This window comes from Lewinella sp. W8 (assembly GCF_004375085.3).
Lineage (GTDB): Bacteria > Bacteroidota > Bacteroidia > Chitinophagales > Saprospiraceae > Neolewinella.
In genome coordinates, this window is record NZ_SNAQ03000014.1 from 1 (window position 1) to 57,254 (window position 57,254).

General features: G+C 57.2%; 51 protein-coding genes (1 of these 51 running past the window's edge). 21 read left to right on the top strand and 30 right to left on the bottom strand.

Annotated features, from left to right (window positions below; translation table 11 throughout):
* The first annotated feature begins 475 nt into the window (after positions 1–475).
* Both tgt and E1J53_RS15370 read left to right on the top strand, forming a co-directional pair.
* Positions 476–1,609, top strand: coding sequence for a tRNA guanosine(34) transglycosylase Tgt (gene tgt, locus E1J53_RS15365; RefSeq protein WP_134273258.1), 1,134 nt, complete (start codon positions 476–478; stop codon positions 1,607–1,609).
* Between the two features lie 99 nt (positions 1,610–1,708).
* Positions 1,709–2,761: a hypothetical protein gene (locus E1J53_RS15370; RefSeq protein WP_134273259.1), complete on the top strand. Its 1,053-nt coding sequence runs from the start codon at positions 1,709–1,711 to the stop codon at positions 2,759–2,761.
* Positions 2,762–3,105: 344 nt separating this feature from the next.
* On the opposite strand, the gene E1J53_RS15375 is transcribed toward E1J53_RS15370, so the two are convergent.
* Positions 3,106–4,137, bottom strand: a complete 1,032-nt coding sequence (locus tag E1J53_RS15375) for a dipeptide epimerase (protein ID WP_134273260.1) — start codon at positions 4,135–4,137, stop codon at positions 3,106–3,108.
* Positions 4,138–4,217: 80 nt separating this feature from the next.
* Between E1J53_RS15375 and E1J53_RS15380 the strand changes: the two genes are divergently transcribed.
* The 6 genes from E1J53_RS15380 to E1J53_RS15405 all read left to right on the top strand — a co-directional run bounded on the left by E1J53_RS15380 (position 4,218) and on the right by E1J53_RS15405 (position 9,854).
* Entirely contained in the window at positions 4,218–4,514 is a 297-nt protein-coding gene (locus E1J53_RS15380; RefSeq protein WP_173021514.1) for a DUF4286 family protein, read from the top strand.
* A 74-nt stretch (positions 4,515–4,588) separates the two neighbouring features.
* Complete coding sequence (locus E1J53_RS15385; RefSeq protein WP_134273262.1) at positions 4,589–4,966, top strand: nuclear transport factor 2 family protein; 378 nt, start codon at positions 4,589–4,591, stop codon at positions 4,964–4,966.
* Positions 4,967–5,033: 67 nt separating this feature from the next.
* On the top strand, positions 5,034–5,582 hold the full coding sequence (locus E1J53_RS15390) for an RNA 2'-phosphotransferase (protein ID WP_134273263.1): 549 nt from the start codon (positions 5,034–5,036) through the stop codon (positions 5,580–5,582).
* 777 nt (positions 5,583–6,359) lie between these two features.
* Positions 6,360–7,250: an ROK family protein gene (locus E1J53_RS15395; RefSeq protein ID WP_134273264.1), complete on the top strand. Its 891-nt coding sequence runs from the start codon at positions 6,360–6,362 to the stop codon at positions 7,248–7,250.
* A 70-nt stretch (positions 7,251–7,320) separates the two neighbouring features.
* The gene (locus tag E1J53_RS15400; RefSeq protein ID WP_134273265.1) at positions 7,321–8,718 is read left to right on the top strand and encodes an MBL fold metallo-hydrolase RNA specificity domain-containing protein; all 1,398 of its coding nucleotides are present in this window, start codon (positions 7,321–7,323) and stop codon (positions 8,716–8,718) included.
* A gap of 152 nt (positions 8,719–8,870) precedes the next feature.
* Positions 8,871–9,854 (top strand): hypothetical protein, encoded by a 984-nt coding sequence (locus tag E1J53_RS15405; RefSeq protein ID WP_134273266.1) that lies wholly within the window; start codon positions 8,871–8,873, stop codon positions 9,852–9,854.
* Positions 9,855–9,983: 129 nt separating this feature from the next.
* On the opposite strand, the gene E1J53_RS15410 is transcribed toward E1J53_RS15405, so the two are convergent.
* Both E1J53_RS15410 and E1J53_RS15415 read right to left on the bottom strand, forming a co-directional pair.
* Entirely contained in the window at positions 9,984–10,382 is a 399-nt protein-coding gene (locus E1J53_RS15410; RefSeq protein ID WP_134273267.1) for a hypothetical protein, read from the bottom strand.
* Positions 10,383–10,443: 61 nt separating this feature from the next.
* Positions 10,444–11,580: an FAD-dependent monooxygenase gene (locus tag E1J53_RS15415; RefSeq protein WP_134273268.1), complete on the bottom strand. Its 1,137-nt coding sequence runs from the start codon at positions 11,578–11,580 to the stop codon at positions 10,444–10,446.
* 159 nt (positions 11,581–11,739) lie between these two features.
* Between E1J53_RS15415 and E1J53_RS15420 the strand changes: the two genes are divergently transcribed.
* Positions 11,740–12,363: a TetR/AcrR family transcriptional regulator gene (locus tag E1J53_RS15420; protein ID WP_134273269.1), complete on the top strand. Its 624-nt coding sequence runs from the start codon at positions 11,740–11,742 to the stop codon at positions 12,361–12,363.
* Here the strand turns inward: E1J53_RS15420 and E1J53_RS15425 are convergent.
* Both E1J53_RS15425 and E1J53_RS15430 read right to left on the bottom strand, forming a co-directional pair.
* On the bottom strand, positions 12,346–13,203 hold the full coding sequence (locus E1J53_RS15425; RefSeq protein WP_134273270.1) for a bifunctional 2-polyprenyl-6-hydroxyphenol methylase/3-demethylubiquinol 3-O-methyltransferase UbiG: 858 nt from the start codon (positions 13,201–13,203) through the stop codon (positions 12,346–12,348). The genes E1J53_RS15420 and E1J53_RS15425 overlap by 18 nt on opposite strands.
* Before the next feature lie 65 nt (positions 13,204–13,268).
* Positions 13,269–13,799 carry a dihydrofolate reductase family protein gene (locus E1J53_RS15430; protein WP_134273271.1) on the bottom strand — a complete coding sequence of 177 codons (531 nt, stop codon included), beginning with the start codon at positions 13,797–13,799 and terminating at the stop codon, positions 13,269–13,271.
* Between the two features lie 315 nt (positions 13,800–14,114).
* Between E1J53_RS15430 and E1J53_RS15435 the strand changes: the two genes are divergently transcribed.
* A complete protein-coding gene (locus E1J53_RS15435; protein WP_134273272.1) occupies positions 14,115–14,621 on the top strand; it encodes a hypothetical protein in 507 nt (168 codons plus the stop codon).
* A gap of 56 nt (positions 14,622–14,677) precedes the next feature.
* Here E1J53_RS15435 and E1J53_RS15440 read toward each other — a convergent pair whose 3' ends face one another.
* From E1J53_RS15440 to E1J53_RS15455, 4 genes are all read right to left on the bottom strand, one after another.
* A complete protein-coding gene (locus E1J53_RS15440) occupies positions 14,678–15,061 on the bottom strand; it encodes a DUF3037 domain-containing protein (protein WP_134273273.1) in 384 nt (127 codons plus the stop codon).
* A complete protein-coding gene (locus E1J53_RS15445; protein WP_134273274.1) occupies positions 15,039–15,830 on the bottom strand; it encodes a HipA family kinase in 792 nt (263 codons plus the stop codon). Before E1J53_RS15445 ends, E1J53_RS15440 begins: the two co-directional genes overlap by 23 nt.
* Before the next feature lie 80 nt (positions 15,831–15,910).
* The gene (locus E1J53_RS15450; protein WP_134273275.1) at positions 15,911–16,792 is read right to left on the bottom strand and encodes a hypothetical protein; all 882 of its coding nucleotides are present in this window, start codon (positions 16,790–16,792) and stop codon (positions 15,911–15,913) included.
* 178 nt (positions 16,793–16,970) lie between these two features.
* Complete coding sequence (locus E1J53_RS15455; RefSeq protein WP_173021515.1) at positions 16,971–18,617, bottom strand: sulfatase; 1,647 nt, start codon at positions 18,615–18,617, stop codon at positions 16,971–16,973.
* A 172-nt stretch (positions 18,618–18,789) separates the two neighbouring features.
* Here E1J53_RS15455 and E1J53_RS15460 point away from each other — a divergent pair, with 172 nt between their 5' ends.
* Positions 18,790–19,713, top strand: a complete 924-nt coding sequence (locus tag E1J53_RS15460) for a polysaccharide deacetylase family protein (RefSeq protein WP_134273277.1) — start codon at positions 18,790–18,792, stop codon at positions 19,711–19,713.
* Positions 19,714–19,784: 71 nt separating this feature from the next.
* On the opposite strand, the gene E1J53_RS15465 is transcribed toward E1J53_RS15460, so the two are convergent.
* Positions 19,785–21,605 (bottom strand): S8 family serine peptidase, encoded by a 1,821-nt coding sequence (locus E1J53_RS15465; protein ID WP_134273278.1) that lies wholly within the window; start codon positions 21,603–21,605, stop codon positions 19,785–19,787.
* A 251-nt stretch (positions 21,606–21,856) separates the two neighbouring features.
* On the opposite strand from E1J53_RS15465, the gene E1J53_RS15470 reads away from it, so the two are divergent.
* Positions 21,857–22,939 carry an alpha/beta hydrolase gene (locus E1J53_RS15470; RefSeq protein WP_134273279.1) on the top strand — a complete coding sequence of 361 codons (1,083 nt, stop codon included), beginning with the start codon at positions 21,857–21,859 and terminating at the stop codon, positions 22,937–22,939.
* Positions 22,940–22,966: 27 nt separating this feature from the next.
* On the opposite strand, the gene E1J53_RS15475 is transcribed toward E1J53_RS15470, so the two are convergent.
* The 3 genes from E1J53_RS15475 to E1J53_RS15485 all read right to left on the bottom strand — a co-directional run bounded on the left by E1J53_RS15475 (position 22,967) and on the right by E1J53_RS15485 (position 25,610).
* Positions 22,967–23,263, bottom strand: coding sequence for a DUF721 domain-containing protein (locus E1J53_RS15475; protein ID WP_134273280.1), 297 nt, complete (start codon positions 23,261–23,263; stop codon positions 22,967–22,969).
* A 206-nt stretch (positions 23,264–23,469) separates the two neighbouring features.
* Positions 23,470–24,579, bottom strand: a complete 1,110-nt coding sequence (locus tag E1J53_RS15480; protein ID WP_134273281.1) for a DNA replication/repair protein RecF — start codon at positions 24,577–24,579, stop codon at positions 23,470–23,472.
* A 215-nt stretch (positions 24,580–24,794) separates the two neighbouring features.
* The gene (locus E1J53_RS15485; protein WP_134273282.1) at positions 24,795–25,610 is read right to left on the bottom strand and encodes a 2,3,4,5-tetrahydropyridine-2,6-dicarboxylate N-succinyltransferase; all 816 of its coding nucleotides are present in this window, start codon (positions 25,608–25,610) and stop codon (positions 24,795–24,797) included.
* A 177-nt stretch (positions 25,611–25,787) separates the two neighbouring features.
* Here E1J53_RS15485 and E1J53_RS15490 point away from each other — a divergent pair, with 177 nt between their 5' ends.
* From E1J53_RS15490 to E1J53_RS15505, 4 genes are all read left to right on the top strand, one after another.
* On the top strand, positions 25,788–28,592 hold the full coding sequence (locus E1J53_RS15490) for a CHAT domain-containing protein (RefSeq protein WP_173021516.1): 2,805 nt from the start codon (positions 25,788–25,790) through the stop codon (positions 28,590–28,592).
* A gap of 42 nt (positions 28,593–28,634) precedes the next feature.
* Positions 28,635–29,084, top strand: a complete 450-nt coding sequence (locus E1J53_RS15495; protein WP_134273284.1) for a cupin domain-containing protein — start codon at positions 28,635–28,637, stop codon at positions 29,082–29,084.
* 297 nt (positions 29,085–29,381) lie between these two features.
* Positions 29,382–30,818 (top strand): DUF1800 family protein, encoded by a 1,437-nt coding sequence (locus E1J53_RS15500; RefSeq protein ID WP_216650060.1) that lies wholly within the window; start codon positions 29,382–29,384, stop codon positions 30,816–30,818.
* A 52-nt stretch (positions 30,819–30,870) separates the two neighbouring features.
* Positions 30,871–32,502: a DUF1501 domain-containing protein gene (locus tag E1J53_RS15505; RefSeq protein WP_134273286.1), complete on the top strand. Its 1,632-nt coding sequence runs from the start codon at positions 30,871–30,873 to the stop codon at positions 32,500–32,502.
* A gap of 82 nt (positions 32,503–32,584) precedes the next feature.
* On the opposite strand, the gene E1J53_RS15510 is transcribed toward E1J53_RS15505, so the two are convergent.
* The 5 genes from E1J53_RS15510 to E1J53_RS15530 all read right to left on the bottom strand — a co-directional run bounded on the left by E1J53_RS15510 (position 32,585) and on the right by E1J53_RS15530 (position 38,194).
* On the bottom strand, positions 32,585–32,926 hold the full coding sequence (locus tag E1J53_RS15510) for a nucleotide pyrophosphohydrolase (RefSeq protein WP_134273287.1): 342 nt from the start codon (positions 32,924–32,926) through the stop codon (positions 32,585–32,587).
* Between the two features lie 553 nt (positions 32,927–33,479).
* Positions 33,480–33,950, bottom strand: a complete 471-nt coding sequence (locus tag E1J53_RS15515; RefSeq protein ID WP_134273288.1) for a hypothetical protein — start codon at positions 33,948–33,950, stop codon at positions 33,480–33,482.
* 441 nt (positions 33,951–34,391) lie between these two features.
* Positions 34,392–34,709, bottom strand: coding sequence for a hypothetical protein (locus E1J53_RS15520; protein WP_216650061.1), 318 nt, complete (start codon positions 34,707–34,709; stop codon positions 34,392–34,394).
* On the bottom strand, positions 34,709–37,528 hold the full coding sequence (gene polA, locus E1J53_RS15525) for a DNA polymerase I (RefSeq protein ID WP_134273289.1): 2,820 nt from the start codon (positions 37,526–37,528) through the stop codon (positions 34,709–34,711). The genes E1J53_RS15520 and polA overlap by 1 nt, the downstream gene beginning before the upstream one ends.
* Before the next feature lie 33 nt (positions 37,529–37,561).
* Complete coding sequence (locus E1J53_RS15530; RefSeq protein WP_134273290.1) at positions 37,562–38,194, bottom strand: hypothetical protein; 633 nt, start codon at positions 38,192–38,194, stop codon at positions 37,562–37,564.
* A gap of 443 nt (positions 38,195–38,637) precedes the next feature.
* Between E1J53_RS15530 and katG the strand changes: the two genes are divergently transcribed.
* Together katG and E1J53_RS15540 are read left to right on the top strand one after the other, a co-directional pair.
* A complete protein-coding gene (katG, locus tag E1J53_RS15535; RefSeq protein WP_134273402.1) occupies positions 38,638–40,812 on the top strand; it encodes a catalase/peroxidase HPI in 2,175 nt (724 codons plus the stop codon).
* A gap of 138 nt (positions 40,813–40,950) precedes the next feature.
* Positions 40,951–41,601: a hypothetical protein gene (locus E1J53_RS15540; protein WP_134273291.1), complete on the top strand. Its 651-nt coding sequence runs from the start codon at positions 40,951–40,953 to the stop codon at positions 41,599–41,601.
* Positions 41,602–41,612: 11 nt separating this feature from the next.
* On the opposite strand, the gene E1J53_RS15545 is transcribed toward E1J53_RS15540, so the two are convergent.
* From E1J53_RS15545 to E1J53_RS15555, 3 genes are all read right to left on the bottom strand, one after another.
* Positions 41,613–41,936: a hypothetical protein gene (locus tag E1J53_RS15545; protein WP_134273292.1), complete on the bottom strand. Its 324-nt coding sequence runs from the start codon at positions 41,934–41,936 to the stop codon at positions 41,613–41,615.
* A 498-nt stretch (positions 41,937–42,434) separates the two neighbouring features.
* Positions 42,435–44,258, bottom strand: coding sequence for a 4Fe-4S dicluster domain-containing protein (locus E1J53_RS15550; RefSeq protein WP_253931863.1), 1,824 nt, complete (start codon positions 44,256–44,258; stop codon positions 42,435–42,437).
* A 48-nt stretch (positions 44,259–44,306) separates the two neighbouring features.
* Positions 44,307–45,662, bottom strand: coding sequence for an NAD(P)/FAD-dependent oxidoreductase (locus tag E1J53_RS15555; RefSeq protein ID WP_134273293.1), 1,356 nt, complete (start codon positions 45,660–45,662; stop codon positions 44,307–44,309).
* 338 nt (positions 45,663–46,000) lie between these two features.
* Here E1J53_RS15555 and E1J53_RS15560 point away from each other — a divergent pair, with 338 nt between their 5' ends.
* The gene (locus tag E1J53_RS15560; RefSeq protein WP_134273294.1) at positions 46,001–46,489 is read left to right on the top strand and encodes a hypothetical protein; all 489 of its coding nucleotides are present in this window, start codon (positions 46,001–46,003) and stop codon (positions 46,487–46,489) included.
* A gap of 35 nt (positions 46,490–46,524) precedes the next feature.
* A complete protein-coding gene (locus tag E1J53_RS15565) occupies positions 46,525–47,094 on the top strand; it encodes a hypothetical protein (RefSeq protein ID WP_134273295.1) in 570 nt (189 codons plus the stop codon).
* Between the two features lie 6 nt (positions 47,095–47,100).
* Here E1J53_RS15565 and E1J53_RS15570 read toward each other — a convergent pair whose 3' ends face one another.
* Positions 47,101–47,826 (bottom strand): hypothetical protein, encoded by a 726-nt coding sequence (locus tag E1J53_RS15570; protein WP_134273296.1) that lies wholly within the window; start codon positions 47,824–47,826, stop codon positions 47,101–47,103.
* 479 nt (positions 47,827–48,305) lie between these two features.
* On the opposite strand from E1J53_RS15570, the gene E1J53_RS15575 reads away from it, so the two are divergent.
* On the top strand, positions 48,306–49,025 hold the full coding sequence (locus tag E1J53_RS15575; RefSeq protein ID WP_134273297.1) for a tRNA pseudouridine(38-40) synthase TruA: 720 nt from the start codon (positions 48,306–48,308) through the stop codon (positions 49,023–49,025).
* A gap of 157 nt (positions 49,026–49,182) precedes the next feature.
* On the opposite strand, the gene E1J53_RS15580 is transcribed toward E1J53_RS15575, so the two are convergent.
* The 8 genes from E1J53_RS15580 to E1J53_RS15615 form a co-directional block, all read right to left on the bottom strand.
* Positions 49,183–49,377 carry a hypothetical protein gene (locus E1J53_RS15580; RefSeq protein ID WP_134273298.1) on the bottom strand — a complete coding sequence of 65 codons (195 nt, stop codon included), beginning with the start codon at positions 49,375–49,377 and terminating at the stop codon, positions 49,183–49,185.
* A complete protein-coding gene (gene dtd, locus E1J53_RS15585) occupies positions 49,377–49,829 on the bottom strand; it encodes a D-aminoacyl-tRNA deacylase (RefSeq protein WP_134273299.1) in 453 nt (150 codons plus the stop codon). The genes E1J53_RS15580 and dtd overlap by 1 nt, the downstream gene beginning before the upstream one ends.
* 21 nt (positions 49,830–49,850) lie before the next feature.
* Positions 49,851–50,405: a GNAT family N-acetyltransferase gene (locus E1J53_RS15590; protein ID WP_134273300.1), complete on the bottom strand. Its 555-nt coding sequence runs from the start codon at positions 50,403–50,405 to the stop codon at positions 49,851–49,853.
* 35 nt (positions 50,406–50,440) lie between these two features.
* On the bottom strand, positions 50,441–51,181 hold the full coding sequence (locus E1J53_RS15595; protein WP_253931868.1) for an SOS response-associated peptidase: 741 nt from the start codon (positions 51,179–51,181) through the stop codon (positions 50,441–50,443).
* Positions 51,182–51,262: 81 nt separating this feature from the next.
* A complete protein-coding gene (gene infB / locus E1J53_RS15600) occupies positions 51,263–54,067 on the bottom strand; it encodes a translation initiation factor IF-2 (RefSeq protein WP_134273301.1) in 2,805 nt (934 codons plus the stop codon).
* Between the two features lie 294 nt (positions 54,068–54,361).
* Entirely contained in the window at positions 54,362–55,603 is a 1,242-nt protein-coding gene (gene nusA / locus E1J53_RS15605) for a transcription termination factor NusA (protein WP_134273302.1), read from the bottom strand.
* A 5-nt stretch (positions 55,604–55,608) separates the two neighbouring features.
* Entirely contained in the window at positions 55,609–56,109 is a 501-nt protein-coding gene (gene rimP / locus E1J53_RS15610) for a ribosome maturation factor RimP (protein WP_134273303.1), read from the bottom strand.
* A gap of 248 nt (positions 56,110–56,357) precedes the next feature.
* On the bottom strand, positions 56,358–57,254 hold the 3' portion of the coding sequence (locus E1J53_RS15615) for a fasciclin domain-containing protein (protein WP_134273304.1). Its footprint extends 21 nt past the window's final position; the window shows 897 of its 918 coding nt (coding positions 22–918); its start codon lies beyond the right edge, outside the window; it ends in the stop codon at positions 56,358–56,360.

Genomic DNA, 57,254 nt, shown 5'->3' on the forward strand with positions numbered 1-57,254 from the left:
GCCGAAGCCATAAACAAGCAATCAATGCCGTACGTAACAAAATCATCAAAGTCCTTTATGCCTGCCTGGAAAAAGACACTATGTATTGCAAAAAGTATCATCAAAACTTGCAAGGACTATAGTAATCCGATCAGCTCGCTGCGCTCGACAGATAGGAGGAGCGCTATTCGATTCCTTCAATTCACCCTAAGCCCGCTCATCCGCTGCATCTTTTCACCTGGCGCAGCTGGGGAAAAGTTCATCGGATGCGTCAGGCGGCAGAGCAAGTTGAACAAACCCCATTTTACACATCGGATGAACTTTTGCGACTGCGTCAGCAAAAGATGCAACCGATGAGAAAATATGGCATTCATCTAATCCTTCATTCCTTCAATTATTCTGGCAACCCGGTCGGCGGACGAGTCAGCTCGTCCTCGCGCCTCAGCCGACGACCTTCCGTCATTCATTCCTTCCCTACGTTTTACCTTTGCCGACTATGCAGTTCAGCCTCCACCATACGGACGACAAAACCGATGCCCGCGCCGGTACGATCACGACCGACCACGGAGAAATCAAGACGCCCATTTTCATGCCGGTGGGCACCCTGGGCACGGTCAAGGGCGTGCACCAGGCAGAGCTTAAGGAAGCCGTGCGGGCCCAGATCATTCTCGGGAACACCTACCACCTGTACCTGCGCCCCGGTATGGAAACCATGGAGGCGGCCGGCGGACTACACCAGTTCATGAACTGGGACGGACCGATCCTGACCGACTCCGGCGGTTACCAGGTATTCAGTCTGGCGCATCGCCGTAAGATCACCGAGGAGGGTGCCACCTTTGCCAGTCATATCGACGGGAGCAAGCACCTGTTTAGTCCGGAAAGTAGTCTTGGCATCCAGCGGAGTATCGGGGCGGACATTGTAATGGCCTTCGATGAGTGTCCCCCCTACCCCAGCACCCATAAGTATGCGGAAGACAGCATGCACCTCACCCACCGTTGGCTGGAGCGCTGCGTGACCTTCATGCGGGAAAGTCAGCCGAAATACGGCCACTCCCAGGCCCTTTTCCCCATCGTTCAGGGGGGCAGTTATGATGATTTACGGAAGCAGTCGGCCGAATTCATTGCCGCCCAGGACCAGCCGGGCAACGCCATTGGGGGGCTTTCCGTCGGGGAACCCATTCCGGACATGTACCGCGTCACGAAGCTGTGCTGCGACATCCTGCCCAAAGAAAAGCCCCGCTACCTGATGGGAGTGGGCACGCCGGCCAACATCCTCGAATGCATTAGCCGCGGGGTGGACATGTTTGATTGCGTGCTGCCCAGCCGGAACGCCAGACACGGGCTGATCTACACCCGCGAAGGAATTCTCAACATTAAAAATGCCCGGTGGCGCAATGCTTTTGAGCCCATTGACTCGGCACCTGCGTCCGCGCCCACTTCTTTGCAACACACCCGTGCCTACCTACATCACCTCTTCCGGGTGAATGAATTACTCGGTCCGCAAATTGCTACTCTCCACAACCTGAACTTCTACCTCAACCTGGTCACCGAGGCCCGGGAGCGGATTCTGGACGGTTCCTTCGGGGAGTGGAAGGATGCCCTGGTGCCGAATCTGGAGCGGAAGCTTTAGCGACGAGGCATTTATCGGTACATCCTCCCTTTCCAAGAGAGCATCCCGAAAAACCCCCACTCGTACGAGGATACCACCGCGGAGGCTTACCTTGGGTTCATGGACAAAAAGCCGCTGATCCCCGTACATCCCGAACTCCGCGCCTACCTGGCCGGTCACGGCCGCGAGGTGAAACTTCCCCTGCACTATCAGGACCTGGAGCGATTCAGTGCCAGCGTCCCATTGTTGGACCTGAACGATAACGACACCCTCTGGCAGACCGTCTACTTCGACGAGCACGAACGCGCCGCCATTTATGATGGTCTCGGCAAGATTTACGCCCTGCTGCGCATGGACGGCGACATGAGTGCCACCCAGCACCTGGAAGTCGCCCGGATCGACTATTGCCTTTTCGGCAACACCCGCCCCTTCCGGATCCGGATCATCAACCGGCTGAACGACAACTACGACCACTTCTACGTCAAACGCACCGACGCGAACCGGATTTACGGCCTGGAACTCGAAGAGCTTCTCTCCCCCAACAACGTGCTGTACCTCCTCGACGGCGACACCCTCATCGAGGAGCACATCGCCGGCATTCCGGGAGACGATTTTTTCGACACCAAACTGGAAGACACCACCTTCAACCAGATTCGGATGGCCAAGGAATTCGTGAAGTTCAACGAACGCTGCTTCGTGCGGCTGCTCGGCGACATGCGCGCCTACAATTACGTCGTGGACATTACGCCGGACATCGAGGGCAGCCAGTTTCGCTTCCGGGCCATTGACTTCGACCAGCAGAGCTATGAGGGCCGCAAGAGCTTTTACCTGCCACAGTACTTCAAAGAGAACAATCCAATCATTTTCCTCGGCATCGAACACATGGCCAACGCCACCGTCCGGCAGTACCAACTGGAAGAACGCTCCATGATTGCCGCCCGGATCAAGGCCAGTCCACGACGCATCCGGGAGCTGCTGGGCATCATGAGTCGGGACGAAATCTCCAAGCGCGAATTCATTTACCAGCTGCGCGACGAGCTCGGCCAACACCACGACAGTACGTCCTTCCGCGGACTACAAACCATGGGAGAAGTGCTCCGCGTACACCTGCAGCTCCTGCTGGCCAAAGAGTTTACGCAGAGTGCTGATTTTCTGGAAAGCGGGAATGGGTGATTTCGCCGAAGGCGAAATTAGGATTGAGGACTTAGGCTTGAGGATCAAGGAAATGCAGAGGAATCCTAGATCCTCAAGCCTCGATCCTAAATCCTAACCAAAAGAGCCCCAACTACCCGCGAAAGTAATTGAGGCTCACGAAACAACATAACGTGATTCTTTAGTACGGCTGTACGGTACTATGGTAGTTCCTTAGTAATGGGGCATTGTAGTCAGTTGGACCGGTTGCTTTTTGGTGCGATGTCTATTTATATGTTGGTCCGTTTGACTCGTAGAGTATTAATCGTTCGAGGGGAAAACAGGGTGAGGGTAAGGAGAAGTTGCAGCGGGAAGAAGTATCTCCATTACTTCAATAAAGCTCCGGTTCCCGGGCGCTCGGGGTAGCGGGCGAATCCGGTGTTGGGGTCAAAGGTGACGCCGGTGGCGGGGTCTTGGGCGAGTAGCATGGCACCGTCGAGATCGGCGTAGTCGAGTTCGGGCAGGAGTTGGGCGATGGCGCTGATGCCCACGCTGCTTTCGGTCATGCAGCCGGCCATGACGCCCAGTCCGAGCGACCTGGCGCGCCGGATCATCCGGCGGGCGGGGGCCAGTCCGCCGCACTTCACCACCTTGATGTTGATGCCGTCGAAGGCCTCCGCACAGCGGTCCACGTCGGTTTCTACCTGACAGCTTTCGTCGGCAAAAATGGGCAGGGCGCTGGCGGCGCGGAGTTTGGCGGCGGCCGCCCACTGGTCGGCCTTGAGGGGTTGTTCGATGAAGCGTACGCCGAGTTCTTTGAGGCCAAAGGAGAGGTCGATGGCCTGATTAAGTTCCCAGCCCGTATTGGCGTCAACGTAGAAGGGAGAGGTGGTATGTTTCCGGAGTTGGCGGATGATCTCCAGGTCATCCTGCCCACCCCCCAGTTTAATTTTGTACACCGGCCAGGGGAAAGCGCGGAGTTTGGCCACCATCTCCTCAACGGGCCCCATGCCGATGGTGTAGCAGGTGGGGATTTTCCGGGTACGGTCCTGCTCCCACAGCAGGCCAAGTCGTTGTCCCCGGTGCCTGGCCCACAAATCGTGGGTGGCCACGTCCAGAGCACAGCGGAGAAAAGTATTGAGCTCGGGATCGGCTTTATCCACGAAGCGCATAATTTCTTCCGGACTTGATGGTAGTTTTAGGGGCGCAAGCGCGGGTGCCAGCCGATTCAGTTCGGCCGTGCAGCGCTGGCTTTCCAGTCCGTAGTAGCGGGTCATGGGGGCTTCTCCCAGTCCGGTGAGCCCCGTCACTTCATCCCGTAGGGCCACGATGAGGGTGGGTTGTTCCGTCCGGCTTTCGTGGGCGATGCGGAAGGGATTCGCCAGGGGGAGGTCAAAGTGGTGGACGTGGAGTTGCATGGATGTCCTGCTTAATTTTGTGGGGTAAAGAACCGACAATCGTCGGTAAACTAAGCAACGTTCGCAACAAGCCCTTACGCATGATCCTCTACGAAGTTACCGTTACCGTCACCGAGCCCCAACTGGAAGAAAAATGGCTGCACTGGATGAAGACCGTACACATTCCCGACCTCCTCAAAACCGGACTCATTTCCTCCTTCGACGTCAAGCGGCTCCTGGAAGTTGACACCCTGACCTACTGTTTCACCTATCATTTCCCCGACCTCCGGTCCTACGAAGCTTACCGGGAGCAGCACGCGCCGCGGCTGCAGCAGGACACCCTGGACAACTTCCCGAACCAGCTGCGCGCCAGCCGCCGACTTTTTGAGTTGATGTAGGCCCTTTCGCAGTACTTTACGATATCACCCCACCCGGAAAGCCCCTTCAAGGCTGCCCCCTTAAATACCATTTCATGGATTCGCAACGTAACAAACAAAACGCCATCGATTTTTACCGCACGGCCTACCTCGGCGACCCGGCCGGGGCCGTGGAAAAATACGTGGGTGACGACTACATTCAGCACAACCCAACCGTGGGCGACGGACCGCAAGCCTTCATTGATTACTTCAACCGCATGCAGCGGGAATATCCGAACAAGACCATCGAGTTTGTCCGTGCCGTCGCCGAGGGCGACCTGGTCGCCCTGCATACCCACCAGGTCTGGCCCGGGGGAGACGAATACGTCACCATGGACTTTTTCCGCTTCGATGCACGGGGCAAGATCGTGGAACACTGGGACGCTATCCAGCAAATCCCCGAGAATTCCGCCAACGGAAACACGATGTATTAGAGGGTGGGTATTGCGCGGTAAAGGAACGGGCGTTATCTTTGCTTAAATTTTAAGCAAAGTATTTACCATGAACACGAAAACCCTCACCCGCACTTCCCGAAAACTCAGCCTCGTCCTGCGCCACAAACCCGAAGTCATCGGCCTCAAGCTGGATGCTTCCGGCTGGGCGGAGGTGAGTCATCTGCTGGCCCAACTCGAACGCCACGGCACGGCCATCTCCCGGGCGGAGTTGCAGTACATCGTAGACCACAACGACAAGCAGCGTTTTCGCTTCAGCGAAGACGGCTTGCGGATTCGCGCCAACCAGGGGCACAGCATTGAGGTGGAGCTGGGCCTCCGCGCCACCCCACCGCCGAAAGTGCTGTACCACGGCACGGCCCGCCGCTTCGTTGACTCCATTCTGCGTACCGGGCTGGAACGCCGCAGTCGGCAGCACGTCCACCTGAGCGACAACCTGGAGACGGCCATCAAAGTAGGTGGGCGGCACGGAAAACCGGTGGTTTTCCACGTTCGGGCGGCGGCCATGGCCGCCGATGGGCATACCTTCTTCCGCTCCGACAACGGGGTATGGCTCACGGAGGCCGTGCCGACGGAGTTTTTGCGGCTACTGGAATGATGAGTAAAAACTGCGCGATTCCTTGGGAATCGCTATCGTAGGTGGGATGCGCGTAGGGGCAAGGCATGTGTGGGTTAACGCAAAGTTGTAACCCTTACAATGGCGTAGAGTTACGGCCGTTGTATGCTTTGTAATCTGTGCCCCACGAATATCTTTTTTCACCTTTAGGTTTGTAGCCATTAGTCTGACAGACTATAGACTTATCTTGACTCCCAATTAAGGAAATATCAAATGATTGGAGGCAGGTGGTGTTTCCTTTCCCCGAAAGGAAACCGAATCAGCCTGGGATAACTAAAGGACCTTCCGCGAAAGAATGTGGCCAATCGATCTTGTACAATCCTTCCTACTTTGCTGGAGTGGTCGCCTTTCGGGGAAAGGCGACACCAGGTACATGTCCCCGGGGTGGGTGATTTCGACTTTCAGGTGATTATGATTTTCAAGAAGCCCAGAACTTAGAGAAGTTGGACTTAATTATTACAGAATAAGCCATAGTTTCTGGAAGGGGCATAACGCTAATGCCATCCCACAAATGCCTTGCCCCTGCTTCCATTAAATCATTTTCTTCCCGATTCACTCTGCACCTGCGCTTCGACGCATTCAATTTGAATCGGCGATCCCGACGAGTTTTGCTTCGCAGCTACCTTCGGTGGTCGGATCTCGGGACCGTCGCCCCCTTATTCTTTTTCTTTTCCTCAGCTTTCTCCTTTTTCCTGAAGCCTAAATCCTGAGGCCTAAATCCTGAGTCCTGTACCTTATCTTCCCCCAAAATCATACCGTATGAAGTGGGGCATTGACCTTGGCGGCACCAAAATTGAGGGCGTTATCCTTGACGAAGAAGGGAAGGTCGTTGACCGCCGGCGCATCGCCACCGAACGGGAGGGCGGCTACGCGCACATTGTTTCCCGGATCGCGCTACTCGTGGAGCAGATGCGGGAAGCTACCGGGCTGAATCCCGCGCACCTCGGCATCGGCACGCCGGGCGCCATCGACCCGCCGACCGGGCTGCTGAAAAACTCTAACACCGTCGTCCTGAACGGCCACCCGCTGGATAAGGATCTGGAGCGGGCCATCGGGGTTCCCGTCACCCTGGCCAACGACGCCAACTGCTTTGCGGTGGCGGAAACGCTGCTCGGCTGCGTGCCAAAGGAAGCTCCCGACGCCAAGGTGGTCTTTGGCGTCATCCTCGGCACGGGGACCGGCGGCGGCATCGTGGTGGACGGCAAAATTCTCGGTGGCGGACAGGGCATCGGGGGTGAATGGGGCCACATGTTTCTCGACAACTCGGCGGGCTACTGCTATTGCGGTCGGGTGGGCTGCGTGGAGCAGATTCTGGCCGGCCCGGCCCAGGAGCGCTACTACGCCAATCTGTCCGGCACGGCCCGCACGATGAAGGACATCGTGCCGCGCTACCGCGCGGGCAATGACCCGGCGGCCACCGCTACCCTGGACCGGTTCTTCCACTTTTTCGCCAAGGGCATCGCCAACGTGATCAACGTTCTTGACCCAGACGTCGTGGTGCTCGGCGGTGGCCTCGGCAACATCGACGAACTCTACACCCAGGCGGTTCCCCGGGTGGTAGATCACCTGTTCAACCCCCGGCTCGACACCCGCTTCCTCCGCCCCAGCCTGGGAGACTCTGCGGGGGTGTTTGGGGCGGCGTTGTTGTAAATTGACGGGCAAAAGCTACCTTTAGTCCCCCCTGACCAACCTAGCCTTAGTCTAGCGAAAAAGCTCGCTCATGCACATTCAATTCTGCGGCGCCGCCCGCGAAGTCACCGGATCCGCCCACCTGATTACCCTTGACGACGGGTACAAAATACTACTCGATTGTGGCCTCTACCAGGGCAACAGCCGGGAAATGGAGGACTTCAACGAAAGCTTCCTCTTCGATGCGGAATCCATCGACTGCCTCATCCTTTCCCACGCCCACATCGACCACACCGGTCGGGTACCCAAGCTGGTCAAGGACGGCTTTAAGGGGCAGATTTACGCCACCCACGCCACGCGGAGCCTCTGTGCCATCATGCTCCTCGACTCCGCCTTCATTCAGGAAAAGGACGCCGAATACTACAACAAGAAAAACGGCAAGTTTGGTAAGGGTAAACAGCCCCTCTACACCCGCAAGGACGTGAAACCCACCATGGATCGGTTCGTGGGCCTCCCCTACGACATCTGGGAACGCATCCACCCCGACGTGGAGATTCAGTACCGCGACGCGGGGCACATTCTCGGCAGCGGCAGCGTGACGCTGCGCATCACCCGGGACAACGGCAAAACCACCACCATCGGCTTCACCGGAGACATCGGACGGCCCAATCGCCCCATCCTGCGGGATCCGAAGAAAATGCCCGCCTGCGACTACATCATCTGCGAATCCACCTACGGCGACCGGGAACACGACCTGCCGCCCGACGAGTTGGATCGCTTCCTGCGCATCATCAAAAAAACCTGCGTAGAGGACAAGGGCAAGCTGCTCATTCCCGCCTTCAGCGTAGGCAGAACCCAGGAGATTGTCTACATGCTCGACCGGCTGGAAAGCAGCGGCAAACTGCCCAATATTCCCGTCTACGTCGATAGTCCACTGGCCGTCAACGCCACCACCGTCTTCGGCTCCCACCCCGAGTGCTACGACAACGACCTGCACGAGTACATGCTGACCGACGACAATCCCTTCGGCTTCAACAACCTCCGCTACATCCGGGAGGTGGAAGACAGTAAGGCGCTGAATTTTCTCAAGGGACCGGCCATCATCATCTCCGCCAGCGGCATGATGAACGCCGGGCGCAGCAAGCACCACCTCCGCAACACCATGGGCGACAAGAAGAACACCATCTTCATTGTCGGCTACTGTGCCCCCCAAACCCCCGGAGGGAGATTGCGGGACGGCGCTACCGGACTAAAGCTCTTCGGTAAGTACCACGAACTACGGGCGGACGTCGTGACGATGGACAGCTTCTCCGCCCACGGAGACCGCTCCGAAATGCTGGACTTCCTCGACGGACAGCAGCAGCACTGCAAAGAAATTTTCCTGGTACACGGCACCATCGATCGCATGGACACCTTCTCCGAAGGCCTCAAGGAGCGCGGATTCAAGAAGGTCCGGGCCCCGCAACTGGAGGATGTTGTGTATATCTAGGGGGTATGATTCCTCCGTAACTTAACGTCAACGTTCATTCAAGGCAGAGTCAAGGCATGCCTTGACTCTACCGGTATTATCACAATACCTTTTGCGATTTCGCAGGAATCGCGTCGACATCTGCCCCTTGCATGAGATACCTACCCCAGCGCATGAAAAAATTTTGGGGAGAAATATGGATCATCATTTTGGTGGTAGCGATCACTGCCTGCCAAAACGAACCGCCGGAACCACCCCAACCGACCTTCTACCACTGGCAAACCCGCCTGGCGCCGGACAGCCTTTCGCGAGCCTTGCTGGCCGAAGCGGACGCGGACCGGCTGTACGTAAAGGCCTATGACCTGATCTGGGAAAATGGCCGGGCCACCCCCACCGCCATCCTGGAATTGGGGGACACCACGGGCCTCCCTCCCCTGGTGCCCGTCATCTTCATTACCCAGGAGGTCATCCAGCAGCAGCCCGTCAACAAGCTGCCTGCGCTGGCCAAAAACATGGCCGCCCTCCTGCAAGAAATCCTGGGAAATGATTTTCCGGAAGTACAGCTGGACTGTGACTGGACGGCGCGGACGCAGGTGCCATATTTTTCCTTACTGCAAAGTTTACGGGAGTTGTTCCCGGACAAGACCATCAGTTGCACCATAAGATTGCATCAGTACCGGGACCGGAAGACCCAGGGTATCCCCCCGGTAGACCGCGGTGTGCTCATGGCCTACAATGTTGGCGAGCTGGCGGAATGGAGCACCGAAAACTCCATCATAGACACTACGTTGCTAAAGGGCTACCTCCGGGATCAGCCCCCCTACCCCATCCCGCTGGATCCGGCCATTGCCGTTTACGACTGGGCCGTCGTGTTTCGTAACGATGCGCTGGCTTACCTGATCAACGAGCCCGACCTAAGGGAGCTGCGGGATACTTCCCGGTTTGCCGCCCTCACCTCGGATAGCCTTCGCTACGTGGTCAAGACCTCCACTTACTACGAGGGCATCTACCTCTACCGCGGCGATTTAATCCGCCGGGAGATTGCTCCCGTGGAGCTGATTGACTCACAGTTGAAGATTATTGAGCGACACACGGAGGGCTACGCTCCGGAAAGGATTTTCTATTACCGGTTGGGGAGTCGGCAGTGGGGGGAGTAAATCTGATTGGTTTAGGGTTAAGGCGGTGGTCGGAAGCCTGTTTCGTGTCGGCCGAGCCTAGGGAAACGGCGTCCGAACACTCATTGCCAAATATCCCAATTGTGAAATCATTACCACGGCCTTGGTTGGCTACCCAATCCCCCCGTAAATCAGTCCGCTGATCACCAAGAGCAACATCCACTGCCCCAGTTTCAGGTAGTTTTTGGGGAATGGCCGCGAAATGGCGGTCGAAAGCAGCCATACGGTACCGTAGCCTAAGAAGTAGAGGGCCAAAATCTGGAGCAGTTGCTTTTCGTTGGCGAAGTAGTCGGTGAAGTTGATGAGCCCAAGCCCGATGCTGGCGAAAAGCAGGTCCAGTGAAATCCAGTGCCAGCCGTTCCGGGCCATGGTCCACTTCTCCCGCTTTTGGTGGTTTTCGTCATGCACAATTGAGGGTTCGATAATGCGCAGTTCCCGGTCGCCAATGAACGTATGGACGACGAAGGCCAGCAAGGTGAGCACGTTAGCGATGAAGAGGAGTACGTTCATGATGTTCTGGGTTTTTGGGTAGAACTGGTGAAGGAACGGAAGACGCTTGGCTCCGGGGTGATTAGTCCAGATGGTACAGTGAACCCATCTGCGCGCGCATCGTACGCTCCGGGGTCAGTTTGATGATCGCTTTTAGGAGTTGCTGACCGAAGAAGCTATGCGCCAATTTCCCGAAACGCCAGGAAGTGTTGACAACGTAGTCTACCTTCCGGCGGCGCCTTTCCTCGAAGCGCTGGAAGGCCAGCCTGGCGTCGGGCAGGCACTCCGCCAGGTACTGGCTAACGAAGTAAGCGTCTTCCATGCCCTGGCAGGCTCCCTGCCCCATGTTGGGCGTAGTGGCGTGGGCGGCATCGCCGAGTAAACAGATTTTATTGTCAAACCAACGGGGCAGACGCTTCAGGTCGTGCAGGGTAGCCTGGTGAATTTGTGCTGCCTCGGTATGCCCAATGATTTCCCGGACAACCGGAGAGAAGCCACCGAAGAGTTTCATCAGACTCTCGGTTTTCGGGCGAGTGTTACCTCCGACCACAACCGTATCGTCCACTACGGCAAACCAGTACACCGTCTCTTCACCAATCTGAGAAAAGCCGAACCGGCGGTGGCTACCCCAGGCCTCCTGCCCCAGGTTCTTCAGTGCCTCCGGCAGGGGCATTTTAGCGACACCCCGCCAACAAATCTGGCCAGCATTGCGCAGTGGGGCATCGGGCATAATGGACGCCCTCACGGCAGAGTTGATACCGTCCGCTCCCAGCAGAATGTCTACCTCCGCTTCACCCTCGGCGAAGTGAATCGTGATGCCATCCGGGTGGACTTCGTGGCGCAGATACTGCTTATTCAGGTAAATTTCACAAGACCTTTCGGCCGCTTCAAAAAGTACCCGTTGCAACTTTGCCCGGTGGATTGCCAGAATTTTGCTTCCTTCAGCATCTTCCACGAGGTCACCCTTCAACTTTCGTAGTGGCTGCAGCTGAGCGTCCGTGATGCCCACCCGGTGGAGTTCAATACCGCAAGTCATTACCTGCTCCCGGATGCCCAGCCAATCCAGTACTTTCATGGCGTTAGGTTGTACCCAGATTCCCGCACCGATTTCGTTGAGGGAAGCCGCCTGCTCGTAGACTACCGCCTCGATTCCCCGCTTTCGCAGGGCTAGTGCCGTAGTAAGACCGGTGATGCCCCCACCAATGATACCAACTTTCATAATCCGTAAAGTTTTAGGTACTTAATGCATCGTGTTTCTGGGCGCCAGTGGCCTTCATCAAGCCCAGGCAGCCGATAAATTTGCCGCCGCGTTACCGAGAAATTGGTGAGCAAGGGTAAATTTAGGTCAAATATACTAATTATTAGGTCAAGTTTACTAATGCGTACGAAAGAAAGAATTTTAGCTCAGGCCCGGGAACTATTCAATGCGGGAGGAATTCAGGGGACGACGCTGCGGCAAATTGCGTCGGCGCTCGGGATGAGTCAGGGCAACCTGAACTATCACTTTCGGACCAAGGAAGACATCGTCAACGCCCTGTACTTTTCCCTGGTGGAAGAGATCAACACCGGGATGGAAGCGATGACGCAGAATTTTTCGATCCTATCCAGCCTTTACCTGACCGCCGAAAAGACGATGCGGGTTTTCTACGCTTACCGATTCATTCTACGCGACCTGTACTTCATCTTCCGGGAGCACGCGCAAATCCGGGAGCATTACCTCGGATTACAGGCCGTTAGAAAGCAGCAGTTTGAGCATCTTTTCCGGACCATGGTCGAAAAGGGTATCATCCGTCCCGAGGAATTTGACGGAGAATACAAAAGGCTGTATGAACGTATGGCGATCCTGGGAGACAACTGGATTAATTCGGCCGAACTTTTTAGGGCCGACGATGGTAACGCGGTCAAGTATTACCAGGACCTATCTTTTGAAATGATCTACCCCTACCTCACCCAGGCCGGTAAAGAGCAATACGCCGCCGTTCGTTCACTCATGCAGCGTTGATTCAAGCGATTCCCCTCTGGCCTTTTCCCCAATGTACATGGCGTGGCCACAGGTTTCCACAATTGGTAACTCCCCGGCAGTCTGGTGCAACACCTCCATGACCGTAGTAAAGTATTCGGGGCGGGATTCTTCCAGGGCAAGGATTTCTCGTTCATTTTTGTACCCAATTCCCCTGATCGAGCGAAGCAATATTTTTTTAAACCCGGCCTCCCGGAAATGGGCTTCAACCGCCGGAGATTCCAGATAATTGCCTTCCTGAAAGCCAGCACTGCTCCTATTTCTAAAGGTTCCTTGTCTACTCACGAGGCGCAACTCCTCACTACCGACTTGTTCCGGTCGGAACAATGATCGTTCCACGATACTCATGATTCCGCAGTGGTAGGGTATAAACGAGGCGAATACTTTTCCACCGGGCTTCAGTATTCGGTAAATCCCCGCCAGGCACTGATTGATTTCCGATGCTTCCGTTAAATGATAGAGTGGACCAAACAACAGAACGTTTTCGAAACTTTGATCCGGGAATTCCCCCAATTCCAGGGCATTAACGACGGCAATCCTGTCTACCCTGGTTGATACCTCGTGGTTCATCAACCTACTTTTCGCCACGTCAATCAAATCCTGGGAAAGGTCCCCAAGGCTCATCCGAAAACCCAGTTTAGCCAATTCAAAGGTATACCTACCCGCTCCTCCTCCCAGATCAAAGATGTGTGCGGGGGGCTCCAGGTATTTTGAAATCACCTCCAGTACCACCCTAAGTTCCAGAGCTCCAGCATCCGTATCCAGCCTCCCCCACTCGTCAAAGGATTTATAGTAATGCCTGATTCTTTCAAGGTCCGTCATTGCCTAAGCTTTTTGAATTCTTATCCCGCTCCATTGGAAATTCGGTAATGAAAATACTGCGTCCCTCACCTTCTGCGGTAGGTCAGTATTTGCAGGCCATCCGAAAATGATTCCCGATCGGCAAGGTCCCAGCTCTCTGCCGTAGTGGAGTTTCCAAACAGCCTCGTTCCTACCCCCAGTACGATGGGATTTAACTTGATTTTCAGCTGATCGATGAGTCCATGGTCCAGTAGCCATCCGGCAAATTCTCCACCTCCGCACAGGTAAACGTCCGTCGGCGATGCCTCTCTGATCTCCTGAATACGATCCACACTTAACTTCTCGATACTTACTGAATCGGCCTTATCGGCAAGATTTAGGGATCGAGAAAAGATGTGGTGCTGCATGTGTGGATAGGCGGGTTGACCGGGTTGCAGGCCAAACTGATATCCGAATTCATAGGTTTTTCTCCCCATGATCACCGTGGAGAAATTGGCCAGGTCCGCAAGGTACTTATCGACGCCATCTCCCCGTTGAACGAACTGACTGATGTCTTCGTTTTTCCCGGCGATGTACCCGTCCAGGGAGGTGGCCACGTAGTAGATTATCTTTTTCATTCCTTAGAGATTAGGGTCGGAGACCAGTCGCACCATACGGTATTCCCTGAACCGCTGAACCGCACGGAATAGTTCCCATCGTAAAAACAACCGGTAGCCCTACTCCCGGCAATTCCACTTGAAACCACCTAATCATCAAAAAATCCTTGCATGAGTTCATCCACTAAAATAGAGTCCTTCCTTAGCGGAAGCACCCTGACAAGGGTAATTTGCGTGGATAAAGCTGAACTAAATTAATGGCATTAAAGTTTGATAATCAGGAATTTATTATATTATTCATCGTTGCATTAAAACATTAATACTAACCCCCACTACATGAAAATGCTCCCATTTTTCACTTTACTCCTGGCCTTCTCTTTGTCGCTTCAAGCCCAAACCGGCACGACCATCCCCGAGGCCAAAATGAACGAATTGGTCGCCGAGCACAATCTTGCCCAACATGGGCACTCCTCCATCGGCAAAGCTTTTCAAGCGGAGGGCATCATTAATGCGTCCGGGGTGGTGGAAGATGAATGGGGCGAAAGGTGGCTGGTCATCAATTTCACCAACCAGACCCAGCGAGAAGGTAACGCCCATTACCGCTTTTCCTTCGGCTTACTCGATGAGCTGGACTACCGACTCAATCTGAAAAACGTCCGTTTACTCTTCCTGGGCAATCATCTTTACCTCGAGGATAAAGACAGCGATTACCGGATTAATCTGATGGTAAGCTCCCAAAAGTCCGACGTCAATCGTCTTCAGCAGCTTCCTCCGGTACAGGGTATTGGCTTGGGTATCCAAACCCTCCGGGAGGACGAGCTAAAGGTGATTGCACTGGACTAAAATCACCCGCCGCTGGTTGCAGAAACGTTCTGCCCCCCTTCACGCTTACGGTCCGCTCAGCACACGTAATCCCGAAACAACTTTTCCAGCGTCCCTTCCGGATCATCGGTCATGCCGGGGTGTACCCGGGATGACTGGATGATGGTACTCCGGGTGGCCGTTAACCAGCGGAAACGCTCCGGGGCCTCCAACTGGGCGATCCTTCCGGCATCCTTTTCGCCCCGGCAGATGCTGACCCAGCTATCCAGGTAAGCCCGCAGTTCTTCCAGGTCCGTATCCGGATGGAAGGCGAGAATGCGGGCTTCGTCGAGGTGGATACGCACGTCCAGAAAGCGCAGCCGTTTAGAGAACAATGCCACCCCAACGTTCAGGAATTCTTCCCGCTCCACCCGGGGAACGTAGCGAATCAGCGCGTACTCATATACTTGCTTGGCGGGCATCTTCGGCTTCTTTAGTGAGCGAATCGAGGTTTTCCCAGCGGATGGTGAGGTAGCGGGTATACACCTCCCGCTTTTCGGCGGGACTTAGCGCACTTCCCTTTTCTTCCAGCCAGTCGTCGGGAATCAGGCCAACGATTTCTCTGATCAGGTTTGGAGTGATCGCCTCGCGGAGGTGATCCCGGGCGGCGGCCAGTTCGGTCGCCTTTTCCAGTAGTACGTGATCCTTCACCCCAGCAAAGCCGCGGGCCGCATGGGCCTCCCAGTTGTTCATTGCGTGGTGGAAATAAAGGCTGGCCCCGTGGTCGATCAACCACAACTCTTTCTTCCAGTTCAGCAGATTGGTGTTCCGGTGGGTGCGGTCGATGTTGGTAATCAGGCAGTCCAGCAGTACCGTCCTGGATGCCTCCGTCGGAGTAGCCACTGACACGGCCGGATCGTAGGTGATGGCACCCGACAGGTAGTGCAGCCCGAGGTTCAAGCCCACGCTAAACCGCAGGAGGTCCTGAATCTCTTCGTCGGGCTCCGTTTTGCTGAAGGAATCGTCCAGTTCCATGAACACCAGTTCGGGGACGCGCAGGCCGACGGCCCGCGCCAGCTCTCCGCCAATCAGTTCGGCAATCAGCGCTTTTTTGCCCTGACCGGCACCCCGAAACTTGATGACGTAGGAAAAATCATCGTCGGCATCGACGATGGCCGGAAGGGAACCTCCCTCCCGCAGGGGCGTTACGTAGCGCAGTACATTGACCGTACGGATTTCGGGAACGTTCATGGCGGCAAAGGTAGGGTAGCTTTGCCATACCAAATGGGCTGGCACCTGCGCTCCGTCGCCCCCTAAAAAACGACCCCGGACTACCGCCGTCGCTTCCGCCGGGCTAAAGCATGTTTTCGCACTCGGTTCGCTTCACTGGCCACGTACAGCCACCGATCGTCGTAGAAGTCGATGGCCTCGAATTGGGTCGGCCAGGTCCAGCTGAGGTTACGGCGACGAAGTTTACCCCGCAGGAAACGCCCCCCGGGAAAATCCCGGATTGTAATCAACGAAGCGGACCCTGAGGGCAGAAAACCCAGGGCTCGTTTGAAGGTGTAGGCCGTCAATACCAGCTCCCCCCGCTCGCGGTCCAGGGCGGCAGCGGTGACTACTCGCCGGGGAATGCGCAGACTGTCCACCAGCTCCGCCTCGTACCGTCCGGGCCGGGCGGGGATGCGGTAGTGGTAGGTCATCCAGCGGCGGTCTCCAAAGAGGACGTCCTTGGTGAACAAGTGCAGATAATCGTCTGCGTACACCATCGCCTCGCAGTTGTAGTTTCCGGGCTGGTGGATGCCACTACCATCCTGATCCGGATAGGTGAAGTGAATGGTGTCCGATTCTTGGCGGACCGTATCGTAGCGGTAAATCGTCAGCGACGGCCGACGGCCGGTGTTGTTACCGAAATCTCCCACGTAAAGATTTCCCCGGTCGTCGTGACACATATCTTCGAAGTCCACCGCCCTCCGGCTGACGCTGTCCTTACGGGCCACCGCGCCCGTCGGACCGGTACGATAAACGAAGGGGCCATCGCCGCTGTCGTTGTGCCACCAGAACTGGTTGCCCGCAATCACCAGTCCGCTGGCTTCGGCCAGCGCGGGAGGGAGGCGGATTTTCTTGGGCGGCCGGGTAGCACAGGAAGCCAGGATCAGGCAAGCGAAGGTGAGGCAGGCAGCTTTGACGGAGATAGAAACCGGAAATTGCATGGGAGCAAAATACTGCTTGGGGGAGGAAGAATGGTGAAGAAAATTCCGGTATCCGCCTACTAAGTCTACATGTAGGCTTAGTAGGCGGACCCAATTTTTTTTGGCAAAATTTTTCAGTATTTCACCCTTCCGTCTACCCGTAGACTCTGTCGACGGAAATCGCAATTTTGCCCCGCTCTCAATCCCGCGTCACCGGCACCGCACTACCCCACCAGTCCTCGTTGGGCACCCAGCCGGGCGCAAACATCTCCCGGCGTCGGCGCTCCAGGGAAGGCCAACGTTCCGTACGTACCTGCCTTCGCCATCGGTCCCACGCTTCCTCCGTAAACTGAGGGTTCGGCACCGGGTACCGAGCGTTCATCTGCTCCAGCCAATCCAGTAATTCCCGACGCATATTTGCCGTGCGCGCGGGCTCCGACTCGGACCGATCGTTGACCTCCCCGGGGTCCTGCCCCAGGTGGTACAGTTCGTCGTGATCATCTTCCCAGTAGTGGATCATCTTCCAGTCTCCCCGCCGCAAAATGGAGCTGGGATCCCCGCCCTGATTTCCGTAGTGCGGATAGTGCCAGAAAAGCGGGCGCTCCCCCAGGGATTGCCCCCGCAACAGGGGACTGAAGTCCCTACCATCGAGTATCTGCTCGGCTTCCACCTGCAGTCCCGCCAGGGAGAGCAGGGTGGGATAAATGTCCGCCCCAGTCACCGGTTCATCCACGGTAGCGGGCTGGTCCTGTCCCGGCACGTACAGGAGCAGGGGTTCGCGAATTCCTCCCTCCCACTGGTAGCCCTTCCCGCCCCGCAACGGAGCATTGGAGGTCGCATAAGCATCACCGGAGGCCACGCCCCCGTTGTCGGAAGTAAAGATGACCACGGTATGGTCCGCCAATCCGGTGGCCTCCAGGTGATCGAGCACCCGGCCGATGGCCGCGTCCATTTCCGCCAGCAACCCGGCATAGACGGGGTGGTCTTGCGCGGTCCGGATGGGTAGTCGACGCTCCATGACGAATGCCGAATCGGCCGGGCTGGCGGCTACGGCCCTGGCCCGAAAATGCTCAAAGCGCTCCGGGGTCGTCTGCAGGGGCGCATGGACGGCATAAAAGCTGAGCATGGCGAAAAAAGGGTCGCCCTGATGTTCATGCAAAAACGCCTTGGTTTCCCGCGCCAGGCGTTGGGACAGTGGCTCTCCGGGCCGCTCGTTGGGAAGTTTCGGGTTCTCGTAGGGGTCAAAAAAACCGCCGATGGGACTTCCTTTGCTCCACCCCCCAACGTTGTGGTCGAAACCGTGATCCTCCGGATGATTCCCCCCGTCACCCAGGTGCCATTTCCCCGCAAAAAAGGTGGTATATCCGCCCTTACGGAAAGCCTCGGCGAGGCTGGTCGCCGTTGCGGGGAGGGCGCGGCGGTAATCGGGCGGCAGGTGGGTTGTCGGCCGTTGATCGCGGTGCCAGTCGGGGCCCGTCTGGGCGCCGATCCAGTCCGTGATGCCGTAGCGGGCGGTGAATTGTCCGAGCAGGATACTGGCCCGGGAGGGACTACAGACCCGGGAGCCGGCGTAGGCCTGCGTAAACGAGGTGCCCCGGCGGGCGAGGGCATCCAGGTGAGGCGTTTCGTAGAAGCGGGAGCCCGTGGCCCCCAGGTCGTGGTAGCCAAGATCGTCGGCCAGGATCAGCAGGACGTTCAGTGGCGTTTCCGCCGGGTTGGCCCGTTTGGGCATATCGGGCGACGGAGCGTGAAGCGCAGTGGAATACTCGGCTGAGCCGGTGCAGGTGCAGAGCAATATAGTGAATAGCAAAAAGATCAGTCCGGATAAGGGAGACCACGAAAGCATATCGATAGTAATTCTGTGGGCCACAAATATTGATGAGGACGTACCCCTGGAGGGTGCTCCCTTCTCTTGCTCTTCGGGGCGTTCACGGCACCCGCGCGCCGGCGCCCAGGTGAAAGACGGTAGCCGACCAAACTTACCGGGACCTATATTAGTCACAAAACTACTCCTGATCATGCGCCAATTCTCCATTTTTGCCCTGTTGCTGCTGTCTTCGTGGCTGAGCGGGCAAACGCTCGCCGAGCAACTCGGCTATCCTTCCGGCACAAAACTGCTCATCGTTCACGCCGACGACCTCGGCGTGACCCACGCCACCAATGACGCCAGCATCGCGGCCCTGGAACGGGGTACGGTGAGTTCAGCCAGTGTCATGGCCCCCTGCCCCTGGCTGGCCGAGGTAGCCGAATGGGCCCGCGCCAACCCCAACCACGACCTGGGCATGCACCTGACCCTGACCAGCGAATGGCGGCTCCTCCGCTGGGGCTCCTCCGCGCCCTCCGATCGGGTCAGCAGCCTGCTGGACAGCACCGGCTACTTCAAGCCCCAGTGCAGCGCCCTCTACGAAACTGCCCGGGCGGAGGAAGTCGAAATTGAAATTCGGGCGCAGATTGACCGCGCCATCAGCCTCGGCCTGCAGCCCACGCACCTGGACTCCCACATGGGTTGCCTGATTTACAATCCGGCGTTTTTTGGCGTCTACCTCAAAGTGGCCCGGGAGTACGGTATTCCGGCCATGGCGAGTCGAAATATGCTGGCGGCCCTCGGGGAAAATTTTGCCAAGCAGCTTACCGATCAAGACCTGGTGATCGACAACGTTTTCACCGCCGGCCTGCCCGATTACGGCACTGGTCTGGATAACTACTACCGCAATATCCTGGCCGACCTTCCCCCCGGCGTCAGTGTGCTCCTCATCCACACCGCCCTGGATGGCGCCGAGAGTGCCGGCATGGCCGGCGGCGTGGAGGGCTGGGGTAACCGCTGGCGGCAGCAGGACTATAATTTCTTCACCAGTGACGCCTTCACCCAGCTGCTCCGGGAACAGAACATCCAGTTAACTACCTGGCGGGCCATCAGTAAAAAGTGGTCATCCCGGCCATAAGGCTGCTAACTGCAAAAAAACGGTCCGCCTCCTGCCGGAGACGGACCGTTCCATAGCTTGTCAGCAAGGATTTACTCCCCGGTGATGTCAATACAGAGGGGTAGGTAAAGGCCCCTGGCGACCTCGGCGCTAACTTCCAGGTCGGACGAGGTGCGGAGTCGTTCTGATCTCCAGTCGCCCACGTTGCCACCATTGGCGCCCAGGTAGCGCGCCAGGTCCCTACTGATCAGGGGGGCAGAGATGGAGGTACCGGCCAGCGTACTAAACTCGGTCGGCGTAGCGGCCCCGTACTTGGGGGATAATCCCGTTAAGTAGGCCGCAACGTTTACGCGCTTGTCGCTGAAGTTGGAATACAGGTCCACCAGTACGGGCTCCCGGGAAAGATCCTGATCGGGGTATTCCATGGAGGCTACCGTAAACAGGTGCTCGTAATCCTTCTGCAATCCAAAAGAACCGGGCCACTGGGTGTTCATCGGCTCATCGATGTTCACGTTATTGTTACCGGCGGTGGTCACCACAATGGCACCGCGGTCACCGGCACGACGGATGGCGCATCCCAGCGCCAGGGGTTCATTGGGTTGCGGAATCCCCCAGCTCATGTTGATGATGTGGCTGCCCAGATTAACCGCTTCGTTGGTCGCGACAACGGCACCGAAGTACGTGGCAAAGCCTTCTCCACCAAAAATCTTGAAGTGAACGACGGTTAACGGGGCGTCTCCCCGGTACCCTCCGATCACCAGGCCACCCACGGCGGTACCGTGGCCAATTTCGTCATCTGGTTGAGCATCATCCCGGATGAAGTCGTACCCCAGGGAATTTTGCTGGACAAAACCGGAATTGGGCAGTCGGTAGCGATGATCCTCCCAGGTGCCGTCCCAGACGCCACCAAATTCCACGCCGCTGTCGATCACGGTCACGATCACGTTCTCGGCTTGCGAAGAGGGGGTTCCCGGTTCGAAGGTGATACAATCCTGGGAGCCAATGGGAAACTTATACTCGGACTGGACGAGGTCGATGATGCCCGCTCCGGTCGTGGGAACGGTAATCAGGTAATCCTGCTCCACGAAGAGTTCCGTAGAATCTTGCTTTGGTCGCCGGGTGCTGGTCACGGGGTCTTCGCCACCGCCGCCGCCGAAGAAGTCCGGCGACATGCCCGAGGGAACGTCTACGGCCACCACGGAACCACCCGCTCCGGTGTAGCTTTCGCTGATGGGCAGGCCCAGTTCCTGGGCCCAGCCGATAACGTCGGCATCAGGATTGCAGGTCGACAGAATCAGGCGTTGGAAAGAATCTCCATTACAGCTGATTTCCAGCGAAGGAGGGCCAGCCTGACCCTCGGAACGGCTGTAGGAGATCGTGTTTCCTTTGGGCTCATTGTCGTAGGCCACCACGTCGATAAAGTCGCTGGCCCCCAAACTGTAATTATCGTAGTTCGGTGAATCGAAAATCGTGTAATCGATCCAGACGTAGATGTCGCTAAAGTCGGCACCATCCTCAATGGCCTGATTAATGGCTACCGCACCGCTGGACTCACAAACCGTGAGTGGGGTGATGTTTGTGTCACAGTCCGCGCCAAACACCTGGTAATTGATCAGTGCAGGAATACCTACGTACAGGTGCAGGTTCAGTTGACCGTCTGAGGAAGGGTCAAGTCGAACGATTCGGGCGCGTTCACTGGCCGGGCAATCTACCGGCAGGGTGGGAAAGGTGCCGACTTGTGGTTCGTTGAGGTTGTTGAGGCGAAGGGGATCGGGATCGCAGGTACCGTCGCTGAAGCCCACCGAAGGGACATCAAATTCGCAGGGGGGTGGTGGCGGATCTTCATCTTCGCATCCTGGCCATAGTAGAATGGCTCCGAGAAGGGCTAGGTATAAAAGCAAAGGCTGTTTCATAGGAAAGTGTATTGAGAGCGGTAAAGGGATAATGGCCTAAAGCTGACTTAGGTCCGCCGCTTTATGCTGAGGGATGAAAGGACGTTACGAAAATAGGCGTTTTTTTTTCTGACCATCGTACTGGCTCCCGGATATCCGGGAATTTTCCGGGTTAAGCGTCGGTGATTCCAATAATTCTTTTCCAATCCTCCGGGCATGGTTTTCGCCCCCTGGCGATATTTGCTACTTTCGCCGCCACGGACAATAATCGTATGCCAGAACGCACCTTCAGATTATCCACCCCGGAGCATGATGATCGGCCCGTTTTCGTCGCCGGCAGCTTCAATGGCTGGCGAGAGGCCGACGAGCAATACCAGATGCGGGCCGGGACTGCGCCCGGCACCTACGAACTCACCGTTTCCTTTCCCCTCAGCACGGAACGCATTGAATACAAGTACACCCGTGGCGGGTGGGAATGCGTAGAGCTTGGTCCCGCCGGGGAAAGTACGGCCAATCGGGTACGCAACCCCCAGGAAGAATGGCACGATGAGGATCACGTCTCCCGCTGGGGCGGGGATGGCCTGCACTTCCGGTCCGACCTTCTGCCCGTCATTGAAGTTATCAACGAGGCCTTCGAAATTCCCCAGCTCATCCGTACCCGCAGGGTGGCCGCCCTCCTACCCCACGACTACCACGAAACCGATAAGCGGTATCCGGTTCTTTACCTGCAGGATGGTCAAAACCTGTTTGATGACTACGCGCCCTACGGAAGCTGGGGGGTGGACAAACAATTGGCCAGTCTGGCCGAACGGGGGATGGGCGACGTCATCATCGTGGCCATCGACCACGCCGCCGAGCAACGCATCAGCGAATTTAACCCCTCCCCCAACAGCAAACTTGGCATGGGGGAAGGCCGGAAATACCTGCGCTTCCTGGTGGAGACCCTTAAGCCCTACGTTGATCAACATTTCCGGACCCGGCCGGAAGCCGAATTCACGGGCATTGGTGGCAGCTCGCTGGGCGGACTGATCAGTATCTACGCCGGCATCTTCTACCCGAAGGCCTATCAGCGGCTCATGATTTTCAGTCCTTCCCTGTGGGTATCCCCCAATATCCCCTTTCACCTGATGCGCCTGGTGCAGCAGTTTCGGGGACGTATCTACCTGTACGGTGGAGAGGCAGAAAGTAAGACCATGGTGCCCAATATGCTCCACTTCCGGAAACAATTCCTGGCCCAGGCCGGCACCGAAAACGTCGACATCCGCACCGAAATTGACCCCCAGGGTCAACACAACGAAGCTCGTTGGGGACAGGAGTTCCCCAAGGCCCTGGAATGGTTATTTTTCAGTGAATAAGCTTAGGGAAAGATTGATTCCGTCCGCTTACTTGATGATCACCTCCTCCAGGTAATCTTCGCCGAACTCCCGGTTCAGGCGCTCCCGGATACCCGCCCGCACCATGGTGAGTTGGTTCCGTAGTGGAGCGTTGGTTACGTAGACGTAGAGTTTCCGGTTCCGGATCATAAAATCCCGGGTGTTATCCGCCACGTGCTTTCCGAAGAACTTTTCCCAAACCATGCTCGTCCGGGCCTTGAAGTAGCCCGCCTCGTTGCGCTTATTGCGCAACAGTCGCATAAAAGCATCCTTGAGGTTGGCTTCGCCTTCTCGCTTGTCCTTCATTGTCCAAAGATACGGTGAGATTAGAGCTTGTTTGGACTTTAATAATCGACCTCCATTTGGCCTTTTTTGGCGCTAGCTTCGTTGGGAAAATCCTCATTTAGCGCTGCTATACTCCGATTTCGCTTCGCGGCTACTTCGTGGTTCCCGCCTTGCTACCACCAAAAAATTCTCAAATTCGGCCAGACGACCAAAATCCACACAAGCTCTTATTCTTCCTCCGATATGGCACCGTCATCCACCAGGAAGCGGCGCCAATCAATGGTATCATCACTACGGATCAGGGCCAGGACACGTTCCGGGTCCGTGTCGGTAATGAACACCTGGCCGAAGGCCGCGCTCATGACGTAGTGCAATAACTGCTCCACCCGTTGCTGATCCAGCTTGTCAAAAATATCGTCCAGGAGTAGAATGGGTGGTCGACGGGTACTGCGCTCCAACAACCGGTACTGTGCCAGTTTTAGGGAAAGCACGAAGGATTTCAGTTGCCCCTGGCTGGCAACCCGTCGCAGGGGGTGCCCCTCCTGGGTGAACGTAAGATCGTCCCGATGAACTCCACCGGTAGTCCGTTGCAGTATCCGATCCTTTTCCGTTCGCTCCCGACACAGGTCCTCCCAGGCCACATCTTCCAACTGGCTTTTGTACGCTACCCCCACGGTTTCCCGGGCGCCGCTGATGGCGGCGTAGGCCTCCGTGAGTAATTCCGTAAAGGGCGCCACGAATGCCTTCCTCTGTGCGTGAATGTAGGTGGCCGCCGGCGCCATTTGGAGGTTGTAGACCTCTAAGAGTCCGGAGGAGTCCGGACGACCGTCCAGCTCTTTGAGTAGTGCATTACGGTTACTCAGCAGCCGATTGTAGTTCAGCAGGTGTTGGAGGTAGGCAGGGTCCGTTTGACTCAGACTGTTATCCAGCAAGCGCCGCCGCATTTCGCTGCCCTCCAGCACCAGGCTACTGTCGTCTGGTACCACGATCACGACGGGGTAGCGGCCCACGTGTTCGGCCAGTCGGTCATAAGCCGCGCCGTTCCGTTCAATAATTTTGCGTTTGCGCTTCTGAATTTTCACCACGATCCGGTCGCGGGAATCGTCGTCCTGCACAAAGTGACCTTCCAGGCGGCTTACGTCATCGCCGTGCCGGACATTGTACTGATCCGGCGTGCTGTCGTAGCCTTTTCCCATGCACAGGTAGTAGACACCTTCCAGCAGGTTGGTTTTACCCGCACCGTTTTGCCCCACAAAACAATTAAGGCGAGGGCTGAACTCCAGGGAAACCTTCCCGTAATTCTTAAACTGCGTCAATGTCAGATCCGCCAGATGCATGCGGGTAATTTAAGGGTTGAGGCGCTAGGATGTAGGATTAGGGCGATCACCGCAGGTGCAGTGTAACGGAATCCTCGCGCTCTGCCGGGATGCAATGCAACGGAATCCTCGCGCTTAGCCGGGATGCCAGACTCCGAGGTGAAGTCCTCCAATCCCCATTCATTCCTTCAATCATTCATTCCTTCAATCATTCACTCCTTCAATCATTCAACCTTCTACACCGCTACGTCATACTCCCGCAGGGCGGCATTCAGGCTGGTTTTCTTGTCCGTGCTTTCTTTACGTTGACCGATGATGAGGGCGCAGCTTACCTGATAGTCACCGGCGGGGAAAGACTTGGTGTAGCTTCCGGGAATCACGACGGAGCGCGGGGGTACGTAGCCACGGTGGGTCACGGGCTCTGCACCCGTCACGTCGATTATCCGGGTGCTTTTGGTCAGGACGACGTTGGCCCCGAGTACGGCTTCACGCCCAACGCGAACGCCCTCCACGACAATCGATCTGGAGCCGATGAAACAATCATCTTCGATGATGGTCGGGGTCGCCTGAAGGGGTTCGAGTACCCCACCGATGCCGACGCCGCCACTGAGGTGGACGTTGCGTCCGATCTGTCCGCAACTACCCACGGTCGCCCAGGTATCTACCATGGTTCCGCTGCCCACCCAGGCTCCGATATTGACGTAACTGGGCATCATAATTACTCCTTTCTCCAGGAAGGCACCGTAACGGGCAATGGCGTGGGGAACTACCCGCACGCCCATTTCGGCGTAATTTTTCTTCAACGCCATTTTATCGTAAAACTCAAAGGGGCCCACTTCGATGGTCTCCATTTGCCGGATCGGGAAGTAAAGAACCACCGCCTTTTTCACCCACTCGTTCACCTGCCAGTCGTCACCGACGGGTTCTGCTACCCGGAGTTCGCCCTTGTCCAGAGCTTCGATTACGGCGTCAATGGCCTCGCGGGTATTTTTTTCCCGCAGGAGATCCCGGTTGTCCCAGGCAGCTTCAATGGTGGCTTGCAGATTACTCATATCTTGATTTATTGGAGGCGCCAAAGATGAGGATTATTGCCGTATCTTTAACCATCCCTCATTTTAGTGTTGTATATGTTCCGACACCGCCGTTGCACCGGCCCGTGGCCCATCATTTGCTTGCTTTCCCTGCTACTAACTTCATCCATTAGTGCGCAGGGACAGCCGGAAAACCTCATGGAGGAAGAAAAGTTTGTGGACGCTGCCCGGGCCTTCGAGTTCCGGGGCTCCCGGGCCGATCTTATGGCCGCCGGCCAGGCCTGGTATTCTGCCGATAGTTTATCCCGGTCGCGGGCGGCCTACCTGTCCGCAACGCAGGGTCGTGATGGGGGCATCATTGTCGATAGCCTTACCGGTCTGGCCTACCACAAAATCGGTGTCACCTACTATGACGAATACAATGATGCCAGGGCCAGTCATTATTATCGACGGGCCATAAAAATCAGAGACCAGGTATTTTCATCACCCCACAATGACCGGGCAAAATCCCGCAACAACCTGGCCACTATTCTGCGGTTCCTGGGAAATCCGGATTCAGCGGCCCTGATGAATCGGGAGGCCATTGAACTCTACGAAAAAATTGAGCACCCCGACACCCTGAACTGGCTCCGGAGCCTCATTGAACTTTCTAACATCGCCTACGACCTCAAGGACTTTCAGCTGGCCAATAGCGCCTCGGCCTCGGCGGTCAATTTGTTGGACACCTACGGAAAGGCCGGCAACTACGACAGCTTTCTCGGCCTTTACTACAGTGCTCGGATCAATTTAAAATTTCGCCAGCTGGAAAAGGTAAAGCGGTTGGCGCGCCGGGCCCTGGCCCTGGCGGAGGCGGAACAAAACATCAGCTGGCAGGCCGACGCCATCAATTTACTCGCGGGAGCCTACAAAGCAAATGAGGAGCCGGAAGCAGCCAAGCGTGAATATCAGCGGGCCCTAAACCTTTTGCTCTCCAAGTCTTCCAGTCAAAAAGAACTTGGGCCCCTGTACGCCAACCTGGCGGATATGGCGGCAGAGGACAAAAATTACCGGCAAGCACTGGACTATTCTCAGAAAGCCAGGAGCATCTTCGGGGAACACGACCCCGCGCTCCTCCCGAATCAGATGCGTATGGAAGGCATTTATCTCTTCCGTTCCGGCAACCATACGGCCGCGTTAAACCGCTTTAATGAAACGCTTCGCTTGCTCGACATTCCCGGCTCCCGAAACGAAAACGGACTGGTCAGCTTTCCTCCCGATAGCCTGACGACCAATTTCGAAGAGGCCGTCAATACCCTGGGGAATCGGGCAGAACTGCTGATTGATCAGAACCGCCCCGATGAGGCCTTGGTAGATTATGACGCCCTCTTTCACATTCTTGACCTCCTACGGGCGGGGGTAAAGTCAGACGCCAGCAGACAGTACCTGAGCAGCAACCTGAGGCCCTACTTTGATCAGGCCATTGCCCTTTTGCTGGAATTGTATCGGGAGGACCCGGCGGAGGATATCGCTTGGCGGGCACTCTCCCTGAGTGAACGGGCCAAGGCCTACAGTCTCGTGGCCGCCCTTCAGCGCAGCGAAAATGAAATGCCGCAGCGCGAAGCGGAACTCCGCCGGAGGATTGCGGAGCTGGAACGCCTCGCCCCCCAGGACGCCAGCATCCTCCCCCAACTGGAAGCCGCCCGCCTTCAGTTGGACCGGCTGCTACGCACCCGGGAGGTAGACCTCGCGGCCTTTGAGACCCGTCTTGACCGACAACAGTTGACGCAACTCATCCAGACGACCCAGGCGGATTTGATTGCCTATCACCTCGACACCACCAGTGGGGTATTTTTTCACCTATCTCCGTCTGGAAAGCTGTCCCTTTTTCCCATTGCTCAGGGCACACTGGACCAACTCACCAAAGACTGGCTGGCGGCCATCGAGCAGAGTGCCTACCGGAAAAAGAGCTTACGCCCGATACCAGAGCAGGAAGAACTCGATCGGGTGTTTCTCCAACTCGGAAGGCAGCTGAGTCAGGCCTTACTCCCGATGAGCGGGGAAAACACTTCCCTGGGGAACCGACTCATCATCATCCCCGACGGAGCGCTGCATTTCCTGCCGTTTGCGGCCCTTCCTTTGGGGCAGGCGCCCCCCATGCCCGTAACTTACGGGGACCTGAAGTACCTCCAAACGGGCCGTACCCTCCAGTATACCTACTCGGCCATCTTTCTGCTGGCCCAGCAACAACTTTCCAACCGGGAATACGAACACGACCTTCTCGCTTTTGCCCCTACGTTCCGGGGAGCCTCCACCAACAATCAGCGGGGCAGCCGGGCCTTACCCGGACTCCAACCCCTGCGCCATAACCGACCCGAGGTGGAGGCCATCTCCTCATTGATTCCCGACGCGCTTTCTTTTTACGACGAGGAAGCCAACCGGCAGCAATTCCTGAACCTGATCGGAAAAAGTAAGGTAGTTCATCTGTCCAGCCATGGCATGGTCAACGCTTCGGACCCCAACCTGAGTTTCATCGCCTTTTCTCAATTAGGGGACAGCCTGGAAGTGGAGGAGATGCTTTACTTCAATGATCTGTACGCGCTACCGCTAAATACAGAGCTGGCGGTCCTGTCGGCCTGCGAAACCAATCTGGGGACCTACGTCCCGGGAGAAAACGTGCTCAGCCTCGCCAGTGCCTTCACTGCCGCCGGTGCCCGCTCCACACTCACCACGCTGTGGCGGGTGAACGACCGGGCCACCAAGGAGCTGATGGTGCAATTTTACGAGGAACTGGCTGCGGGCAGTAGTCGGGCCGAGGCCCTGGCCGCCGCCCAGGCCAGTCACCGGGATGATGCCGAATTTGCGCACCCCTACTACTGGTCAGCACTGACCCTCTACGGAGAGGCGGGACCGCTCGCGCTAAAGAAAGCCGCCCCCCGAAACTACACGTACTGGCTCATTCCGCTGCTGCTTGCCCTGGCAGCGATAGGCTGGCGACGCCTGCGAGCCCGCGCGAAGGACCAGTAAGAACAAGTCTGGCGCTTGCTCCGTTGGGCAAAATAAAAACCCATGGCAAACGAAGCACCATCCTTCACCTACTGGCACGTGTATACCGACGAGGAGGGAATCAGCCGACAAGAGCAACGCCACCTGACGGACTTTACCGAAGAAAGCATGGGAGGCGATTCGGGTAGCCAGTGGAACAACAAGCTCATGCGGGGAGCCACTCAGGTTATTTTCAGCGAACTCCCCGCCGATTTTGACGGCGACTGGCACGAAAACCCCCATCCCCAATGGATCGTGCCCCTCAGCGGTGGCTGGTGGGTTGAAACCATGGACGGCACGAGAACCGAAATGCGGCAGGGGGAATTTTCCTTTGGGGCCGATCAGGGTACGCTGAACGAGAAGGGCCACCGTTCCGGCGTGCTGGACAATCAGCCCTGCCGCATGATGATCATTCAGTTTACCGAAGACGAACGACTGCGGGGAGGTCGACCCGCACCGGACGAACTCGCATGATGCCCACAAATTTTGCTCCACCCGAAACCATGGCACCTGCCCTCCGGGCCCTGATTTGGCATACAACTAGCCCAACACTCCCGTTCGGCATACCGACCATCAGCGCCCTGTATCTCAGCCAATTACCCGGGACCGGCCGCCGTTCCCCGCCATTAACCTACCCCTTGCTCAAAAAGACGCCCAGCCGACAATAAACCAGTGTTAAAACGGGTATAAACATGGTCCGGAATTCGGTCGCCTTCTCCCTAATGCCGTATTTTCGGAGTTCTGTTCTACTCCCCAAAATTGATGGTTTTGATGAATTGTGCCACAACTGGCCTAGAAGCCTACGTGCCGTCGGAAGAAAGACCGTGGGACGCCTCCAGCGTGCAACATCTTTTTCGACGGATGGGCTTCGGCGCCTCCCCCGAAGAAATTAATCAGGCCCTGACCGAAAGCCCCCAGGCCACCGTTAGCCGACTACTCCAGGAAGCCGCCACGCGCGAACAGCGCCCGGCCCCCGAATGGGCAGAATGGAATTACGATCAGTTTCAGGCCAACGAAGTAGACGTTTTTGAAACCTACGTTAACTGGTCCTACGGCTTCCTCCAGGAGGCACAGGATTACGGCGTCCGGGAAAAGCTCGTCCTGTTTTGGCACAATCACTTCGTGACCAAGTACGAGAGCCACGGCTGCGCCAGCTATTACTATCAGTACTTCAAGGTTTTGACGGATCATGCCTTTGGCGATTTCAAAACCTTCGTCAAGGAAATCACCGTCACCCCGGCGATGCTCTTCTTCCTGAACGGCTTTGAAAACACTAAGGAACACCCCAACGAGAATTACGCCCGGGAACTCTTTGAGCTGTTCACCCTCGGGGAGGATAACGGGTACACCCAGGAAGATATCGAGGAAGCCAGCCGGGCCCTCACGGGCTGGAACGGCTGGACGAGCTACTGCGGCAACGTGCAGTGGGCGCCCTGGGGCTTCGACAGTACGGACAAGACCGTGTTCGGGCAAACGGGCAACTACAACTACGGGAGCCTCATTGACGTCCTTTTCGAAGAACGGGGTGAGCTGATTGCCGCCTTCATCTGTGAAAAGCTCTACGCCTACTTTGTCAATAAGGCCGTTGACCAGGCGGTCGTCAACCAAATGGCCCAGACTTTCCTGGACAACGACTTCCAGATTCTTCCCGTCCTGGAGGAACTCTTTGGTAGTGCCCACTTTTTCGATGCAGCCAACGTGGGCGTATTGATGAAAAGTCCCATCGAACTCATGGTCTCCTTCCTGCACCAGGGAGGCTTCGGCACCTTCAACGACCACCTGGTCTGGGGTTTCTGGGGGACGGCCAACATGGGGCAGTATCTCGGTGAGCCACCCGACGTAGCCGGCTGGACCGGCGACCGGGCCTGGATCGACTCCAACCGCCTGACGTTGCGGTGGGACTTCATCGACGGCTTCAGTTGGGGAGTGTTTGACGCCGACGACCAGACCTACCGGAATTTTGCCCGCAACCTCACCGACAACAGTAATTCTCCGGAGATCATCGCCCGGGCGGTGGTCGATTACTTCATTCCCCGCGGACTCATCGGGGAGGAAGAGTACGCTACGGCAACGGACGTCCTGAAGTGGGACGTCCCCGAAAACTACTACGAAACCGGCCAGTGGAACCTTGACTGGGGCTCGGCGGCCTGGCAGATAACCGTACTGCTGCGCCACATCGGCCGTATGCCCGAATTCCAACTTAACTAAATTGACCCATCTGCTCCACTGCTTTGCGGTAGAAGCAAAAAAATAGTCCAACATGGGACACAAAAACCTTTCCTCTGGCCGTAGAGGCGCCCGTCTGCAGGACGGACAGGCCCACGAAAAAGATCACGGCCTGCACAGTCGGCGGACTTTCCTACGCAATCTGGGTATCGCCGGCGCCGCCGGGATGATGCTCAACAGTCTTCCGGTCAATGCCATCGGCATGTCGCCGCTGGCGGCGGCCCTGGCCGCCGGTGATGAAGACCGGGTGCTGGTATTCATTCGCCTCAAGGGAGGCAACGACGGGCTCAACACCCTCATCCCCATCCACGATTTCGGTCGTTACCAGGAGTTACGCCCCAACATCCACGTTCCCCGCAACGAAGTGGTGGAACTTACCTCCACACTGGGACTTCACCCCCAGCTGGCCCCCCTCCAGAATCTCTGGAACGAAGGAAAAATGCGGGTCATTCAAAACGTGGGTTACCCCCAGCAAAACCTTAGCCACTTCCGTTCTTCGGACATCTGGGCCACCACCTCCGACTCCGACGAGGTGATCAGCAGTGGCGTACTGGGCCGGTACCTGCAGGATCAGTACCCCGATTTTCTGAGCAATCCTCCCGCCACTCCTCCGGCCATCCAGATTGGTGGCACGGGCAACCTGCTCTTCAACAACGACGAGGACTTTAACTACGCCATTTCTACCGAGAACCCCACCCAGCTCTACCAGATCGCCCGAACGGGGCAACTGTATGACGTGGAGGCCGTTCCGGAGTGCACCTACGGGGAACAACTCGGTTATCTGCGGGCCGTGGCCAACACGACCTTCCGCTACGCCGGGGTGCTGGCCGAAGCCTTTGACGCCGGCCGCAATACCGCCGAATACGAAAACGACCGCCTGGGTGACCAATTGGCCCTGGTGGCCCGCCTCCTCCGCGGAGGCCTGGGGACCCGCCTCTTCGTAGTGGAAATTGATGGCTTCGATACCCACGCCAATCAGCTGCAGGCGCATTCCTACCTCCTCAACAGCGTGGCTAAAAACGTCAAGGCCTTCTTTGATGACCTGGAGGACGGAGCGATTGACGAGCGGGTGCTCGCGATGACCTTCAGTGAATTCGGCCGGCGGATTGAGGAAAATGGATCGGTGGGCACCGACCACGGGGCGGCAGCCCCGGCCCTCCTCTTCGGCAAGGGCCTGAACGGCAACGGAATGGTGGGCGGGCTTCCCGACATGCGCAACGTAGACCGAAACAACAACATGTTTTTCCAGGTCGACTTCCGCTCGATCTACGCCACGGTGTTCAGCCGTTGGTTGTGTATCGACGGTGGATTCGTGGACCAGATCATGGGCGCTCAGTTTGACCGGGTAGAAGACCTCGGACTGTTCTGCCAGGGCACCACCAGCACCACGCCCCCTGCTTCGACGGCCGACATTAAACTGAAGGCTTACCGCAACGGTGGGGACCTGGTCATCGAATACAATCTTCCCGCCGCCGCGCGCGTGGGCGTGCATTTCTTCGACGCCGTCGGCCGCAAGCTCAATAGCCCCTTTCAGGGCAGAAGGGGCGCCGGAGCGCAGGTGCAACGTCTCCCCCTCAACGGCATTGGGTGGGCCTCCGGAGTCTACATCCTCAGCCTGGAAATCAACGGACAGATGTACAGCCAAAAACTGGCCATGTTCCGTTAGGCCAAACAACTTACCGATACCAAATTATGAAGACGGAAGGGCCGCGTGCCTTTCCGTCTTTTCTTTTGAGCCTGTTTGGCTCCTACTCCCGGAGTTTGGGGTTATTGCGGTGTCGCTCCGCGTCCCGCTTCGTTTTCTTATCCAGGTTTTTTCGCAGGGCTTCGGTCAGGTTTACCCCCGTTTGATTGGCCAGACAGATCAGCACGAACAAAACGTCGGCAAACTCGTCCGCCAACTGGGCGGGAGCGTCCGCTTCGTCTTCGGGCCGCTTGAAGGATTGCTCTCCGTAAAGCCGGGCCATCAGCCGGGCGAGCTCTCCGGTTTCCTCCATCAGGATCGCTACGTTGGTAAGCTCTCCATAATACCGTACACCGATGGTTTTGATCCAGTGATCAACCGTTTCCTGGGCTTCCTGAAGCTGCATTTTTCGGGAAAGGTAGCATCGGCGGGAGCATTTGATCATGCGTGACCCGCTAAAAAAGGCCCGTAAATGAAGGTGGAAAAAGGTTTTTACGGCGTCAGAACGTCAAGAAAATTTATTTTTTATTCACTTTTTAATCGCATAAACTACTGAAAACCAAACACTTAATTATCGATTATAATTTATTTTTATTCACATTTTAGCAAATGTGTCGTTGCCCTGGCTTGACCGATGCCGTTCTTTTGTATTGTCGGAGGTGTGGACGCACTCCTCAAACGACAAGAAATATGTTCATGGGATTATGATTTGTTAGTGGCGTCGTCCCGATTTCTATCGGGACGACCCGCCTTTTTCACACACTGTGCGAACACCCAAAAAAAAAGCCGGCCCAAAGGACCGGCGATAATACATTCATGGGATCAAAACAAAAAGCACTAAAGATGATCCGAAGATAAGCCTGAAACCACACACCAGGCAAGTCTTTGGCAAAAATTTTTCGTGAGATTATGATGCTGCCCCCCCGGAACGAACCACCGGAGGGGCTTTTTTCGGTGATTTAGTAAGAGTTTTTGAGGACAAAAATATTTCCGTTCACCGTCACTTTATCTCCGTTATGCTTGCCCTTCAGGGCCTGAAACAGCGGACTGGCGGCCGAAATCCCGTGGTAATGCACGCCATCCACCACAAAATCTCCGGCGGGAACGGCCACGAAGAAGTTTCCGCGATCCGTTTCGATGATGTCCCCCAACTGCACTTCCCCCGTTGGCTCAATGGATTCAATTCCCCGGAGCAGGGTAATGTCATTTTGCAGCGCCTCCACCACGGAAGAGCGCGCTTCTACCCGATCCAGGGACTGGCCAACCTTCCCGTCATCGAATACGTGATCCGGGTCTTCATTAGATTCTTCTGCGCTTTCGAGGTCACTGTTCTGGGCCTCCATCATGTTTTTGTAGGAAGCCTCCTTTTCGTCAAGCAAATGCTTTACGATTGCCCGCTTGATGGCAATTTGTTTTTCGGTTAATTTCATAACTACGTAAGGTTTTTGGTTAATGATCTGACCGTAAGTCCGGTACCAGGCGGGGCACTTTTATCCTACCCCGACTTTATCCTGGCTAGCCAAATTATACCTTATTTACGCAGCCCACCTAACCACTGTTCGCCTTTTTGGGACGATAAGATAAATATTGAGAAAAATCATTCCACAACGAACATCCGGTCATCTGCATCCGTATCAAGGACAAACCAAAGATGATAAAACGCACTACTTCGGGCTACTTCAAGTAGCTCGTGAAGTGCACCCAAGCTAACCTAACCCGGTGGAACCGGGGCTTCGTCCTCGGGGCGACTTGACAAATCGCGACAGTTTCACCGGGTGAAACGGTACTCGAAAGATTTAAGGTCATGTCTTTTGCTGGGTTTTTGGTTAATTTTTGGGCAGGTCGGCAAGCGCTGACTTGCCCTTTTTTTATTACCGCTGCTTCGCCACCCAGGCCACGTGGCGGGCGATGCGCTCATCCGCCATCAATAATTCCAGGGTATGGTAATCCCGGGCCAACTCCTTTTCGTCGGGGATGATCCGGTGGATTCCCCGGTGACACATCCGGCAGACCATAATCGTTCGACTCACCATCTCCTCCCGGGAGTACCGCTTGGCAAAATACCGCTTGCGGTGCACCGCCCGCGGAATGAGGTGATGCTCCGTCAGGGGCTTCTCCCGCCCGCACATGGCACAGGTTCCCTCGGGACCCTCACTGTGTTGTCCGTACTTTTTTCCTCGCCTGGCCATTAGTGGGCCTCCAGCCAGTTATTTCCCCGTCCGGTTTCTACCACAATGGGGACGGAAAGATCGTCCAGGGCCTCCCGCATCAGTTTTTCGATGAGCGGCACCACCGTGTCTACCTCATTTTTTGGGGCATCGAAGACCAATTCATCGTGCACCTGCAGAATCATCCGGGTGCGGAAATTACCTTCCGCCAGTGCGGCGTGAATCCGGATCATGGCGACCTTGATCATGTCGGCGGCCGTTCCCTGGATGGGGGTGTTCATGGCCATGCGCTCGGCGTTGGAACGCGCCAGACTGCTGCGACTGTTGATGTCCCTTAATCCGCGCTTCCGTCCCAACAGGGTCGTAGCGTAGCCGTCCTCCCGGGCACGGTCCACCGTGCCGTTCATGTAGGCCTTCAGCCCCGGGAAGCGCTCGTAGTATTGCTTGATGAGCTGACTGGCCTCCGACCGGCTGATCTCCAGTTCCTGGGTGATCCGGTTGGCCCCCGCTCCGTAGAGGATGGCAAAGTTGATGGTCTTGGCCTGATACCGCTGCTGGCGGGTCACCTCTTCGTAGGGAACGTCAAAGACCAGCGCTGCCGTCGCGGTGTGGATATCCTTTCCGCTCCGGAAGGCCTCCAGCATCTTTTCGTCTCCACTCAGGTGCGCTACCAGGCGCAGCTCGATCTGGCTGTAATCGGAGGCCAGCAGGATGTGCTCATCGTCCCGCGGCACGAAGGCCTTGCGGATTTCCGCCCCCTCCGGCGTACGCACCGGAATGTTCTGGAGGTTAGGGTTGTTACTGGACAGCCGTCCCGTTGCCGCAATCGTCTGGTTGAAGGACGAGTGAATGCGGTTGGTGGCCGGGTTAACCAGTAGCGGCAGGGCATCCACGTAGGTGCCCAGCAATTTACTCAGGCTGCGGTGCCGCAGGATGGATTTGACGATCGGGTACTCGGCACTGAGGTCCAGCAGGGTCGCTTCATCCGTCCGGTATTGGCCGGTCTTGGTCTTGCTGCCCTTGTAGGGAATGGCCATGCGCCCGAAGAGGATTTCTCCGATCTGCTTCGGTGAACCGATGTTGAATTCCGATCCGGCCTTTTCGTAAATCTCTTTTTCGATGCTTTGCAGTTCTGCGGTGAGCACCTTGCTGTATTCCCGGAGGAAATCCACGTCGAGGTTAACCCCCTCGAGTTCGATGTCCCGCAGTACGGGGATCAGGGGAGCCTCCACCGTTTCGTAGAGTTCCCGCAATTCTTCCTCCTCGATTTCCGGCCAGAGTGCACGGTGTAGTCTCAGGGTGATGTCGGCGTCCTCACAGGCGTAGTCCACAACTTTGTCTACGGGAACCTGTCGCATGCTGAGTTGCTTTTTCCCCTTCCCGATCAAGGTTTCGATGGATACCGGTCGGTAATTCAGGTAACTCTCCGCCAGGTAATTCATGTTGTGGCGGCGCTCGGGGTGCAGCAGATAGTGCATTACCATGGTATCATAGAGGGTACCCTTAACCGTGGCGCCGTAGCGCTCCAGGACGATCATATCGTACTTGATGTTCTGCCCGACCTTTCCGGTCCGCTCGTTGGCCAGGAGGGGGGCAAATTCGGCGACGATCGCTTCGGCTGCCGTCCGGTCTTCCGGGACGGGCACGTAGTAGGCCACCCCTTCTTCCCAGCTGAAGGACATTCCGACCAGTTCGGCCAGGTTCGGGTCCACGCTCGTAGTCTCGGTATCGAAGGCGAATAGGTTTTGCGCGCTGAGGGCCTTGACCAGCGCGGTACGCTGCTCGGCCGTTTCCGCCTTGCGGTAGTCCTGCTCCGTATTGGTGATGTTGTGATCCGCCACGGCGTGGGCCGGGGGTGCGGACGGCTTTTTGGGCGCGGACGTCCCGACAGCTGTCGGGACCGCGTTCGCGCTAGCGGCAAAGAGGTCTCCCTGCTGGCCGGGCATCGGTTGGGCGGCCTGCCCGAGGATTTCGTTGGCCAGCGTCCGGAATTCCAGCTCCCGGAAAATGTCCGTCAGGTGCTCCCGGTCGAAGGGCTCGATGACGTATGCCGCTTCGTTGAACTCAATCGGCACCTCAATTTCGATGGTCGCCAGCCTCTTACTCAGCAGGGCCTGTTCCCGAAACTCCCGCAGGCGTTCCTGGTTTTTCCCCTTGATTTCGTCGGTATGCTCCAACAGGTTTTCCAGGGAGTCGTACTGCTGGATAAACTTGGCGGCCGTTTTGGGGCCGATGCCGGGAACGCCGGGGATGTTGTCTACTTTGTCTCCCATCAGGCCCAGCATATCGATGACCTGCAGGGGGTGTTTAATGTCCCATTTCTCCTTGATTTCCTCAACTCCCAGGATGTCCACGCCATTCCCCTGCCGACTGGGTTTGTACATGTAGATGCCCTCTTCGACCAGCTGGCCGTAGTCCTTGTCCGGGGTCACCATATACACCTCGTAGCCCTGGCGGCGAGCCTGCTTGGCGAGCGTTCCGATCACGTCGTCCGCTTCGTAATTATCGATGACGATGATGGGAATGCGGAATCCCTGCAAAATTTGGTGGACGTAGGGGAAGGCCACCACGATATCTTCCGGGGTTTCTTCCCGGTTGGCCTTGTAGTCCGCCGCGATTTCGTTGCGGAAGGTGGGACCGCTGGGGTCAAAAACGACGGCAATGTGGGTGGGGCCCTGGTTCTTCATGAGGTCCCACAGGGTGCGGGTAAAGCCCATCATCGCCGAGGTATTGACGCCTTTGGAGTTGATCAGCGGTCGGTTGATGAAGGCAAAGTGCGCGCGGTAAACGAGGGCGTGTCCGTCGAGGAGAAAGAGTTTTTTATCGGTTGCTTCAGGCATGGGGTAAAGGTAAGGGAAGTCCCCTTACCCGGCTTAGGCGTAGGTCCAAAAATCGTCTTCGTCCGGAGGGAGTCGTTCCTGCAGCAGAAAATTGACGTCGAGCCCGAGCTGAATGCATATTCGCATCAGGTGATCGACCCGCCCGATCCGCTGCCCGAGGGCCCGTAAATCCGCTCCGAAATCCAGCACCAGGTCCGGGTGTTGCTGCCGCAGCAACTTGTAAATTTTGATGACCCGCTTGACGATATATTCGCAGAGGGTGTAGGCCTTACCCCAACTAGCATCCATTATCCGCTGACCGTGCAAGGCTAAAGCTTCGTTCAACATTGTGAGATTGAGGGCAATTTCTCCGTACTTATCCTTGGTGGCTTTCACGTGACGGTTGATGTCTCCGCTGAGGGCACGCAAATCCATCAGGAGATAACCAGGAGAGTAAAAGTCTTCGGCTTCGTCACGCAGCTTACGGAGGATACGCTGCTCCAGTGCTTCCCGGCGGTCGTCCAGGCTGTCGCTTTCTTCCATAATCTCAAAGCGCAACTTTTCCACCAGCTCGGGTTCTTTGGCCAGGAGGCGAAAGAGAAGCTTGTCCTTTTCCTGGTGCGTCAAGTCGGAGATGGCTGCTTTGAATTCCTTATCCAAACTGATGCGACGAGATCTTCTGGGCATGGGCTTTCTTTTCCACCAAGGTAGAGGATAATCCTTCAATGTCCATCGGCTGGAATGTTGATCAACGGCATGGTCGTCACCTAATCTTCTGTTGCCCTTGCCCCCGGCAATCACCCGGCACCTGCGCCCCGCGCCCAATTGAATTTCGTCCGGAACACTCCCATCATTTCACCCGAGTTCTTGCTCCGGGACCACCCAATTTCGTGTACCAACATCGGCACCCCAAAATACTGGCTCCCGCCCCAATTTCAATCCTGACAAAAATCAGTGAAAAATCCCCCGCCTCCATTGAACCAGCCTCCCCTCCTTGCATTCTCTAGAAGAAGCATTAATCCAACGAAGGTCCTGTCCTTCTCATCAGTAAAACCTATCAATTAGTGGAAAATAAGAAGCACCCGAACGGTAAAGTCTGGGACGTTAACGATTCCAGCCGCTGCCCCTTCATGGGCGGAGCGCTCAAGTACACCGCCGGAACCGGTACGTCTAACCGCGACTGGTGGCCAAATTCCCTCAATCTCGACATTCTGCGTCAGCACTCTAACCTCTCCGACCCGATGGGAGAGGACTTCGACTACGCCGAAGAATTCAAGAGCCTTGACCTGGCGGCCGTTAAGCAGGACCTGACGGATTTGATGACCGACTCTCAGGACTGGTGGCCCGCGGACTACGGCCACTACGGTCCGTTCTTCATCCGCATGGCCTGGCACAGTGCGGGCACCTACCGTATTTCTGACGGCCGCGGTGGCGGCGGTGCCGGCACCCAGCGCTTTGCGCCCCTGAACAGCTGGCCCGATAACGCCAACCTGGACAAGGCGCGCCTCCTGCTCTGGCCCGTTAAGCAGAAGTACGGCCGCAAACTATCCTGGGCCGACCTGATGATCCTGGCCGGTAACGTTGCGCTGGAATCCATGGGCTTCAAGACCTTTGGTTTCGGTGGCGGCCGGGAGGACGTCTGGGAACCGGAAGACGATATCTACTGGGGAGCGGAAGGCGAATGGCTCGCCAACCAGCAGCGTTACGCCGAAGGCGGTGAGCTGGAGCAGCCGCTGGGCGCCACCCACATGGGTCTCATCTACGTGAACCCCGAGGGCCCCAACGGCAACCCGGACCCCGTAGCGGCCGCCCACGACATCCGCGAAACCTTTGGCCGTATGGCCATGAACGACGAGGAAACCGTAGCCCTGATTGCCGGTGGCCACACCTTCGGTAAAACCCACGGTGCGGCGGACCCCGCCAAGTACGTGGAGGCCGAGCCCGCCGGCGCCGGCATCACGGAGCAGAGCCAGGGCTGGAAGAACAACTTCGGCACGGGTAACGCCGAGTATACCATCACCTCCGGCCTGGAGGGCGCCTGGACGACCACGCCCGCCAAGTGGAGCCACGACTACTTCAAGCACCTCTTCGAGTTCGACTGGGAGCTCTACCAAAGCCCCGCCGGCGCCCACCAGTGGCGCCCCAAGGACGGCGGCGGTGCCGGCACCGTGCCCGACGCTCACGACCCCGAGAAGAAGCACGCTCCCTTCATGCTCACCACGGACCTTGCCCTGCGCATGGACCCCGCGTACGAAAAAATCTCCCGCCGTTTCTACGAGAACCCCGATGAGTTCGCCGATGCCTTCGCCCGGGCGTGGTTCAAGTTGACGCACCGCGATATGGGCCCCCGCGACCGCTACCTCGGCGCGGAAGTTCCCGAAGAAGTACTGATCTGGCAGGACCCCGTCCCCGCCGTGGATTACGACCTGATTGACGAAGCCGACGTCGCTTCCCTGAAGCGGCAGATTATGGCCAGTGGGCTGACCATCGGTCAGCTCGTCAGCACCGCCTGGGGCTCCGCGGGTACTTACCGCAACTCCGACAAGCGCGGGGGTGCCAACGGCGCCCGGATCCGCCTGGCTCCCCAGAAGGACTGGGCCGTGAACAACCCCGAGCAGCTCGCTTCCGTACTGGAAGTGCTGGAGAGCATCCAGGGGCAGTTCAACGACGGACGTAGCGACAACAAGCGCGTTTCCCTCGCCGACCTGATCGTGCTCGGCGGCTGCGCCGCCGTGGAGGAAGCCGCTAAAGAAGCCGGCTACGACGTGACCGTCCCCTTCACCCCCGGCCGCACCGACGCCAGCCAGGAACAGACCGACGAAACCTCCTTCGCCGCCCTCGAGCCCAACGCCGACGGCTTCCGCAACTACCTCGGCACCGGATTCAGCGTTTCGGCGGAGAAGATGCTCGTTGACCGCTCACAGTTGCTGTCTTTGACGCCCCCCGAGATGACCGTCCTGGTGGGCGGTATGCGGGTGCTGGACGCCAACTACGACGGCAGCAGCCACGGGGTCTTCACGGATCGCCCCGGTAAGCTGACCAACGACTTCTTCGTCAACCTACTGGACATGGGCACCACCTGGCGCGCCATCGATGAGGAAGACGCCGTATTCGAAGGCGTTGACCGCAAGACCAACGAAGTGAAGTGGATCGGTACCCGCGTGGACCTGATCTTCGGCTCCAACTCCGAACTCCGCGGCATCGCGGAGGTCTACGGATGCAACGACGGCGCCGAGAAGTTCGTGCACGACTTCATCGCCGCCTGGAACAAGGTGATGAACCTCGATCGCTTCGACCTGGCCTAATCCGGGTCCGAAACCATACCGACCTAGTAACGAGAGGCGGCCCGCTTGCGGGTCGCCTCTTGTCGTTGGACAAATAGCTTTTTTTCAACAACTTAGTGCTTCCGCTATTTACTTTCCCGAACCCCTACTCCCCCGTCCATGAAAAAGCGCTACCAGTGGATCAACCACCTCCTCAACTTCATCGCCGTTATCCTGGGGGTTTACCTCGCGTTTTTCATCAATGACCGGGCGCAGGCTTCTGCTGAACGCAAAGAGAGAGACTTGCTGGTGGCGTCCATGATCACCGAGCTGGCCTCCGACGTGGAAACCTTTGAAGACTACCACATTCCCGTCAACCGGGAGCAGGTGGCGGGGCTGGACAGTATTCTTACGTTTCTGACGGAGGGCAACATCGAAAGCCTCAACCGGAAACTGGGCATCGTGATTCAGGTCGAGAATTTCTCCCCCAACACCTCCGTGTACGATTCGATGAAGTCGTCCGGCAAGGTCAAACTGTTTGCGAACCCGGCTCTGCAGAAGGCGTTGAGTGATTTCTACGACGGCACGGTCCTGGAGTGCAAGAGTAAAAATCAGGTGCAGGGTGATTTCTTCCTCGGGGAAGTCATCAAGTGGCTGATCGCCAACGCCGACCTGACGGAGATGGTCGTACTCAACGAAGGGGAGCTGGTTCCCCTGAAGAATACGCTGGTCATCTACCAATCCCTGATCCGGGAAAAGGTGGCCCACTACGAACTTATCGTGGAAGAGTCGCGGGCGTTGATGGGGGCTTTGCAGACGATTGGTCGGTAGTATAAAGCGCCTTACTTCGGCTCCAAACTCATCACGTAATCGTAGCTCTCGTTGAGGTATTCGGCCAGTTTATCGAGGTCTTCCAGCATGGCTTCGGGCACCAGCACGTAGCCGCGCATCGTGGCGTTGTAGGAAGTAAAGTGGGTGGAGGGCCAGGCTTTGAAGTAGGCCTCCTGCACTTCTTTAGAGAAGCGGATCCCGATTTCTCCGGCTTTATTCAATTGGGAAAACATGTGTCCGTTGGCCGAGGTGTAGGGCATCGTTTTGCCCTTGCGCGCAAAGCGCGGGCAGCGGGCAATCAATTCGTCGTAAAGCTTGAGCCGTTGTTCGTACATGATGCGGGTTGCTGGAATACATCACTAAGGTAGGGGCTCCAACCGAAGCGGGAAAGGGACGTCTTTGAGCCACCGAAGGTCATGGCGCCCTTCCCGATTACCCGGCACCTGCCCTCCGTGGCCAACATTTTTTTGCCCCGGCGGGTGAAGCGAAGCGGAATACTGGGCTCAGCCGGTGCGGGTGCAGAGCATAACCCAAGGGGCCAGGTTCACCGGTTGTCGCGTGAACTCGTGGTGTCGACTTTTCCCGTTTGCTTAGTTGGGCAAGTCCAAAAGTCGACCACACCAGCAAAGAAAGTGAGAATCGAAAAGACTAATCAATCGCTTACGTTAGCGGGGAGCATCCCGGCTACCTCGGGTCGATCGGATTTGCCTTTAAGCTATTCCAGCTGGCCAGACGGAGAAAAGTAACATTCCTTACCCCGTTTAGCAGATACCACCAACCTAGCGCCAATGCCCCTCCCCCTACATCAAACATCAAACACCACATTTCAAATATCAAAGAATCCCCACTTCCTCCCCCTCCCGGATGTGGATGACCCGCTCGGCGGCGGCGCGCTCACTGATGTCTTCGCTGCTGTTCTCCAGGCGGAGTACACCCCGCGGGCACACGGCCGCGCACACCCCGCAGCCCACGCAACTGGCCCGCACGATATCTTGCCCCCGCTGGGCGTAGTGGCGCACGTCAATGCCCATTTCGCAGTAGGTGGAGCAGTTACCGCAGCTGATGCACTGACCGCCGTTGGTGGTGATGCGGAAGCGGCTCTGGAAGCGCTGCACCAGGCCGAGGTAGGCAGCCAGCGGGCAACCGAAGCGGCACCAGACGCGGTTACCCATCAGGGGGTAGAAGCCCGTCCCGACCACGCCGGCGAAGCCGGCGCCAATGAGAAAGCCGTACCATTTCTGCACCTTACCCGTCTCGAAGCCGAGTACCTGACTGCTGCCTCCGAAGTAGGAATACAGCGTCATGCCCGTCATCACGACGGCGGCCACCAGCACCCCGTGGATGATCCAGCGCTCAAATTTCCAGGCCCGCAGGCTTTTGTCGCTGAGTTGCCGGAAGGGGTCCCCCATGGTTTCCGCCAGTCCGCCACAACCACAGACCCAGCTGCAGTACCAGCGCTTGCCGACGAGGTGCACCATCAGGGGCACGCCGACGATGACCAGCAGAATGCCCCAGAAGAGCATGAAGAGCCCCACTGCACCGGCACTCTGGAACTGGTCCAGCTGCCAGCCGAAGAAGAAGTCGTAGTCCAGTGGCCAAATATTTTTGAAGTCGTACCAGGGCTTGTTGAGCGCCACCAGAATTTCCGGAATCAAGAAGGCGAAGGCCGTCTGGAAGAACATCACCGAGCCCGTGCGCAACATCTGGTACTTGTTGTGTCGGTACTTGGAGATCATCCGGACCCCCATCACGAGGATGATGAAGGTATACATCAGTCCGTAGAGGAACCACTGACTCGCACCGTTGCCACTCAGCATACGGGAAATCGGATCCACCATGTGTACCCAGGCCACGATGTGGTGGCTGGCCCAGTAGAGCAACACGTAGAAACCGATCAGGTAGATCCCGAAGAAAATGCCCAGGTAACCGCTGATGCCCTCCGGCCCCGCATCGCGGGGCTCCCGCCCCCACGAGCGCTGTACGATCAGCACCAGTAAAAGAATGAGCACGGCGATGCCCGCCGTCACCGCGGGCCAGAAGTAGCTGTCGTCCATGTAGGACACCCCGTAGGCCAACACGCCAATGACCGTGGCGGTCACGAAGAAGGTCCGCCAGCTCAGGTCCAGCCCCTTGGTGAGCTGATTGTGGTAAATGTGATCGTGCTTGATGCCCGCCGGGGCACTAAACTTCGGGATGATGTAAAGCAATCCGCCCAGCGCCCCGAGGCCGATCGTGAGCAGGAACCACATCCAGGGATTACTGACCACCGGACCGACGGAAGCGGTCTTGGTCCAGTTGGTGATTTCGCTCTTGAACTTCCAGTCGGGCAACTCCACCTCCCAGCGTTGCTTTCCCTCCGGCACGCCGTTCTCGTCAATGTCCCGGTTGATGATGAACTGGGCGTTGGAGTAGGTTTGCTTCAGCGCCCGCTCGAGGCCGAAGGTGGTTTCGTAGGCCTGGTCCAGCACGCCCGTCTGACTGGCCGCCATCCGGAGCGCCTCCTGATGGAGTTCCGACTCAAAGGGGCCCAGCAGAGCTTCTTCGGTGAGCTGGTAATCGTCGATTCCCGGCATGGCCGTGAAGATCAGTAACGCCACCGCGAAGAGGGCGAGACCAAGGTACTGGAGCGTAGATTTCTTAGTGCTGGTAGAAGGCATGGAGGGGGAGGGTGGAGGATGAAGGACTGAGGATTTAGGATTCAGGGTTTAGGATTGGCCACGGCGACGGAGGAAGCGGATGGCGGCGGAGAGGCCGCGTTTTTGCTTCAACTGGAGGTTATTGCCCGTCTGCTGGTTGTACAGCTTGACGACCTCTTCCTCATACTCTTCGTAGAATTCGGGATCAAAGTTGGCCAGACCGAGATTTTGCAAGACCGTTTCCACGTGGGTGTTCTCGCGGATCCACTTCTCACACACTTCGTGGCGGTAGCGGATGCCCATCAGGTTGAAGCCCCGGACGGTGCCGTCACTTTCCTCGTAGTTGATGCGCACGGCCTTCTCGCCGTCGTGGTGTTCCCAGTAGAGGGTGGCCAGTCCCTCCCGGCCTTTGGCCGGGACTTCCCCGTAAACCTGGTACTCCAGGTCCAGAAACTTGGCGGAGTTGAACCAGATGCCGGGGTCGTAGGCGTGCTGGCGGCCAAGGACGTTGTAGGCGACGGTCTCGCCCATCATGCGGCCGGTGTACCAGATGGCCTCCACGGGGCGGCGGCCCGGCCGCGGCTCCTGAATTTCGGCGCAATCGCCGATGGCGTAGACGTCGGCCACGGAAGTTTCCAGGAAGCCGTTCACCTTGATGCCCCGCCCGAGTTCCAGGCCGTCGGCATCCCGCAGGAAGTCGATGTTCGGGTGAACGCCGGCCGTGAGGCCGACGTACTGGCACTCAATGCGCTCGCCATCTTTGGTGGTCACGGCGCCGGCGGCGCCGCTGCCGTCATCGTGGATGGTGTCCAGTTCCGTATTCTCCCGCAAATCGAATCCGTGATGACGGATGTGCCGACTCACCATCCGGCTTTCTTCCGGCGGCAGTGCACCGCTCCAGTAGCTGGGCTCCCGGATCAGGATGGTCACCGGGATGTGGCGGCTGTGCAGCATCTCCGCCAGCTCAATCCCAATCAATCCGCCCCCGACGATCACTCCTCGCTCAATCTCGTGGGTATGTTCTTCGAGGTACTGCAGGTCCTGGGCGCTCACCATGCCCCGTACCCGCTCCAGGTCCTGCCCCGGCCAGCCAAACTTGTTCCAGGTGGAGCCCACGGCCAGCACCAGTTTGTCGTAGGGCATCGTGGTGCCGTCGCCGAACTTGAGTTTTTTCTCGGTCGTCAGTACTCGCTCGACGTAGGCCTTCTTCAGCTCGATGCGGTTCTTCTCCCAAAAGAAGGGCTCGTAGGGCATCAGGTCCTCCCACCGCATGTGGCCCATGTAGGCGTACATGAGCGCGGTGCGGGAAAAGAAGTATTCGGTTTCGGCGGAGATGAGCGTAATCTGAACGGCATCGTCAAGCTTGCGCAGCCAGCGGGCTGCGGTTACTCCGGCGATCCCGTTGCCAATAATGGCGACGTGCATAGTGAGCGGGGGTTTTCGATTGGGAAATTAGGGCTTTGAACGCAGAATGGGGAATTAAATTGACCGTCCGGACCCAGACTGTCGTAAAAGGACACATTACCGGGTCTCCTCACCATACCGCAGCCGGGAGCCGTTTGCGCAAAGCCTGGATTTGCTCCCACCCTCCCCTGATCCGTGCCCTCTCCCTGGTCTTTCATCCACGCCAAGTGGCGATCCGTCCATAATTATCGTTCCTAACCACCACGGCCCCCTACTTTGGAATCCTATTGATTATCCGTACAGCCTTCTTTTTGCGACTTTATTGATCTGCTGCTTTTTAACCCCAAACTAGAATTACCATGAAACCTGTCTATCTGTTACTTCTGGTCTTAATCGCCATCGGCTTTTTTGCCTGCGAACGCGACCTCCTGGAACCTTCTCAACCCGTAGCCCAGTCCGAAGACAAAGTTCTGGGGACCAATGAGCTGGCGGAATTTTCCGCCCGTCTGGCGGACATCAACCTCTTCGATGAATCAACCCATACGGACCCCAGCCACTACGGCGCGGGAGAGGTTCGTCTTTTCATCGACGAGGCGGGAGACCTGGCCCTGGATTTCCTCACCGAAAACCTGATGATTTCCAGCGCCGACGTAGCAGACCCCGCGGACTTGCTGCCCACCAGAGCCTGGCATTCGACCATTGAGCTGCTTTTTGAACCCAACGAGGAGAACCGCCTCCGCCACTGGCTCATCCAGAATTTCAAAGGAAGCCAATCCCTGGCCCTGCGGATCGCCCTACGGGAAAACGGAACCATCTTCTTCGCCGGCCTTGCCGAGCGGGCGGCCTGAGGCCGCCCCTTTACCCGGCATAAAACCCTTTACCCATGCTCAAGTCTTACCTGTCCCTACTGATGCTCGCCTTCACGGGCCTGTTCACCGGCAGCTGCACTTCCGAACTGACGCAAGAGCGTTCCGTTGAAGCGCCCGTACTGACCGCCCTCCGGGCGGATGACCTGAGTGCCTTTCAGGAAGTCCTCATCCAACTGGATTTGTACACTCCCGAAGCCTCGGAGCCGTTTATCGCCGACTTTGGACTCTTCCGCACCCCCGCCGGGAAGGTGGACGTTGGTCTGGGCGGCGTGCGGGAGTACGACCTCAACCGGCAGCTCCGTGGCCAGGACCCCTGGGTCGACGACCCGACACTCCCCCTACGAGCTAAGGAATTTAGCCAGGAGCTCGAAATTTCCTGGCACCCGGACAGTGCCGAAGAAGTGGAGCGGTGGTTACTGGAACACTTTACCGGCGCCAATGGCCTCGATCTTCGCATCTCCACGGAGCGGAAAGGAAAGATGATCCTTTCCGCCCGCGAGCGCCCGCAGATTGCCGAGGAAGTGGATGTCCTCGACCCCATTTTCTTCCTCGCCGTGGCCCTCTTACCCTCCGGGGAGGAATAACGACGGCTATTTTCCGTCACCCCCCATCGTGAGTTCTAACTCAACCTCCAGCTCGAAGTGCACGGGAATCACCTTCAGTTCCTCCTGCACTCCGGGGGTTTCGTGCCCAGAGAGCCAACCGATGATTGCGGGTCCCTTATACGTATAGCCAGCCGCCGGAACTTCATAGTTGGCCTCCAAAAAATAAAAGGAAAAACCATCAAGGTACTGCTCAGCCTTACGGAGGAACCCTTTCCTCATACCGGCATGCTTTCTGAGACCATGCCCAAAAGCAACGATCAGGTAGGCCGCAGAGTCAACCTTATTAACCGAATACTCAACATTGAAGGTTGTCACCAGGGGGTACTGTTTGCAGTCAGCACAGTTAAGGCGGTAATCAAACAGGTCCTCCAACCCCCGGCAAATGCCCAGGCCCGGATTATTCTCCGCATTAACTTTCGCCGACCCCTGTTTTAGTACGTTCCCCTTTCCGTCAAGCAGAGTTAGCTGCAGTCGATGCCGTGTCGGACTGGGCCTTTTCAAGTCTTCCAACCTATACTGCAGGATAAAATCACTCGCGTCCGTTCTTTCACCGTAGTTAATGAAGGCACGAAAACCGCTGCGTTCCAGGTTGTCCCGGAGCATCAGGTCGTAGTCGCCCGGTGCGCCCGGACTAAAATCAATCCGCACGCTTTGCTGGGCGGTGAGCATGCTGGTCAGCAACAGAAAGCAGAGCAATTGGAGGGTTTTCATGACGTTGTGTTTTGCGGAATCGGCCGTAAGCCGATCCTTTTTTAGTGGTATTTACCCTTCGATTGCATCTGCTTAAAAATCTTACCACTGCCTTCAAAAAATAATCAGGGCGACGGAGCGCAGGATGCCAGGATTAGCCCGGGTGCCATCCAGACGTAGGGTGTTCCGTGAGGTTTCATCGGCGATTCCTACGGAATCGCGGCAGTTCAGAGGGGCAGATGGTAGCGGCAAGGCATGCCTTGCCGCTACTGGAAAATTCAAGGACTTGATGGCCAAAGGATTAATTCACGAAACACCCTACATCTAGACGGGAGCTCTGGCCCCCGGCCTACCCCACTCGCCATCGCCACAAGCCCCGTGGATCGCGTACCTTCGTCTTTCCACCGAAGCAGATCACCATTCAGCATTACTTTCTAGAACTTGCCTACGACGGCAGCGCCTACCGGGGCTGGCAACGCCAGCCCGGCGACCTCATCACCGTGCAGCAAACCGTCGAGGATTTGCTCAGTCGGGTCCACGGCCGGAACGTCATCCTCGGCGGGTGTGGACGGACGGACGCCGGGGTGCACGCCACCCAGTTCTACGCTTACCTGCGCACGGAAGAACCCCTGCCCGACAACTACCTCTTTTTCGTCAACAAGCAGCTCCCGCGGGACATTGCGCTGCGGGACGTACACTCCGTCCCCGACAACGCCCAGGCCCGCTTCGACGCCACTGAGCGCACCTACGACTACCTCCTCCACGGCTCCCCCGATGCCTGGCTGGACCGCGGCAGCGGGCAATTTGACCTGACCAACTTTGCACCCGCGCGCGTCGCCCAGGTCCTTCCGCTGCTCCTGACTCACGAAGACTACCGGGCGCTGTGTAAAGCCCCGGATCGTCACAATACCACCCTCGTTCATTTTCGGCAAGCCACCCTCTTCCGCAACGGCGCCGGAGACCGCTACCGGTTCCGCTTCGTTGCCAATCGCTTCTTGCGGGGTATGATTCGGCTGCTGGTCCATCATCTGTTTCAGGTCGGCACCGGGCGCCTGTCGGAAGAGGATTTTACCCGGGTCCTCCAGACCCAGACCCGGTCCGAGCACTTTCGCCTCGCCCCTCCGGAGGGGCTTTACCTCACCGGCGTTCGCTACCCCTACCTCGACCGGGAAGCAAGGCTCCCGCCCATCGGGGAGGTAAAATGGATTCCAATCCCCTAGACCTAGGCTGTTCCGTGAGGTTTCATCGGCGATTCCTGCGGAATCGCGGCAGTTCAGAGGGGCAGATGGTAGCGGCAAGGCATGCCTTGCCGCTACTGGAAAATTCAAGGACTTGATGGCCAAAGGATTAATTCACGGAACAGCCTACCCCTAGACCCTACTTCATCTTCGGAAACAGTATACCCAGCACCAGGCTGATGACCGCCCCGATGAGCAGGTGCCCCAGGAAGGACACCAGGTCCATCGTCGCCGCTTCTTCCCGCCAGTAGGTCATCCCCGTGCGGAGCAGGGCGTAGAGTAGGCCGATTACCAGGGCCCGGTAAATATCTCCTCGTTCAATTTTCAGGTTCATCACTCGCGGTTTTTGGAGTCCATCCAGATCGTAACCGGCCCGTCGTTGAGTAGTTCCACTTTCATGTCCGCCCCGAATTCTCCGGTGGCCACCGGCCGGCCCGCCACAAAGGAAAGGGTTTTGACGAATTGCTCGTAGAGCGGAATGGCAACCGGTGGCGGTGCGCTGCGGGTAAAGCCCGGTCGGTTCCCCTTCTTGGTGCTGGCAAAAAGGGTGAACTGGGAAACAACCAGTAGCCCGCCATCGACGTCGACGACGCTGCGGTTCATCTTACCCTCCTCGTCACCGAAGATGCGCATCCGGCTGATCTTGCCGCACAGCCACTCAATGTCTTCTTCCGTATCGGCTTCCTCGATGCCCACCAGGATGAGTAGTCCTGCCTCGATGGCTCCCGAAATGTTTCCCTCGATGGTTACCGAGGCGTGCGCAACGCGCTGAATGATGACTCGCATGGGCTGCGGTGTTTGGGGTTGTTATGAATTGGTCAGGGGCATTTCCATTTGCCAGTCCTCCATGAGGTAGCCGTTGCCAATGTCGGTGTCGAAGCGACCGACTTTGACGAAGCCCAGGTATTCATAAAAGCCGATGGCCCGGTTCTGGTAGTTGACGTCCAGGCGCAGGATTTTTTGTCCCGCCCGGCGGGCGATATCGGCTACCTTCAGGATAAGTGCCTTACCGAAACCCTTCCCCTGGGTGCTGGGCAGCAGATAAATTTTGTGCAGCTTACACGTATCGGGCAGGTAATCGAACTGGTAGCTGGCGTAGCCGACGGGAGCGTAGCGGGTTTGCCGGGCTCCCGGCACTGCCTCCGCTGCTTCCGGACTCGCTTCCAGGATAAGCAGGAATACGTGGCCTTTGGCCACCTGCTCCCGGATGGCCTCCTGACTGTACATCATGTCCAGCATATACGCGATCTGCTCCGGGGAGAGGATATCTCCGAAGGTATCGGGCCAGGTCTGGTGCGCAATCCGTTGGATGGTGGCGTGGTCCGCCTCCGTGGCGGGAAGGATGCGATAGGCTGCTTGCATGATGGGAGGGTGTGGGGCAAATATATTTCTTTACCCTAAAGCGGCTGGTGTAATTCCGGGCCGTTGTTGCGCACGTTGCCTACCCGGGAGGAAACGGGGTAGGCTTCTAGCGTCCCGTCGGGGGGGGTGGTGAGGAGGCCAAGGATGTCGTCCAGTGGTGCCTGGGTATCCAGCCACTGGCTCTGAGCGGCCTCGTCGAGGAGCAACATGGGCATCCGGTCGTGGATGGGGGCCATTTCCCGGTTAGGGGCGCCGGTGATGATGGAGTAAGTGAACACGGGCGCGGCGTCGGGCTCCGATTTTGGGGTCCATTGCTCCCAGATGCCGGCCATGACGAGCAGCCGGCCATCGGCCGGCAGAATGCGGTGAGGAACTTTTCCTTCGGGTGTTTTCTTCCACTCGTAGAAGCTGTCTCCCAGCACCAGGCACCGGCGGGACCGGATCGGCTTCCGGAAGCTGGGCTTCTCCTCAATGCCTTCACTGCGGGCGTTGATCATTCGGGCACCAATCTTCAGGTCCTTGGCCCAGAAGGGCACCAGCCCCCACCGAAACGCTTCCACCCGGTCGGGATGCCGATCCGTGATCACCGCTCCCTGCTGGGTCGGGGCCACGTTGTAATTCTTGGAAAGGCCCGCGACCGGCAACTGCAGTTGCCGGCCGAACTGTTCCCGAAGTTTTGCTTCATCGATGACGATGCTGTAGCGTCCGCACATGGTAATGGTTTTTCGGGGTTTAAGATAACGGTTCACGGGAGCAACACTCCACATTCTACGCATAGGTTAGGCAGTTAGCCCAAAGAAAAAGCCCGTCCTGGCGAAACCGGGACGGGCTTTTGGGGCAGGCAGTGGGGTCTCCGTTTAGAGACTCATCTTCTGCTTGATTTCGACGATTTCGTATCCTTCGATGATATCGCCTTCCTTGATGTCGTTGAAGTTTTTGATGTTCATACCGCATTCCATGCCGGCGCGAACTTCCTTCACGTCATCCTTGAATCGTTTCAGGCTGGCCAGTTCGCCAGTTACGCCTTCCTTGAGCGGGTAGACGACGATACCGTCGCGAATGACCCGAACCAGGGTGTTGCGGGTGATCTTTCCTTCTTCGACGTAGCAACCGGCGATGGTACCCACCTTGGAAATCTTGAAGGTTTCCCGAACGGCCACCTGGCAGGTGGTGCGTTCTTCCTTGGTGGGCTCCAACATGCCTTCGATGGCCGATTTGATCTCTTCGATCGCTTCGTAGATGATGGAGTAGGTCTTGATCTCCACGCCTTCGCGTTCGGCCAGTTTCCGGGCGGAACCACTGGGGCGTACCTGGAAGCCGACGATGATGGCGTCCGAAGCCGTAGCCAGCAGAATATCGGAGTCGATGATCTGACCTACGGCCTTGTGGATCACGTTCACCTGAACGGTTTCCTGGGAGAGCTTGATCAGCGAGTCGGACAGGGCCTCTACGGAACCGTCCACGTCACCCTTGACGATGAGGTTGAGTTCCTTAAAGTTACCCAAGGCCAGACGGCGACCGATTTCGTCGAGGGAGATCCGCTTGGCGGCACGGTTGGCCTGTTCGCGGGCGATCTGGGCGCGGCGGCTGGCCAGTTGGCGGGCCTCCTGTTCGCTGTCCATCACCTTCAGTACCTCACCGGCCTGCGGAGCTCCGTCCAGACCGAGCAGCAGTGTCGGACTACCGGGCTTCACTTCTTTGACCCGTTTGTTGCGCTCGTTGAACATCGCCCGTACACGGCCGCTGTTCTCACCGGCAACGATGATGTCCTGAATCCGCAGTGTACCGTGCTGAACGATCACCTTGGTTACGTATCCACGGCCCTTCTCCAGCGAGGCTTCCACGATGGTAGCAACTGCCGGGCGGTCGGGGTTGGCTTTGAGTTCCAGGATTTCGGCCTCAAGCATGATCTTTTCGAGCAGATCGTCAATACCGATACCCTTCAGGGCGGAGATGTCTTGCGATTGGTACTTACCACCGTACTCTTCGATCGGGTAGCCCATGGTGGCTAGTTCCCCCTTGATCTTATCGGGGTTGGCTCCGGGTTTATCGATCTTGTTGATGGCGAAGATCATCGGTACGCCCGCCGCTTCGGCGTGGCTGATGGCTTCCTTCGTCTGGGGCATGATGTCGTCGTCCGCCGCGATGATGATCACCGCGATGTCCGTCACCTTGGCACCACGAGCACGCATGGCCGTAAAGGCCTCGTGACCCGGAGTATCCAGGAAGGTAATCTTCTTCTTGTCCTCCAGGGTCACCTCGTACGCACCGATGTGCTGGGTGATACCACCGGCCTCATCCTCGGTTACGGCAGCGTTACGGATGTAGTCCAGCAACGAGGTTTTACCGTGGTCAACGTGGCCCATGACGGTCACGATGGGCGGCCGTGGCTGCAGGTCTTCGGGATCGTCTTCGTAGACTTCCTCCTCTTCGACGTCTTCCTCGGCGGTAATGAACTCCACTTCGTGTTCAAACTCCTCGGCCACCAGTTCAATGATCTCGGCGTCGAGGCGCTGGTTGATCGATACGATCACACCGGCGTTCATACAGGCCATGATTACGTCACCCACGCCGACGTCCATCATGTTGGCGAGCTCCTGGGCGGTAATGAATTCCGTTACCTGGAGCTTGTCCGTGGTGCGTTCTGCCTCGAGGGCTTCCTGACGTTCACGAATACGCTCCCGGTTATCCCGGCGCTGACGCTGGCGTTTTTTCTTTCCGCCACCGCCCTGCAGGCGGGCCATGGTGGCCTTGATCTTATCTTCAATTTCCTTGGCGGAAACCTCCCGGGGCTCGTTGTTGCGGCCACGGTTATTGCCACCTCCGGAGCCGGAGCGTCCGCGTCCTCCCTGAGAAGGACCGGTAGTAATCTTCTTACGCTTGCGCTTACGGCGGTTGCCATCCTGTCCGCCATCCGAACCAGACTTGTTGCTGGATTTCTTCTCGGGCTTCTTGATGTCAATCTTGCCGAGCACCTTCAGGCCACGCAGGTTGGGGGCGTTGGCCTCAATTACGCGTCCGCTGGAAGGCGCTGCCGGGGAAGTGCTGGGCGTCTTGTCTTCCGGTGCCGCAGTACCCTTGGTAGTCTTGGGTTCTGCCGGAGGGGGCGACTTGGGTTCTTCCTTAGCCTGGGGCTTGGGTTCTTCTTTCGGAGCCGCGGGTTCGGGCTTCTTCGGTGCTTTGGCCTCCGGTTTTTTGGCTGGCTTCTTCGCCGCATCGAGATCGATGCTGCCGACCACTTTCAGTCCGGGCACCTTTTTCTCCTCTGCGGCGGGCTTTTCCGCCGGAGCTTCCGGAGCGGGAGCCGGTTCAGCCTTCGGTGCCTCCTGCACCGGCTCCGCCTTGGGTGGCGGTGGTGGTGGCGGTGGAGTGCTGCTCACCGGAGGAGGTGGGGGCGGCGGAGGAACGGAGCGACCGGGAACCGGGGGCGGTGGTGGGGGGGGAGGCGTATTAGAAGGGCGAGTATTAAACTCCAGAGCATTAGCCTTCTTCTTATCAGATAACGCCTTGGCGAATTCTTGATGCACCTGATCCACCATGTCCGCATTGAGTCTCGCGTTCGGCTTATTGTCGATCTCGAAACCCTTCTCGGACAAGAACTCGACAATTGTCGAGGTCGCCACGTTAAGTTCTTTCGCTACTTTAATTAGTTGTTTACTCATTCGATTCTTTAAGCACGCCGATGTTTAACCGCGGTGTGCTGCCGCGGGGCGATTTAGAACTACCCTAAATTGCCGGGGGTCTCCTCTCTTTGCCACCGCTTTGGGAGGAAAATTTCGAAACACTTTCCGAAAGTGTTGCAAAGATAAGGAACAGAGGTAACAAAACCTTAGCCTTACCGGCTAAGACCAGTACCTAAAAACAACAAGCCAGCATATGGGATAGTTGCACGGCCGTATGATTTGCCCTCCGGAGGGCTTTTTCAGTGCTGGCCGGACAACTATCCGTGGAGCTGCTTACTGTACGTCGTCAAATTCAGCGGCGAGAATTTTCACCACTTCCACTACGGTTTCTTCTTCAAGATCCGTACGTCGTACCAGGTCCTCCGTGCTCAGTTCCAATACCGCACGTGCCGTATCGCAACCGATGGACTTGAAGGCATCCAGTACCCAGATTTCGATCTCGTCCTTGAATTCATCCAGGTCGACATCGTCAATTTCAATTTCGTTGTTTCGGTAAACGTCGATCTCGAACTCTACCAACCGGCTGGCCAGCTTGATGTTCGTTCCGCCCTTACCGATGGCCAGACTCACCTGATCGGGTTCCAGGTACACCTTGGCCCGGCGTCCCTCCATATCCAGGTCGATGTTCGTCACCCGTGCCGGGGTGAGCGAACGCTGGATGTAGAGCGAAGTGTTGGTGGTGTAGGGAATAACGTCGATGTTCTCCTGGTTCAGTTCACGGACGATGCCGTGAATCCGGGAGCCCTTCATCCCCACACAGGCCCCAACGGGGTCAATGCGGTCATCGTAGCTCTCCACGGCCACCTTGGCGCGTTCTCCGGGAATGCGCACGATGCCCTTGATGGTAATGAGCCCGTCTTCGATTTCGGGAACTTCCTGCTCCATCAGCTTGGCCAGGAAGCGCTCGTCGGTGCGGGACACAATCACCACGGGATTGTTGTTGTTCCGCATTTCGACTTCCTTGATGATACCGCGTACCATGTCGCCCTTGCGGAAGTAGTCCCCCCGGATGGTTTCCGTGCGGGGCATGACCAATTCACGGCCGTTGGCGTCGTCGATCACGAGAATTTCCCGCTTGAGAATCTGCTGCACTTCGCACAGTACCAGTTCCCCTACCCGCTCGGTGTAGCTGCGGTAGAGTTCGTCTTTCTCCAGGTCCATGATCCGGCTGATCAGGGTCTGGCGGGCCGCCATGATGGAACGCCGGCCGAAGTCTTCCAGGTAAAGACGCTCGTAGCAGTCTTCCCCGATCTCGTAGTCTTCGTCTACCGCCAGGGCCTCGGTCAGAGAAATTTCTGACAGCTCATCGGTCACTTCACCGTCGGGAACGATTTCCCGGCGACGCCACAATTCGAGGTCACCCTTGTTGGCGTTGACGATGATTTCAAAGTTATCGTCGGTGGTGAACTTCTTCTTGATCAGGGTACGGAACACGTCTTCGAGTACCCGCACCATGGTGGGGCTGTCGATGGCTTTTCCGGAGCTGAACTCCTTGAACGTTTCAACGAGATTCATAAGCGTTAAAAACTGATTTTTACAATTGATTTTTTGATGGCCGAAAAGTCAATTTCCACCTCTTCCACCACGGTTTTCTTTCGTTTACCTTCCTGGCGGCGCACCTTGGCCTCCAGTTTGATGGCATCCGGGGTCGCCTCGGTGAGCGTACCCTTGAATTTCTCGCCTTCCGTGGTGGTTACCTCCAGGGTTCGCCCGACGTTTTTCTGGTACTGCCGAAAAAACTTCAGCGGACGATCCACTCCGGGGCTGCTCACGTTGAGGGTGTATTTCTCCCCCAGCGGTTTAGCCTCATCGAGGTAGCCCTCCAGAAAGCGCGAGATGCGCTGACACTTACGAAAGGTCATTCCCGAATCACTGTCTACGTAAACGTCCAGCTTGGTATTGCTGTGGTTGATGTCCACCACGAAGCAATCCCCAAACTCTTCGTTGAGGGTAAAAAACTCTTCCAGCATTTCGGTGATCCGTCCTTCCATCGGCGTCTCATGGCTTTTTTGGTGGCGCATGGCACCTGCGTCCTCGCCAGATTAGTCGGTTAGGGACACAAAAAAGAGGGAACCTGAACGATTCCCTCTTGGTGCTTTTTACGGCCTTGTTGTGGCAAAGATAACGCCTTTTTCCGAAAGAAGTTTAATGGCTCCCAGTAAGACCAACATTTACCGGGCAATGCCACGCAGTCCCGCAATGCTCGCCGGGCTTGCTGATCACCAAAAATGCAACGGAGTGCAGGTGCCAGGAGATTTCCAGGGAGCCCCTAAATATCGTCGGGTACCATCACCTCGTCCACCAGGTGGATGATGCCGTTGGTGCCCTGCACGTCCTCAAAAATCAGGTTGAGCACCTGATCGCTGGAGGTACTGATCGCCGCGCCGTTGAAAACGATCAGGTCTCCCTGTTCGCTGGTCAGGGTGCCGGGGAAGTCATCGAACTTCACGTTCCGCCCGGTAACCACGTGATAAAGCAGCACTTCGCGCAAGCTTGATGGCGTCAAATCCGGGGCATCCGCAAATCCTTCGTTGAGGGGGGTAAAAACCGTCAGGGGGCCATCCCCCCGCAGTACATCCTCCACCGTCAGGGTGTCACTGATGTTTGCCGCTCCGGGCACGGCCGCCGCCAGTTCACTCAGCAGGGGATTGAAATTGATCAGATCCGCCACGGTGGGGGGCGTCAGCGGAAAGTCGATCACGTGCACCACGCCATTACTGGCCTGCCGATCGGCATCAATAATCTCCACCCCGTTGTTGAGGGTAATTTCATCTCCGTCCTTCTCCAGGAAAAGCACCACCGGCTCCTCGTTCGGACTATCGCTGTTGGCCGTCTCCAGATAGAGTTGACCATCCAGGAAACTGTTCGAGGGCCGAAAGGCACTGGGCAGAATGTGGTACCGCAGGATATTTTCCAGTTCAAGGGTGTCCAGCGCTTCGGGGTCGAAGTTCGCCGCCGCGAAGGCCGCGTCGGTTGGGGCAAAAACCGTAAATCCCCCAACTTCAAAGGTTTCGGTAAAGTTGGTGCGTTCCAGGATACGTTCCAGGACCGTGAAGTCTTCACTATTCTGAATGAGCTCGGCCATGGTGCTGAACTGCGGTCCTACGGGGCCATCGTCATCGTTCAGATTACAACCAAAGGAGAGCAGGAGGGCCAGGCCACCGGC

Excerpts from the sequence above, each read along its gene's own strand:
- tgt (WP_134273258.1), top strand. The coding sequence starts at position 476 with ATGCAGTTCAGCCTCCACCATACGGACGACAAAACCGATGCCCGCGCC.
- E1J53_RS15370 (WP_134273259.1), top strand. The coding sequence starts at position 1,709 with ATGGACAAAAAGCCGCTGATCCCCGTACATCCCGAACTCCGCGCCTAC.
- E1J53_RS15375 (WP_134273260.1), bottom strand. The coding sequence starts at position 4,137 with ATGCAACTCCACGTCCACCACTTTGACCTCCCCCTGGCGAATCCCTTC.
- E1J53_RS15380 (WP_173021514.1), top strand. The coding sequence starts at position 4,218 with ATGATCCTCTACGAAGTTACCGTTACCGTCACCGAGCCCCAACTGGAA.
- E1J53_RS15385 (WP_134273262.1), top strand. The coding sequence starts at position 4,589 with ATGGATTCGCAACGTAACAAACAAAACGCCATCGATTTTTACCGCACG.
- E1J53_RS15390 (WP_134273263.1), top strand. The coding sequence starts at position 5,034 with ATGAACACGAAAACCCTCACCCGCACTTCCCGAAAACTCAGCCTCGTC.
- E1J53_RS15395 (WP_134273264.1), top strand. The coding sequence starts at position 6,360 with ATGAAGTGGGGCATTGACCTTGGCGGCACCAAAATTGAGGGCGTTATC.
- E1J53_RS15400 (WP_134273265.1), top strand. The coding sequence starts at position 7,321 with ATGCACATTCAATTCTGCGGCGCCGCCCGCGAAGTCACCGGATCCGCC.
- E1J53_RS15405 (WP_134273266.1), top strand. The coding sequence starts at position 8,871 with ATGAAAAAATTTTGGGGAGAAATATGGATCATCATTTTGGTGGTAGCG.
- E1J53_RS15410 (WP_134273267.1), bottom strand. The coding sequence starts at position 10,382 with ATGAACGTACTCCTCTTCATCGCTAACGTGCTCACCTTGCTGGCCTTC.
- E1J53_RS15415 (WP_134273268.1), bottom strand. The coding sequence starts at position 11,580 with ATGAAAGTTGGTATCATTGGTGGGGGCATCACCGGTCTTACTACGGCA.
- E1J53_RS15420 (WP_134273269.1), top strand. The coding sequence starts at position 11,740 with ATGCGTACGAAAGAAAGAATTTTAGCTCAGGCCCGGGAACTATTCAAT.
- E1J53_RS15425 (WP_134273270.1), bottom strand. The coding sequence starts at position 13,203 with ATGACGGACCTTGAAAGAATCAGGCATTACTATAAATCCTTTGACGAG.
- E1J53_RS15430 (WP_134273271.1), bottom strand. The coding sequence starts at position 13,799 with ATGAAAAAGATAATCTACTACGTGGCCACCTCCCTGGACGGGTACATC.
- E1J53_RS15435 (WP_134273272.1), top strand. The coding sequence starts at position 14,115 with ATGAAAATGCTCCCATTTTTCACTTTACTCCTGGCCTTCTCTTTGTCG.
- E1J53_RS15440 (WP_134273273.1), bottom strand. The coding sequence starts at position 15,061 with ATGCCCGCCAAGCAAGTATATGAGTACGCGCTGATTCGCTACGTTCCC.
- E1J53_RS15445 (WP_134273274.1), bottom strand. The coding sequence starts at position 15,830 with ATGAACGTTCCCGAAATCCGTACGGTCAATGTACTGCGCTACGTAACG.
- E1J53_RS15450 (WP_134273275.1), bottom strand. The coding sequence starts at position 16,792 with ATGCAATTTCCGGTTTCTATCTCCGTCAAAGCTGCCTGCCTCACCTTC.
- E1J53_RS15455 (WP_173021515.1), bottom strand. The coding sequence starts at position 18,617 with ATGCTTTCGTGGTCTCCCTTATCCGGACTGATCTTTTTGCTATTCACT.
- E1J53_RS15460 (WP_134273277.1), top strand. The coding sequence starts at position 18,790 with ATGCGCCAATTCTCCATTTTTGCCCTGTTGCTGCTGTCTTCGTGGCTG.
- E1J53_RS15465 (WP_134273278.1), bottom strand. The coding sequence starts at position 21,605 with ATGAAACAGCCTTTGCTTTTATACCTAGCCCTTCTCGGAGCCATTCTA.
- E1J53_RS15470 (WP_134273279.1), top strand. The coding sequence starts at position 21,857 with ATGCCAGAACGCACCTTCAGATTATCCACCCCGGAGCATGATGATCGG.
- E1J53_RS15475 (WP_134273280.1), bottom strand. The coding sequence starts at position 23,263 with ATGAAGGACAAGCGAGAAGGCGAAGCCAACCTCAAGGATGCTTTTATG.
- E1J53_RS15480 (WP_134273281.1), bottom strand. The coding sequence starts at position 24,579 with ATGCATCTGGCGGATCTGACATTGACGCAGTTTAAGAATTACGGGAAG.
- E1J53_RS15485 (WP_134273282.1), bottom strand. The coding sequence starts at position 25,610 with ATGAGTAATCTGCAAGCCACCATTGAAGCTGCCTGGGACAACCGGGAT.
- E1J53_RS15490 (WP_173021516.1), top strand. The coding sequence starts at position 25,788 with ATGGAGGAAGAAAAGTTTGTGGACGCTGCCCGGGCCTTCGAGTTCCGG.
- E1J53_RS15495 (WP_134273284.1), top strand. The coding sequence starts at position 28,635 with ATGGCAAACGAAGCACCATCCTTCACCTACTGGCACGTGTATACCGAC.
- E1J53_RS15500 (WP_216650060.1), top strand. The coding sequence starts at position 29,382 with ATGAATTGTGCCACAACTGGCCTAGAAGCCTACGTGCCGTCGGAAGAA.
- E1J53_RS15505 (WP_134273286.1), top strand. The coding sequence starts at position 30,871 with ATGGGACACAAAAACCTTTCCTCTGGCCGTAGAGGCGCCCGTCTGCAG.
- E1J53_RS15510 (WP_134273287.1), bottom strand. The coding sequence starts at position 32,926 with ATGCAGCTTCAGGAAGCCCAGGAAACGGTTGATCACTGGATCAAAACC.
- E1J53_RS15515 (WP_134273288.1), bottom strand. The coding sequence starts at position 33,950 with ATGAAATTAACCGAAAAACAAATTGCCATCAAGCGGGCAATCGTAAAG.
- E1J53_RS15520 (WP_216650061.1), bottom strand. The coding sequence starts at position 34,709 with ATGGCCAGGCGAGGAAAAAAGTACGGACAACACAGTGAGGGTCCCGAG.
- polA (WP_134273289.1), bottom strand. The coding sequence starts at position 37,528 with ATGCCTGAAGCAACCGATAAAAAACTCTTTCTCCTCGACGGACACGCC.
- E1J53_RS15530 (WP_134273290.1), bottom strand. The coding sequence starts at position 38,194 with ATGCCCAGAAGATCTCGTCGCATCAGTTTGGATAAGGAATTCAAAGCA.
- katG (WP_134273402.1), top strand. The coding sequence starts at position 38,638 with ATGGGCGGAGCGCTCAAGTACACCGCCGGAACCGGTACGTCTAACCGC.
- E1J53_RS15540 (WP_134273291.1), top strand. The coding sequence starts at position 40,951 with ATGAAAAAGCGCTACCAGTGGATCAACCACCTCCTCAACTTCATCGCC.
- E1J53_RS15545 (WP_134273292.1), bottom strand. The coding sequence starts at position 41,936 with ATGTACGAACAACGGCTCAAGCTTTACGACGAATTGATTGCCCGCTGC.
- E1J53_RS15550 (WP_253931863.1), bottom strand. The coding sequence starts at position 44,258 with ATGCCTTCTACCAGCACTAAGAAATCTACGCTCCAGTACCTTGGTCTC.
- E1J53_RS15555 (WP_134273293.1), bottom strand. The coding sequence starts at position 45,662 with ATGCACGTCGCCATTATTGGCAACGGGATCGCCGGAGTAACCGCAGCC.
- E1J53_RS15560 (WP_134273294.1), top strand. The coding sequence starts at position 46,001 with ATGAAACCTGTCTATCTGTTACTTCTGGTCTTAATCGCCATCGGCTTT.
- E1J53_RS15565 (WP_134273295.1), top strand. The coding sequence starts at position 46,525 with ATGCTCAAGTCTTACCTGTCCCTACTGATGCTCGCCTTCACGGGCCTG.
- E1J53_RS15570 (WP_134273296.1), bottom strand. The coding sequence starts at position 47,826 with ATGAAAACCCTCCAATTGCTCTGCTTTCTGTTGCTGACCAGCATGCTC.
- E1J53_RS15580 (WP_134273298.1), bottom strand. The coding sequence starts at position 49,377 with ATGAACCTGAAAATTGAACGAGGAGATATTTACCGGGCCCTGGTAATC.
- dtd (WP_134273299.1), bottom strand. The coding sequence starts at position 49,829 with ATGCGAGTCATCATTCAGCGCGTTGCGCACGCCTCGGTAACCATCGAG.
- E1J53_RS15590 (WP_134273300.1), bottom strand. The coding sequence starts at position 50,405 with ATGCAAGCAGCCTATCGCATCCTTCCCGCCACGGAGGCGGACCACGCC.
- E1J53_RS15595 (WP_253931868.1), bottom strand. The coding sequence starts at position 51,181 with ATGCGTAGAATGTGGAGTGTTGCTCCCGTGAACCGTTATCTTAAACCC.
- infB (WP_134273301.1), bottom strand. The coding sequence starts at position 54,067 with ATGAGTAAACAACTAATTAAAGTAGCGAAAGAACTTAACGTGGCGACC.
- nusA (WP_134273302.1), bottom strand. The coding sequence starts at position 55,603 with ATGAATCTCGTTGAAACGTTCAAGGAGTTCAGCTCCGGAAAAGCCATC.
- rimP (WP_134273303.1), bottom strand. The coding sequence starts at position 56,109 with ATGCGCCACCAAAAAAGCCATGAGACGCCGATGGAAGGACGGATCACC.